This window comes from Delftia sp. Lp-1 (genome assembly GCF_020523835.1).
In the GTDB taxonomy this organism is placed as follows: domain Bacteria; phylum Pseudomonadota; class Gammaproteobacteria; order Burkholderiales; family Burkholderiaceae_C; genus Comamonas; species Comamonas acidovorans.
In genome coordinates, this window is the sequence record NZ_JAJALJ010000003.1 from 547,498 (window position 1) to 602,901 (window position 55,404).

The following is a 55,404-nucleotide window of genomic DNA, read 5'->3' on the forward strand; positions in this document are numbered from 1 at the left end:
ATAGGGGCGGCATAGGGGCGGCATAGGGGCGGCATAGGGGCGGCATAGGGGCGGCATAGGGGCGGCATAGGGGCGGCATAGGGGCGGCGTGGCCGGTCTCGGTGCGGTTGATGGTGAAAAAAGCACGGTCGTTCTAAATTCCTGCTTTTTTGGCTACACTGTGCCGCTACACGAACCGCCCACCAGGAGACCCGCCATGTCCGATCTGAACGCCGCCTTCGAGGCCGCCGTCAAGAACTCCACCTCGATCAGCGAGCGCCCCGACAACGCCACGCTGCTCAAGCTCTACGCGCTGTACAAGCAGGCCACCGAAGGCGACAACGAGGCCAAGAAGCCCAGCTTCACCGACATGGTCGGCCGCGCCAAGTGGGACGCCTGGGAAAAGCTCAAGGACACCTCGGCCGATGACGCCAAGCAGCAGTACATCGACCTGATCGAGTCGCTGCGCTGATCAACACCACCACCGATCGCAGACACAGACAAGGCCCCGGAATCCGGGGCCTTGTCGTTTCCGGCCAGGCCACACCACACTATGTCAAAGAGTGGAGCGCTGGAAACTGGCGCATCTCCAACCCAGGGATACCGAGGAAGGGCCTACGCCGGCCGCGCCGCCCCGCACCGAGGGTGTCGTCCCCCTCAGGGGGCGCCGTGCAACGGGAAGCGGCGCAGCCGCTCAGGGGGATCAATATTTGTTCGAGAAGTTGGCGCTGATGCGCTGGCGCAGATATTCCGCGCCCGTGATCGGCGGGTACTTCTTTTGCGGGCCCTCGATCACCGCGTCCTCGTTGGCCTGGCAGAAGAAGGCCAGGCTGTAGCGCGCGCCCTGGTATTCATGGGGCAGGGGATTGCGCACGCGGTGGAAGTTGCTGGGCAGCTGGTCGTCGCTCCAGCGCGTGAGCATGTCGCCGATGTTGCAGGTGATCACGCCTTCCACCGGGTCCACGGGCGTCCATTGCTGGCCTTGCATCTCCTTGCCCGGCAGCACCTGCAGGCCGCCCTGGCCTGCGCGCTGGAACAGCAGGGTCAGGCAGTCGAAGTCGGTGTGGGCGCCTGCGCGCCACAGGCCCAGCTCGTCCTTGAGCGCGGGATCGACCGCGAAGTAGTGCAGCATGCGCAGCGTGCTCTGGTAGGCGGGCACCGAAGGGTCGTGGGCGCGCGTGAAGAAGTCCGCATCAAAGCCCAGCTTGTGCGCAAAGCACGACAGCAGCTGCATGCCCACCTGCCAGCACTGGCGCTCGAAGCCCAGCGTGGCCTGCTGAAAGCCCGGCAGCTCCTGCTCCGTGGGCCACAGGCCGGCCATGCGCGGGCGCGTCATCTGGTAGGACTCCTTCTGGTCGGGCGTGCGCGTGGAAGGCCGGATCTGCGCCTTGTGCTCCCAGCCCGCATTGCGCGACAGCGGCCACTGCGCCTTCACCTCGCGCGGCAGCGCGAACAACTGCTCGGCACGCTCGAAGGCCGCATCGATATCGGGCTGGGGAATGCCGTGGCCCGACACCTGGAAGAAGCCGATCTCCACCGAGGCCTGCCAGATCGCATCGGCAATCTCGGCCTTGCGGCGGTCAAAGTCGGAGATATCGATCACCCGCACCTCCCGTGCGCGCGTCTCCTGCCCCTGGCCGCCCATGCGGGCCTCCTTGGCGAGTTCACCCAAGGCGTAATCTGAAGCCGGTGCCGAAGTCAGGGTGGGGTTGGCAAGCATGTTCATGGTCTGTTTCCTTTGCCGCAAAGGCAGTGGCAAGGCACGCAGCGGCCGGCGCAAAAAGACACCGATCCCGCCCGTCGCTCTTGAAGTGGCTGACAGGGCACAGGTCGCAGCCACGCCGCTCCCGCACCCGCTTCAAGAGCAATGACCCGCGCCGGCACAGGCCGGCAAGCTGAACGCTTCTACTCTTGCCAACCACCCAAGCAAACAGCGCGCCAGCCCGCGCAGGCCGGTTCGTCGCTGCGCGCGTTCCATCGTGGTGCAGCTGTCAGCCGAAATCGTGTTGTTGCCCCACATCTAGCTGGCGGTGCACCAAGGTGATGCATGCCCGCAGCGCTTGAAACTGGCGCGGCCCCACTCAGAGACACCAAGGAAGGGCCGCCCCGCACCGAGGGTGTCGTCCCCCTCCCGCGCAGCGAGAGAGGGGGAAGGCGCGAAGCGACTCAGGGGGTGGTACGCACTTTGCATACAAGCATCGTTGAGTAGAAGCGTTCAGCACGCGCCCAGTGCGCGTTGCCCGGAAATTGCTCATGTCACGCCAGCCGCCCGGTCCCATGCCAGCGGCCGGTCCCCATGTTGATAGCGACTGAGAGTTCCACCATGCAACGCCGCCATTTCCTTGCCGCCGCCGCCCTTCCCGCTGCCAGTGCCGTGATGCCCGGTGCCTTCGCCCAGGGCAAGGCGCTGACACCGCTGAAGTTCACGCTGGACTTTCGCGTGACCTCGCAGACCGCGCCCTTTTTCGTGGCGCTGCAAAAGGGCTACTACCGCGACGAGGGGCTGGACGTGAGCATCGACGTGGGCTCGGGCTCGGTGGCATCCATCACGCGGGTGGCCAGCGGCGCCTACCAGCTGGGCCTGGGCGACATCAGCTCGCTGATCGAGTTCAACGCGCAGAACGCGGGCGCGGCGCGTGTGCAGGCCGTCTACCAGTACTACAACCGCGCGCCGTTCGCCATCATCGGCCGCAAGGACCGGGGCATCACGGGCGAGTTCGCCAGCCTCAAGGGCAAGAAGGTGGCCGCCGCCGCCGTGGAGTCCACGCGTCGCGTCTGGCCCCTGGTTGCGCAGCGCCAGAACCTGCCGGCCGACCTGTTCGCCTGGACCACGACGGAGTTCTCGGCGCGCGACAACGTGGTGGTGCGCGGCGATGTGGATGCGGCCACCTATTTCCATGACTCGGCCGTGTCGCTGTTCGCACGCATCAAGCCAGAGGAGCTGTCGGTGCTGCGCTATACCGATGCAGGCGTGCAGCTGTATGGCAACGCCATCCTGGCTTCCAGCGCGCTGGTGGCCGAGCAGCCGGCGCTGGTGGCGGGATTCCTGCGCGCCAGCAACCGTGCCCTCATCGAATGCCTGGCCCAGCCCGCGCTGGCCGTGGCCGCCGTGCGCCAGCGCGAGCCCATCCTGGATGAAAAGCTGGAACTGGCGCGCTGGGCCATCACCTCGCAATACCTGGCCGCGCCCGATACGCAGCGCCACGGCCTGGGCGACATCGACCCGCAGCTGCTGGCCCGCCAGGCCGAGCAGGTCAGCCAGGCCTTCGGCCTCAAGGCGCCCGTGTCGGCCGATGCGCTGTTCAACCGCAGCCTGCTGCCGCCGCTGGCCGCGCGCATGGCCAAGGCCTGAGGGATCGCACATGGACCACGCCACCGTTTCACTGCCCCTTGAGGCCTCGCTCGACGAGCGCGACGGCCTGTACCTGCGCCGCGCCATCGCCATGGCCGACCGCGCGCGCAAGCGCGGCAACCGCCCTTTCGGCGCGCTCATCGTTGCCGCCGATGGCCGCGTGCTCGCCGAGGCCTCCAACGCCAATGGCGAGAGCGGCGACTGCACGGCCCATGCCGAGCTGTCGGCCATCCGCCTGGCCAGCCCCTTGCATGACCGCGAGGCGCTGTCCGCAGCCACCTTGTATTCATCGGCCGAGCCCTGCGTGATGTGCGCGGGCGCCATCTTCTGGTCGGCCATAGGCCGCGTGGTCTACGGCATAGATGCCGTGCGCCTGCGCGAATTCCGCGGCGAGCGCCTGGACCAGAAGGATGCCGAGCTGTCCTGCCGCGATGTGTTCGCCGCCTCGTCACACGCCATCGAATGCATAGGCCCGGCGCTGATCGGCGAGGCCGCCGCTTCGCACCAGGGCGCCTGGAAAAGCTGACCCGGCCCCGTTCCGGCCCCCCCGTTTCTTTTGACCATCAGAGAGGAAGCCCACCATGCAAAAACGACTGTTCCTGCACACCGTCCTGGCCCTGTCCGCCAGCGCGGGCCTGGCAACGGCCCATACACAGGCCCACGCGGCCACGCCGCTGAAGTTCCAGCTGGACTGGCGCTTCGAGGGGCCGGCCGCCTTCTTCCTGCAGCCGGTGGCCAAGGGCTACTTCAAGGACGCGGGCCTGGATGTCACGGTCGATGCCGGCAGCGGCTCGGGCGGCGTGGTGCAGCGCGTGGCCTCGGGCGCCTATGACCTGGGCTTTGCCGACATCGCGGCGCTGATGGAGTTCCAGGCCAACAACCCGGACATGCCCAACAAGCCCGTGGCCGTGATGATGGTCTACAACAACACGCCGGCCTCGGTGATGGCGCTCAAGAAAAGCGGCATCGCCAAGACGGCCGACCTCACCGGCAAGAAGCTGGGCGCGCCCGTTTTCGATGCGGGCCGCCGCGCCTTCCCGCTGTTCGCCAAGGCCAACCAGGTCGGCACCGTGCAGTGGACGGCCATGGACCCGCCGCTGCGCGAGACCATGCTGGTGCGCGGCGATGTGGATGCCATCACGGGCTTCACCTTCACCTCGCTGCTGAACCTGGAGGCGCGCGGCATCAAGGCCGCCGACGTGGTGGTCATGCCCTATGCGGACTTCGGCGTGAAGCTGTACGGCAACGCCATCATCGCCAGCCCGAAGCTGATCAAGGAGAACCCGGCCGCCATCAAGGCCTTCCTGCAGGCCTTCGCCAAGGGGGCCAAGGAAGTCATCGCCAACCCGGGCGCGGCCATTGCCTACGTGAAGGAGCGCGACGGCATCGTCAACACCCAGCTGGAGACGCGCCGCCTGCAACTGGCCATCGACACCGTGGTCAACAGCGCCGACGCGCGTGCCGAGGGCTTTGGCCAGGTCGTGCCCACGCGGCTGTCGCTGATGGCATCGCAGGTCTCCGATGTCTACGCCACCAAGACGCGCGTGAACCCGGCCGAGGTCTGGAACGGCAGCTTCCTGCCGTCTGCGGCCGAGCTGAACATCCTGCCCAAGAAGTGACGACAAAGTGATTGACACCGTGCGCGTGCGCCAGCGGGCGACGCGCCGGCCCTTGCCTGCTGCCTGCCATGAATTCCTCCACATCCCACGGCGATGACGACGCCTTCTTCGTCGAGTTCCGCGACGTCTGGCTTGCCTACAACGAGGAGCTGCTGCGCGCCAACCACTTCGCGGTCGAGGCCATCGACCTGCAGGTGCGGCGCGGCGAGTTCATCGCCATCGTCGGCCCCTCGGGCTGCGGCAAGTCCACCTTCATGAAGCTGACCACGGGGCTGAAGATGCCCTCCATGGGCCGCGTCATGGTCAACGGCGAGCGCGTGACCGGGCCGCTGAAGATCTCGGGCATGGCCTTCCAGGCGCCGTCGCTGCTGCCCTGGCGCACCACGGTGGACAACGTGCTGCTGCCGCTGGAGATCGTGGAGCCGCACCGCTCGCTGTTCCGCCAAAAGCGCAAGGAGTACGAAGCGCGTGCGCGCGCCCTGCTGCAGAAGGTGGGCCTGGGCGGCTACGAGGACAAGTACCCCTGGCAGCTGTCGGGCGGCATGCAGCAGCGCGCCAGCATCTGCCGCGCGCTGATCCACGAGCCCCAGATGCTGCTGCTGGACGAGCCCTTCGGCGCGCTCGACGCCTTCACGCGCGAGGAGCTGTGGTGCGTGCTGCGCGACCTGCAGGCCGAGCAGCGCTTCAACGTCATCCTGGTCACGCACGACCTGCGCGAGAGCGTCTTCCTGGCCGACACCGTGTACGTGATGAGCAAGAGCCCGGGCCGCTTCGTGGTGCGCCGCGACATCGAGCTGCCGCGCCCGCGCGAGCTGGAGCTGACCTACACGCGCGAATTCACCGACATCGTGCACGAGCTGCGCGGCCACATCGGCGCCATGCGCAAGACCGGCGCGGCCATCCAACAATAGAACGGGGGAGATTCACATGCACAAGAAATATGCGGAACGCTGGGCGCCCTGGGTGCTGCTGCTGGCGGTCATCCTGCTGTGGCAGGTCATCTGCTCGGCCTTCGAGGTCTCGGAGTTCATCTTCCCCAGCCCCTGGGCCATCGGCCGGCAGCTGGCCGAGTTCAGCGGCATCATCGCCGCCCACGCCTGGCGCACCTACTGGGTGACGATGGCGGGCTTTGGCATCGCCATCGTGGTGGGCGTGCTGCTGGGCTTTCTGATCGGCTCCTCGCGCCTGGCCTATGCGGCGTTCTATCCGCTGATGACGGCCTTCAACGCCTTGCCCAAGGCGGCCTTCGTGCCCATCCTGGTGGTCTGGTTCGGCATCGGCGCGGGACCGGCCATCCTCACGGCCTTCCTGATCAGCTTCTTTCCCATCATGGTCAACATCGCCACCGGCCTGGCCACGCTGGAGCCCGAGCTGGAGGATGTGCTGCGCGTGCTGGGCGCCCGGCGCTGGGACGTGCTGATCAAGGTCGGCCTGCCGCGCTCCATGCCCTACTTCTACGGCTCGCTGAAGGTGGCGATCACGCTGGCCTTCGTGGGCACCACGGTCAGCGAGATGACGGCGGCCAACGAAGGCATCGGCTACCTGCTGGTGTCGGCCGGCTCGTCCATGCAGATGGGCCTGGCCTTTGCCGGCCTGATCGTGGTGGGCGCCATGGCCATGGTGATGTACGAGCTGTTCAGCGCCATCGAAAAGCGCACCACGGGCTGGGCCCGGCGCGGCTCGCAGGGCGAGTGAAGGAGAATCCGGCCATGATGCCCGCACCCACGACGACACCGCCCATGACGCCCATGACGCCCCTGACCGACGAACAGGCCGCCCGCCAGCTGCGCCGTGCAGGCGCCGTGGCCGGGCGGGCCATGGCCATGGGCCGCCACCCCTTTGGCGCGCTGCTGCTGGCGCCCGACGGCGAGACCGTGCTGGCCGAGCAAGGCAACATCGACACGGTGAACCATGCCGAGTCCACGCTGGCGCGCACGGCCGCCGCCAACTATCCGGGCGCCTACCTGGCGCAGTGCACCCTGGTCACCACCTTCGAGCCCTGCGCCATGTGCGCCGGAACCATCTACTGGGCCGGCATAGGCCGCGTGCTCTACGGCGCCGAGGAAACGGCGCTGCTGGCGCTGACGGGCGACCATCCCGAAAATCCCACGCTGTCCCTGCCTTGCCGCGAGGTCTTCGCGCGCGGGCAGCGCGCCGTGCAGGTCATCGGTCCGGTGCCTGCGCTGCACGAGGAGATGCTGGAGCCGCACCGGGGCTTCTGGCAGCAGCGCTGAACGGCGGCTGCGCCCCCGCCCGCTCAACTGCGGCAGCCGGCCAGCGCGTCCAGGGGCTTCTGGTAGGTGGGGCTGGTCACGTCCAGCAGGCCCAGGGTGGTGTGGTAGAGGTTGTCGTGCGACAGCGGCGCGTCCAGCTGGCCGCGCACGCAGCGCTCGGACACGCCGGTGCGCTCGCCCAGGTTGCCCAGCCAGGCAATCATGGGAATGTGCTTTTGCTCGTCGGGCGCCATGGCGTAGGGCATGCCGTGCAGGTAGATGCCCATCTCGCCCAGCGACTCGCCATGGTCCGACATGTAGACCATGCCGGTCTGGTAGCGCGACTGCTGGCTTGCCAGCCAGTCGATGGTCTGCGACAGGAAATGGTCGTTGTAGCGGATGGAGTTGTCGTAGACATTGACCACCTGCTCGCGCGTGCAGCTGGACAGCGCATTGGTCAGGCATTCGGGCTGGAAGACCTTGGTCTCGGGCGTGGAGCGCTTGTAGTAGGCCGGGCCGTGGCTGCCCATCTCATGCATGACCAGCACCACGCCGCGCTCGCGGCGCTCGCGCGGCAGGGCGGCGATGCGTTCGTCGATGCCGCTGAGCAGGATGCCGTCCAGGCATTCGCCGTCGCTGGAGCACAGGGCCTTGCCGTCGGGCGTGTTCAGGCGGTCGGCCGTGCTGGCGTTGGGAATGCGTTCGCACACGCCCTTGCAGCCGGCCTGGTTGTCCACCCACAGCACGGCCAGGCCGGCGTTGTACAGCACGTCCACCAGGTTGTCGTAGTCCACCTTGCTCTTGTAGAAGCCCGTGCGGCCCAGGTGCGAGAACATGCAGGGCACGGATTCGCGCGTGCTGGTGCCGCAGGAGGTCACGTTGCTCCAGTTGAGCACCTTGCGCCTGGCCAGCTCGGGCGTGGTGTCGCGGGCATAGCCGTTCAGGCCCCAGTTGGCGGCGCGCGCCGTCTCGCCCACCACGATGACGAACAGCGGCGGCTTGCGCTCGGCCGCATAGGTGGCGCCCAGCGTGGCGCCGGCCGCAATGCTGGCAAACGGGCGCTTGGGCCGCAGGATGGGCTTGAGCACCGCGTCCAGCGAGGCCAGCACGGGGCTCACGGGGTTGAGCATGTGGCGCATCCACAGGTTGTTGCGGATCACGGGGGCCAGCTCGCGGTACGAGACAAAGACCGATGCCGCCAGCAGCACCACCGAGGCGGCCAGCAGCCCCAGCGTGCGCAGCACCGTCTGAGTGCTGCGGCGCGGGCGGATGATGCGCAGCCGCAGCAGCCAGGCCGTGGGCAGGCCGGCCACCAGCAGCAGCTGCAGCAGCAGCTGGGGGTTGAACAGGTCGCTGCTTTCGCGCAGGTCGGTCTGCAGGATGTTGTTGATCATGCCGCCATCCATCACCGTGCCGTAGGCGGTCATGAAGTACTGGGCCGAGCCGGCAATCCAGGGCAGGGCGATCCACAGCGGTTTCATGCCGCGCGGCCAGGCCGTCAGCGACAGCAGCAGCAGGATGCCGCCCAGGCCCAGCGGCAGCAGGCGCAGCACCAGGGTGGCCAGGCTGCCGTCATAGCCTTCGAGGTGGGGCAGGCGCAGCCACAGCGCCCAGTTCGCGGTGGCCAGCAGCCACAGCGCCAGCACCAGGGCCACGGCCTGGGGCGAGCGCGGGGCGCTCCAGGCCGTGCGCAGCCGCACCGCGAGGCTGGCGGGGGCCGCCTGGGCAGGCTGGGCAGAAGATGGGGCCGGGGCTTGGCCGGTGCCGGAGGAGCCGGCAAAGGGGGGGCGGGCGAGCAGGCGTTCTGACATGGCCGCGAGCGTAGAATTCGCAGCTTAAGAACATCTGAACCCCGCGTTCAGACTCCGTTCAGCTTGAACCCCTCCCGTCCCCTCTGTTGCGCCCGTACCCGGTGCACACCCTGATGTGCGAAGGCCCAGCCTCCCATGCGAATCCTGCTGGTCGAAGACGATGAGGCACTGGCCCAGGCGGTGGGCAGCTATCTGCGCTCCAAGGCCTTTCTGATCGACAGCGTGCCTTCTCTGGCGCAGGCGCGCGCCTGCCTGGCCGGTGCCAGCTACGCGGCCGTGCTGCTGGACCTGCACCTGTCCGACGGCGACGGCCTGGCGCTCATGCCGACGCTGCGCCGGCTGGAGCAGCCTCCCGTCACCATCGTGCTCACGGCACGCGACCAGGTCAGCGACCGCATCCGCGGGCTGGACGCGGGGGCCGACGATTATCTGGTCAAGCCTTACGACCCCGAGGAACTGCTGGCCCGCCTGCGCGCCGTGAGCCGGCGCGGCGGCGGCATGCAGGCCGGGCAGGACGCCGTGCTGCGCATGGGCACGCTGGAGATCGACCTGGCCCGCGAAATGGTGCGCGATGCGGGCCGCACGCTGCTGCTCACGCCCAAGGAATGGGCGCTGCTGCGCGTGCTCACGGCCCAGCCGCAGCGTGTGCACGCGCGCGAGCATCTGCTCGATGCGCTCTACGGCTTCGATGCCGAGGCCGACAGCAACACGCTGGAAGTCTTCATCAGCCGGCTGCGCCGCAAGCTCGGGCGCGACCGCATCCTGACCGTGCGCGGTACCGGCTACCGCCTGGCCATCGAGCATGGATGAGCCGCAGCGCTACAGCCTGGCGCTGCCGCCGCGTCTGGCCGACCAGCTGGCCCGCGAGCTGACACTGGCCCTGGCCGCCGTCTGGCTGGCCTGCGTGCTGGCGCTGGCCTGGTATGTCAGCCACATCGTGCACCACAACTTCGACCAGGAAATGATCGACAGCGGCCACCGCCTGCTGGAGGTGGCCGTGCACCAGCTGGAACAGGAAGACCACTCGCGCGAGGGCGTGCAGCGCCCGCATGTGGCCTCGCAGCCGGGCGACGAGGCCGAGGATCTGGTCTACCAGCTGCAGGACGGCCGCGGCAACGTGCTGCTGCGCACCCAGGCCGCCCCCGTGGCAGCCTTTGCCGTGCCCATGCGCGAGGGCTTCTACGAGCGCGAGGGCTGGCGCATCTATGTGGTGGCCCATCCCCGGCAGCCGCTGTTCCTGATGCTGGCCGATCCCATGGTCGAGCGCAGCGAGGCGCTGCAGCGGGCGCTGCTGGCGCTGGGCTCGGTGATGCTGGTCATGCTCGCCCTCATGGGCTGGGCGCTGCGCGTGACCGCGCGGCGGCGCCTGCGCGTGCTGCGCGACATGCAGCTGCAGCTGAGCGAGCGCGGCGGCTCCAACCTGGAGCCGCTGGACCTGGACGCCATGCCGCGCGAGCTGTGGCGGCTGGGCCGGGGCATCAACCACCTGATGCAGCGCCTGTCGCATGCGCTGCAGGTGGAGCGCTCCATGGCTGCCAATGCGGCCCACGAGCTGCGCACGCCGCTGGCCGTGGCCACGCTGCGCCTGCAGACGGCCCTGGACAGGGGCGTGGACAACACCGATGTACGCGCGGCCTATGAGGCGCTGGAGCGGCTGCGCCAGCGCACGGAAAAGCTGCTGCAGCTGTCGCGCGCGGCCTCGGGCTCGGCGCTGGCGCAGGACGAGGTGCGGCTGGACGCGCTGGCCAGCATGGTGGCCTCCGAGTTCTGGCAGCAGGACGAATCCACCCAGCTGCGGCTGGATGTGGTGCTGCCCGAGCAGCCCTGCGGGCCGGTGGCGGGCGATGTGGACACGCTGGCCATCGCCTTGCGCAACCTGGTGGAGAACGCGCTGCGCTACAGCGATGGCTCGGAGGTGCTGCTCGAAGTCTGCGACAGCCGCACCGTCCAGGTGCGCGACGAGGGGCCGGGCATGGATGCGGCGGCGCTGAGCACCGCGCGCGAGCGCCATGTGCGCCATGTGGACGACCTGCGCCTGCCCCAGGGCACCGTGCGGGAGCTGGCGTCGCCGGGCTACGGCCTGGGCCTGTCCATCGTGTCCATGATCGTGGCCCAGCATGGTGGCAGCCTGGAGCTGCAGTCGCCGCTGCCCGGCAGTTCCAACGGCCTGCTGGCCCGCATTCAGTTGCCGGGATGCGACCCGTCCGTGGATACCGACGCACTGTCCTGATCCGGGGCGCAGGCAGGCGGCAGGGGCGCATCGGCGGGCATGAGCCCGCACAGCCTTGTGTTGCGCTGCAAGGCCGGCAGGGCGGCCAGTTTCTCTACCTCGGCATAGAAACGCTGCCAGCCCTGGGCGGCCTCGCCGCCGGCCTGGGCCGACGCCTGGGTCTGCGACTGCTTCCACAGCGCGGTGAAGGCAGGCACCCAGTCGTCGTAGGCGGCCAGCGCGCCAAAGCTGGCGTTGTTGGCATCGGCCACCCACTGGTCCAGCCGCGCCTGGTTGCGGTCGTAGAGCTGGCGCTGTGCATCGGTGGTCAGCAGAGCTGCATCGGCGCTGCGCCATTGCGCGCGCAGCGCGGCGTAGTCGCTGCGGAACTGCTGGTAGATCTGCGCCTTGGCCTGCGGCATGGCGGGGCCGCGCTGCTGCGGGTCCTGGTAGAGCTGCTGCAGCGCCTGGCGCGTGTGGCCGGTCAGTGCCCGCCACTGCGCGCGCCGCAGCTGGCCTGCATCCCAGCGTGCGCGGGCGGCGGGGCCGGCCTCGGTGGCCAGCCACAGCGGCGTGCCCAGGCGCTCCACGGTGGTGGCAAAGGATTCGTTGAAGGCCGTGTCGCCGGCCACATAGACCACCTGGTGGGCCAGTTCGTGGAACAGCAGGCCGGCGAACTCGCCCTCGCCCCAGCCGATGAAGGTGTTGAGCAGCGGATCGCCGCCCAGCCAGTTCAGGTAGCCCAGCGTGGAATAGGCGGGCACGCCGTAGCTGCCGGACTCCAGGCCCTGGTCGGCCAGTTGCCGTGCCTGGGCCATGGCGTCGGCCTCGGCAAAGTAGCCCCGGTAGCCCACGCAGCCGGCCACGGGAAAGCACCAGCGGTGCAGCTCCAGGCTGTCGGGCGGCGCGGCCACCACGTTCCATACGGCAAACGGCCGCTGCAGATCGGCATAGCGGCGGTAGCTGGCGTTGTCGGGCAGGCCCAGGCGCTCCACGGCAAAGGCGCGCATGCGCCGGGCCGACAGCAGGCGCTCGCGCAGTGCAGGCGCAAGGTTCTCGTCCTGCAGCCAGTCGTCAATCGGGCGGCTGGCCTGCAGCAGGTGCATTTGCCCGCGCAGGCTTTGCCAGTAATAGCCCAGCCCGTCGCCACCGGCCCCCCGGCTGGCACAGCCGCCCAGCAGCAGGCCTATGCCCACCAAAATCGCGGGCAGGCCGCGCCTGACTACACTCAAGCCTTCTCGCACCCTTGGCCCCCTTGCTGCTTTCATGGACTTCTTCACGCTGGCGATCATTGTCTTCATCGCAATCTACCTGCTCAAGACGCAGCAACAGCGCCGGCATACCCTGCTGCTGGCCCAGTATCTGGGGCGATTCCAGATCGAGAAGCTGATGGGCGGCCTGATCGAAGGCTATCTGCGCGCCCTGGGTGAGAACGACGAGCAGCGCCGTGCCCAGATCTGGACCGTGCTGGACAACACCGAGGCCAACCTGGCCGAGCAGTTCCAGCGCTTTGCCAAGGAGATGGCCACGGCCGATCCGCAGCTCACGCGCGTGAGCACGCTGCCCGTGGCGCTTCCCTATCTGGACCGGCTCTTTCCCTCGTCGTCCTTCGATCTGCGCGACGCCATGCAGCTGCATGCGCGCGGCATTGCCTCCGTGCGCGTGGCCGACAGCCGCAACGAGGATGAACGCCGTGCGCGCGCCTTCACGATGACGGCCGAGCTGTTGCTCATGCAGTACACCTGTCATTGGTTTTGCAAATCGCGTGCCGTGGCATCCCTGCGGCTGGTCGCACGGCACAAGACGCCCTTCGAGCAAGTGCTTGCTTCGGTGACGGATCAGACACGGCGCGACTACAGGCAGCTGATCGCCTGATCACTGCACCACGGGTGGGGCGCCATGCCCCGCCATGCACAGCCCAGGCTGCGATTGACGCAGTGCGCCTTGCTGTCAAAAATGAACGCCATGACACAAGTGCTGAGCTCCATCGAGGCGCGGCTGGCGTCTCTCCCTGTTCCCGTGGCCGTGATCCTGCCGTCCGGCCAGCGCGCTGGTCCTGCGGATGCGCAGGTGGTGCTGCATTTCCAGACCATGTCGGCCATGGCCAGCCTGGCGGCCGGGCAGATAGGGACACTGGGCGGTGCCATCGTGGAAGGGATGGTGCGCATCGATGGCCGCATGCGCGACGTGATGGCGGTGGCCGCCAGCCTGCTGCAGTCCGATCCGGTGCGCGGCACATCGCACTGGTGGGGGCATGCCATGGCCCGCATGCGCTCCATGGCCGCGCACACGCTGGCGCGCGACGCCCAGCAGATCCAGTTCCACTACGACATCTCCGACGACTTCTACGGCCTGTGGCTGGACCCGCGCCGCGTCTATTCCTGCGCCTACTTCCGCGATCCGCAGATGACGCTGGCCCAGGCCCAGGAGGCCAAGCTGGAGCACATCTGCCGCAAGCTGGACCTGCGGCCCGGCGAGCGCTTCCTGGACATCGGCGCGGGCTGGGGCGCGCTGCTGCTGTGGGCGGCCGAGCACTACGGCGTCACGGCCACGGGCATCACGCTCTCGCACAACCAGCACCGCTACGTGCAGCAGCTGATTGCCGAGCGCGGCCTGCAGGGCAAGGTGGACATGCAACTGCTGGACTACCGCGCGCTGGCGCCCGCCCAGCCCTTCGACAAGATAGGCTCGGTGGGCATGTTCGAGCATGTGGGCCAGGCCCAGCTGCCCGAGTACTTCCAGACCGTGCACCGCCTGCTGCGCCCGGGCGGCATGGCGCTGATCCACGGCATCACGGCGGGCGGCGTGGACAACACCGAGCTGGGCGCGGGCATGGGCGAGTTCATCGACCGCTACATCTTCCCCGGCGGCGAGCTCATGCATGTGAGCCGCGTGCTGCACGACATGGGCCACAGCGGGCTGGAAATGGTGGACACGGAGAACCTGCGGCCCCACTACGCACGCACGCTGTGGAACTGGTCCGACGCACTGGAAGCCCGGCTGCCGCAGGCGCAGCGTATCCTTGAGCAGCATGCCGACGCCGAAGGTGCCGCCAAGGTGCTGCGCGCCTACCGGCTCTATCTGGCGGGTTGCGCCATGGGATTCGAGCGCGGCTGGATCGCCCTGCACCAGATGCTGTGCACGCATCCCGATGGACGGCTCCAGTCGGGACCCATGGTGGGGGCTCAATCGGACTATGCTTTCAACCGCGAGTACATGTACCGCTGAGTGCATGACACGCCACACAGAAAAAGGATAGCCATGCTCTACAAGTTCAAGTCCCGTGCCACGGCCGACGTCATCATGCTCGAATCCAACGGCCGCCAGGTCCTGGAGATCGTCGGCAAGACGCCCGGCGCCAGCGGCATCATCACGGTGCAGCAGATTCCCGCCGCCATCGAGGCGCTGGAGGCCGCCGTCGCCGACGACGACGCCCGCCGCAAGGCCAACCAGGAAGAGGATGCGCAGGATGGCGACCAGGACAATGCCGCACCGGGCGCACGCGATGCCGTCAGCCTGCGCCAGCGCGCTGCGCCCATGATCGACATGCTGCGCCGCAGCGCCGCCGAGAACAGCGACGTCACCTGGTAGCCGGCGCCTCCCGCTGGCACGTCAGGCGTTGATGCCCTTCATGCCTTCTTCCGTATAGCGCTGCCCGGCCACGGGCAGCTCGTCGCTGGCGCGCCGCAGCTCGTCCAGCTCGCCGGGCGTCAGTGCCACGGACAGCGCACCCAGGTTGTCCTGCAGATGGGCGATGCGCCGGGTGCCCGGAATGGGCACCACGTCCGGCCCCTGGGCCAGCAGCCAGGCCAGGGCGATCTGCGCAGGCGTGCTGCCCTTGCGCTGCGCCAGGGCCGATACGGCGCCCACCAGGGCCTGGTTGGTGTCGATGTTGCCGGGCTGAAAGCGCGGCAGGCTGGCGCGGAAATCGCCCTGCTCGAAGGCCGTGCCGCCATGAAAGCGCCCCGTGAGAAAGCCGCGCCCCAGTGGCGAATAGGCCACCAGCCCCACGCCCAGCTCGCGGCAGGCGGGCAGCACCTCGTCCTCCACCTCGCGCGTCCACAGCGAATACTCGGTCTGCACCGCCGCCACCGGGTGCACGGCATGGGCGCGGCGCAGCGTGGCCGCGCTGACCTCGCACAGGCCGATGCGGGCGATCTTGCCCTCCTGCACCAGGCGCACCAGGCCTTGCATGGTCTCTTCGATGGGCCGCGTGGCATCGACGCGGTGCACGTAATACAGGTCGATGCGCTCCACGCCCAGGCGCCGCAGCGAGTCCTCGCAGCTTTGCCGTGCGTACTGCGCGCTGTTGTCGATGCTGCGCCGGTACTCGCCGGCCTTGCGCACGATGCCGAACTTGGTGGCGATCTTCACGCGCGGGCGGCGCGTGGCCAGGAAGCGGCCGATCAGCTCCTCGTTGTGGTGCGGCCCGTAGACATCGGCCGTGTCCAGGAAGTCGATGCCGGACTCCACGGCATGGTCCAGCGCCTGCAGCGCCAGGGCGTCGTCGCGCGGACCATAGAACTCGCTCATGCCCATGCAGCCCAGGCCCAGGGCGGACACCTGCAGATCGTGGCCAAGTTTGCGTTGTTGCATTGCGTATCCTCTTGCTGAAACAAGGGGCCAGTATGGTTTTCCGAAGCGGCCTTGCCTACTGACAAAATCGCGCTTTGATCTTCCATTTTCGGAAAGCATTTCCGAAAACAAAGGAGCATTCCATTGCAGTGGGACGACGCCCGCATCTTCCTGGCCATTGCCCGCGCCGGCAGCCTGAGCGGTGCCTCGGCCGAGCTGGGGCTGGGCGTGGCCACGGTCTCGCGCCGGCTGGACCGGCTGGAGTCCGCGCTGTCCATGCCCCTGTTCAGCCGCCACCAGAGCGGCTATCGGCTCACGGCCGACGGCCAGGCACTGCTGGCCCCTGCCGAGGCGCTGGAGCAGGCTGCCCAGGCCCTGGGCGATGCCGCGCAAAGCCAGGCACAGGTCGCAGGCGTGGTGCGGCTGGCCACGGCGGAGAACCTGGCCAACCCGCTGATCGCGCCCTCGCTGGTCCCTCTGTTCGCCCGCCACCCGGGTCTGCGCGTGCAGCTGGTCAGCGGCGTGCAGACGCTGAACCTGCACCGGCGCGACGCCGACCTGGCCGTGCGCATGACCCAGCCCGAGGCTGGCCACGTCACGATCCGGCGCCTGGGAACGCTGGGTTTCGGCTTGTACGGATCGGCCGGCCATGTTGCTGGCCGCGCTGGCCGGAGCGGCTCGGACCCGTTCGAGGGCGATGCCTTCATCGGCTGGGACGACAGCCACGCCCACCTGCCCGCCGCACGCTGGATGGCGCGCGCCCTGCACGGGCGTCCCTGCCGGCTGGAGACCAACACCCTGTCCGCGCAGCTGGCCGCGGCCCAGGCGGGCCTGGGCCTGGCCGTGCTGCCGCATTTCCTGGCGCGGCAGGCGGGGCTGGTCTGCGTGGAGCCGCAGCTGGGCGCCGACCAACCGATCTGGCTTGCCATGCATGCCGACCTTGCCCATTCGCGGCGGGTGCGGGCCGTGGCCGACCACCTCATTGAACTGTTCGAGCGGCGGCATGCCGAACTCGAAGGCCCGGCCTGAGCCGCAGCAGGGGCCGCGCGCCGTGTTAAACACGCACGCAGATTGCGAGAAAGAAAGGACTTCCATGCACCGCCTCCGTCATTCCTCCCGATTCCTGCCCTGGCTGGGCGCGCTGGCCGCCACACTGGCACTGGCCGCCTGTGCCGACAGGCCCAAGGCACCCACCGGCCCGCAGGCACCTCCGGGAGCGGCGGCTGCCGTGTATTCGCTGCTGTTTCTGGACAACGCCTCCAACCTCGGCCCCAAGGCGGCGGCCTACTGCATAGGCAACGGCCGGGGCTGGGCGCTGCTGGACCCCGATGCCGGCACGCTGGCCCTGCTCAGCGGCCAGAGCCAGGTGCGGCCGGCTTCGGCCTGCGACGTGGGCAAGGGCGGCGAGCTGGTGCTGGACCGGGCCAGCGGCCGGCCGGCGCTGATGTTCGGCGTCGAACTCGTGCACTGCACGGCCTCGGGATCGCAATGCCTGATGCGCGGCAGCTACTACGAAGGTCCCGGCAACACGCAGAGCAACCTCTACAACGCAAGCCAGCGCGGCGGCAGCTGGCAGGCCGTGATGGCGCTGCGCGGGCCGGCGCCCTGAGCCTGCGTCGCTGCTGTCGCGCGGCTCCCGCCAACGAAAAAGCCCGGCCGAAGCCGGGCTTGATCGTGGTTGCAACTGGGCGATCCGTCGCGGTGGTGGTCCTCGGGATCAGTCGGCGTAGGTGCCGGCTGCCTTGATGACCTTGCCCCACTTCTCGATCTCGGCCTGGACGAACTTCTTGTGGCCTTCGGGCTCGATGCGGCCGTCGCTGGCGATCACGGCGCCCAGGGCTTCCTGGCGCTTGATGAACTCGGGGTCCTTCAGGGCGGCCTTCATGGCCTCGTTGACCTTCTTGACGATGTCGGCCGGCGTGCCCTTGGGGGCGTACAGGCCGTGCCAGATGGTGACCTGGAAGTCGGGCACGCCCACTTCGGCCAGCGTCGGCAGGTCCTTCAGTGCGGGCATGACCAGGCGCTTGGGCGTGGTCACGGCATAGGCCTGGACCTTCTTGGCCGTGATCTGGCCCGTGGTGTTGGTGGTCTGGTCGCACAGCAGGTCGACCTGGTTGCCGATCAGGTCGGCGATGGCCGGCGCAGCGCCCTTGTAGGGCACGGGCGTCATTTCGGTCTTCATGGCCGACTGCAGCATCAGGCCGCACAGGTGGGAGGCGGAACCGATGCCGGCATTGGCCAGGTTGACCTTGCCCTGGTTCTTGCCGATCCAGTCCTTGACCTCGGCGAAGTTCTTGGCCGGCAGGCTGGGGCGGCCGATCAGCGTCATGGGCACGTCGTTGATGATGCCGGCGTACTCGAAGTCGTTGAGCACGTTGAACGACAGCTTGCGGTACAGCGACGGGATCGTGGACATGCCGATGTGGTTGATCAGCAGCGTGTAGCCATCAGGACGGGCACGTGCGGCCTTGGCCGTGCCGATGGTGCTGCCGGCGCCGTCGGCGTTGTCCACCACGATGGTGGCATTGTTCAGGTGCTTGCGCATGGACTCGGCCAGATCGCGGGCCACCTTGTCGGTCGGGCCGCCTGCGGTGAACGGCACGATGAGGGTGATCGTCTTGCCTGCGGCAGGATAGTCCTGCGCATGAGCGCCAATGGCTGCGCCGGCTGCCAGGGCGATGGCTGCGATCTTGAACAATGCTTTCATAGTGTCTCCAGGTGAATGGCGTGCAAATGATACGGGGCGATGCGTTTTCGCCCTAAAGGGCAAACACGCAAAAGAAACCGAATGCACGAGGAGACGAATTTTAAGAATTGTTTCTATTGCGCCGCAGCAGATTCCCTTGCCATTGATCTAGTGCAAACCCTTGGAGGCTTGACAGGCGTCATGTTTTCAGGGTCTGCGACGGCTGCTCGGCCGCCGTCCCCCGCGTCTCGGTGGCTACTTGTACGACCTCGCGTCTTCAATGACCTTCCCGTCATTGGGCAGGGTGCCCGGCAGCACCATCTGCACGTCGCCGCGCAGCTTGGTCACTTCGCGCACCGCATCGGACAGCTGCTGGGCCAGGCCCGGTGAGGTTTCGCGGGTTTCGACCAGCAGCTGCATCTGGTCATTGGCCATCTCGCCCGTGACCACCAGCCTTGCCCGCCCCACCTGCGGAAAGCGGCGCACGACGTCGGCAATCTGGCCCGGGTGCACGAACATGCCGCGCACCTTGGTGGTCTGGTCGGCGCGTCCCATCCAGCCCTTGATGCGCGCGTTGGTGCGGCCCGTGGGGCACTGGCCGGGCAGCACGGCAGAGAGGTCGCCCGTGCCGAAGCGGATCAGCGGGTAGTCGGGGTTGAATGTGGTGATCACCAGCTCGCCCACCTCGCCGGGGGCCACCGGGTCGCCCGTGCCGGGGCGCACGATCTCGACGATGACCTGCTCGTCCAGCACCAGGCCTTCGCGCGCCTCGGTCTCGTAGGCGATCAGGCCCAGGTCGGCCGTGGCGTAGCACTGGTAGCCGGCAATGCCGCGCTCGGCCAGCCAGTCGCGCAGCGAGGGCGGGAAGGCCTCGCCCGAGACCATGGCCTTGGTCACGGAGGGGATGGGCAGGCCCATCTCCAGGGACTTTTCCACAATGATCTTGAGGAAGCTGGGCGTGCCCACGTAGCCGGCGGGCCGCAGGTCGGCCATGGCCTGCACCTGCTGCTCGGTCTGGCCCGTGCCGCCTGCGAACACCGTGCAGCCCAGCGCATGGGCGCCGCTTTCCATCATCGAGCCCGCGGGCACGAAGTGGTAGCTGAAGCAGTTGTGCACCAGTTCGCCGGGCCGAAAGCCCGAGGCATGCAGCGCGCGCGCCATGCGCCAGTAGTCGGGGCGGCGGCTTTCGGGCTCGTAGATGGGGCCGGGGCTGCAGAACAGGCGCGGCATGGGCTGGCCCAGGCCAATGGCGTTGAAGCCGCCGAAGATCTGCGCGGGCCGCTGCTCGGCCTGGCGCTGCAGCAGCTCGTACTTGCGCGTCACCGGCAGGCGGGCCAGGGCCTCGCGGCTGGTGATCTGCGCGGCATCGACGCCGGCCAGGATCCGGGCGAAGGCGGCAGAGTGTTGCTGCGCATGGGCGATCTGCCGGGGCAGGGCGGCCAGCAGCGCCGCTTCGCGTTCGTCAGGGGTGCGCGTCTCCAGCGCGTCGTAGAAGGCACTCATGGCAATTCCTGTTGGTGGAAAAGGGCTGGCAGGGACTGGGCAGGGGTGTGTCAAAAAATCCAGAGGGCTGTGTTCCGTCCGTTGCCCTTGAAACCGGCGCGGCCCAACCCAGGGACACCGAGGAAGGGCCGCCCCGCACCGAGGGTGTCGTCCCCCCCGCGAAGCGAGAGGGGGAAGGCGCGAAGCGACTCAGGGGGTATTCATGCAAGCCAGCGCTTTCTGCGCTTGTAGCTCTTGACGTCCTTGAAGCTTTTCCGCTCGCCGCCGCCCACGCCCAGGTAGAACTCCTTGACGTCCTCGTTGCTGGCCAGGTCCGAGGCCGCGCCGTCCATGACGATGCGGCCGCTTTCCATGATGTAGCCGTAGTCCGAGTACTTGAGCGCCATGTTGGTGTTCTGCTCGGCCAGCAGGAAGGTGACCTTCTCCTTGCTGTTGAGGTCGCGGACGATGTTGAACACTTCCTCGACGATCTGCGGGGCCAGGCCCATCGAGGGTTCGTCCAGCAGCACCATGCGCGGATTGGCCATCAGCGCGCGGCCGATGGCGCACATCTGCTGCTCGCCGCCCGAGGTGTAGGCGGCCTGCGAGGTGCGGCGCGTCTTCAGGCGCGGAAAGTAGTTGTAGACCTTCTCGAGGTTGGCCGCTATCTCGCCCTTGTCAGTGCGCGTGTAGCTGCCGGTCATGAGGTTTTCCTCGATGGTCAGGTGGGCGAAGCAGTGCCGCCCCTCCATGACCTGGACCACGCCGCGCTGTACCAGCTCGGAGGGCGTGAGGCTTTCGATGCGCTCGCCCTCCAGCTCAATCGTGCCCTTGGTCACCTCGCCACGCTCGCCCTTGAGCAGGTTGGAGATGGCGCGCAGCGTCGTGGTCTTGCCCGCGCCGTTGCCGCCCAGAATGGCCACGATGCTCTCGCGCGGCACCTGGAGCGAAACGCCCTTGAGCACCAGGATCACATGGTTGTAGATGACTTCGATGCCATTGACCACGAGCAGCGGATCGCTGGCGGCCGGGGCGGAGGTGGGTGCGGTGGTCATGGCGTCGTCCATGGGCGTTGATACGAAAGCGGAGTGCGGGGCCGCAACTCTCGAAGCATCTCTGCGCGGGGCATGCCCCAACTCAGGGACACCGAGGAAGGGCCGCCGCGCACCGAGGGTGTCGTCCCCCTCCCCCACGAAACGGGGAGAGAGGGAAGGCGCGCAAGCGCCTCAGGGGGTGCAAGTTCTAGCTTTTACGTTCTTTTCCTTGGCGTACTTGTCCGCGTACTCCTTGACCAGCGGTTCGACCATGGACTTGTCGGCCTGGTACCAGTCGGAGACCACCTTCCACTTGGCGCCGTCCCACTGGGCGATGCGCGACCAGTCGGTGCCCAGGTGGTTGTCGCAGCTGGTCTTGACGGGGCGGATGATCTTGCCGAAGCCCAGTTCGTTGAGGCGCTCCTGCGTGAGGTTCAGGTTCTCCAGGCCCCAGCGCACCTGCTCGGAGGTCATGACCTTGCCCTTGCCGTACTTTTCCTGCGCCGTGCGGATGGCCTCCACCTGCAGCATGGAGATCACCATGCCGCGCGTGTGGGCCATGGCGCCCAGTTCCTTGGCGTCGGTGGCCGTGCCCTGGCCCTTGTCGTAGACCATGGCCTTGACCTCGTCGTGCACCTTGTCGTGCTCGGCCGTGTTGTGGATGGTCACGGTGTTGTAGCCCTTGGCGCCGGCGCCGATGTCCTTCACGTCATGGTCCGAGCCGGCCCACCAGATGGCGTACATCTTCTCGCGCGGGTAGCCGGTGGCCTGCGCCTCGCGCACGGCCGTGGGCGTCATCACGCCGGCCGACCACAGCAGCACGTAGTCGGGGCGCTGCTGGCGGATCTGCAGCCAGGTGGACTTCTGCTCCACGCCGGGCGCCGTCACGGGCAGCAGCGTCAGGTCGAAGCCTTCCTTGGCGGCGCGCTTTTGCAGCAGCGGAATGGGTTCCTTGCCATAGGGCGAGTCATGGTAGACCAGGGCGATCTTCTTGCCCTTGAGGCTGCCCTTTTCCTTCTTCAGGATGTCCTGGATGATGGAATCGGCCGCCGTCCAGTAGTTGCCCAGCAGCGGGAAGTTCCACTCGAAAACCTTGCCGTCGGCCGACTGCGACAGGCCATAGCCCGTGGTGATGATGGGCATCTTGTCGCCCGGCGCCTTGTCCGTCACGGCGAACGTGATGCCGGTGGACTGCGGGTCGAACCCGGCAGCGCCGCCGCCCTTGCCCTTCAGGCGCTCATAGCACTCCACGCCCTTGGCCGTGTCGTAGGCCGTCTCGCATTCCTCGTATGCGATCTTCACGCCATTGATGCCGCCCTTGGCGTTGACCAGCTTGATGTAGTCCTGCTTGCCATCGGCCCATGGAATGCCCAGCGGCGCGAACTGGCCCGTGCGGTAGACCAGCAGCGGCACGAACTGGTCCTGGGCCTGTGCGGCAGGGGCGGCCACGAGAGCGCCGATTCCAGCAGCGACCGTGGCAGCGGCGATGGCGACTTTCTTGAACATCATGACGTTGTCTCCTAGTTGGCTGGGGAAGATTCCCCGGTTATCCGGCACTCTGTGGCGCCCTGTCTCGATACAGATCAACTCAATGCGGGAAGGGCCAGACACGCAGTTTTTGTCTTGCGGTCGCCCACAGTTTTGCCAGGCCATGCGGCTCCACGATCAGGAAGAACACGATCAGCGCACCGAAGATCATGTGCTCCAGGTAGGTCGCCGTGGCCGTGGACAGCGGCAGGCCCATCCAGTGCGGCACCTGGGTGAGCAGCAGCGGCAGCAGCACGAAGAAGGCCGCGCCGAAGATGCTTCCCACCACCGAGCCCAGGCCGCCGATGATGATCATGAACAGCAGCTGTAGCGAGCGGTCCAGGCTGAAGGCCGCGGGCTCCCAGGCGCCCAGGTGAACGAAGCCCCACAGCGCGCCGGCCACGCCGACGATGAAGCTGCTCACGGCAAAGGCGCTGAGCTTGGCGTAGGTCGGGCGGATGCCGATCACGCTGGCGGCCACGTCCATGTCGCGCATGGCCATCCACTCGCGGCCGATGGCGCCGCGCACCAGGTTCTTGGCGGCCAGGCCCAGCACGCACAGGATGCCCAGGCACAGCAGGTACTTCTCCATGGGCGTGTCGATCTTCCAGCCCATGATGGACAGCGGGCCTGCGCTCACCGAGCCCGAGGAGGAGTTGTTCGTCACCCAGGCCGCGCGGCTGGCCAGCCAGTCCACGAAGAACTGGGCGGCCAGCGTGGCCACGGCCAGGTACAGGCCGCGGATGCGCAGGCTGGGCAGGCCGAAGATCACGCCGAAGACCATGGCCAGCACGCCGCCGCCGATCAGGGCCACCAGCAGCGGCATGCCCTCGAAGCGCACCTGCAGGTTGTAGGCCGCGTAGGCGCCCACGGCCATGAAGGCACCGGTGCCCAGAGAGATCTGGCCGCAGTAGCCGACCAGGATGTTCAGCCCCAGCGCCGCCAGCGACATGATCAGGAAGGGGATCAGCACGGCCTGGAAGGTGTAGTCGCTGACGCTGAAGGGAATCACCAGGAAGGCGACGGCCAGCAGCGCCACGATGGCCCAGCGGTCCTGGGCGACGCCGAAGATCTGCTGGTCGGATGCGTAGGTCGTCTTGAATTGACCGTTCTCACGATAAAACATGGTGCAAGTTCTCCGTAACGGTCAAACGCGATCAATGATTTTGTCGCCGAACAGCCCCTGGGGCCGCACGAGCAGGAAGCACAGGGCAAGGCCGTAGGCGAACCAGGTCTCGATGCCGCCGCCGACCATGGGGCCCAGGTAGACCTCGGAGAGCTTCTCGCCCACGCCGATGATCAGGCCGCCGATGATGGCGCCGGGCAGCGAGGTCAGGCCGCCCAGGATCACCACGGGCAGGGCCTTCAGGGCCACCAGCGACAGCGAGTACTGCACGCCCAGCTTGGAGCCCCAGATGATGCCCACCACCAGGGCCACGCCGCCGGCCACCGACCAGACGATGACCCAGATGCGCGACAGCGGGATGCCGATGGACTGGGCCGCCTGGTGGTCGTCGGCCACGGCGCGCAGCGCGCGGCCGGTCTTGGTCTTCTGGAAGAACACGCTGAGCGCGGCCACCAGCAGCGCGGCGATGCAGGCCGCGTACAGGTCTTCCTGGCTCAGCAGCACGCCGCCCTCGAACAGGCCGTCGAGGATGAACATGGGGTCCTTGGGCATGCCCACGTTGATGCTGTAGACGGCGCTGCCGAAGATCATCGGGCCCAGGCCGTCGAGCAGGTAGGCGATGCCCAGCGTGGCCATTAAGAGCGTGATGGGCTCCTGGTTGACCAGGTGGCGCAGCGCCAGCCGCTCGATCACCCAGGCCACGACCACCATGATGGCCAGCGACACGCAGATGGCGAGCAGGTTGGTGAACCAGCCCGGCTCCATGCCGATCCACTTCGGGATCCACTCGGAAAAGCGCGCCATGGCCAGGGCCGAGAACAGCACCATCGCGCCCTGGGCGAAGTTGAACACGCCCGAGGCCTTGAAGATCAGCACGAAGCCAATGGCGATCAGCGCGTACAGCGTGCCCACCATGAGGCCGCCGAACAAGGTTTCCAGAAAAAATCCCATGTCAGTCCCCTCAATGGCCTGTGCCAAGGTAAGCGCGGATCACGTCTTCGTTCTGGCGCACCTCGTCGGGCGCGCCGTCGCCGATCTTCTTGCCGTAGTCCAGCACCACGACGCGGTCGCTGATGTCCATGACCACGCCCATGTCGTGCTCGATCAGCACGATGGTGGAGCCGAACTCGTCGTTGACATCGAGGATGAAGCGGCACATGTCCTGCTTTTCCTCCACGTTCATGCCGGCCATGGGCTCGTCCAGCAGCAGCACCTGCGGCTGCATGGCCAGGGCGCGTCCCAGGTCCACGCGCTTTTGCAGGCCGTAGGGCAGCTGGCCCACGGGGGTCTTGCGATAGGCCTGGATCTCCAGGAAGTCGATGATGTGCTCGACGAACTCGCGGTGGCGGATCTCCTCGCGCTGGGCCGGGCCCAGGCGCAGGGCCTGCATCAGGATGCCGCTTTTGATCTGCAGGTTGCGGCCGGTCATGATGTTGTCGATCACGCTCATGCCCTTGAACAGCGCCAGGTTCTGGAAGGTGCGCGCCACGCCCATCTCGGCCACCTGGCGGCTGTTCATGTGGCTGAAGGTCTTGCCCCGGAAGGTGATCGATCCCTCGGACGGGGTGTACACGCCGTTGATGCAGTTGAGCATCGAGCTCTTGCCCGCGCCGTTGGGGCCGATGATGGAGCGGATCTCGTGCTCGCGCACATCGAACGAGATGTCCGTCAGCGCCTTCACCCCGCCAAAGCGCAGGCTGATGTTCTTGATGTCGAGGATGACATCGCCGATCTTCTTGTGGGTCATGTCAGCGGCTCCGGTCAGGCCCTGGCGGTGGCAGCCACCGAATGGGTTTTGGCATCGATGATGGACAGCGTGGCGCTGACGCTGCCGGTGCGGCCGTCCTCGAACTTGACCTGGGTCTCGATGAACTGCTCACGCTTGCCCGTGTACAGCGCATCGACCAGCACGCCGTACTTGTCGGCAATGAAGCCGCGGCGCACCTTGCGCGTGCGGGTCAGCTCGTCGTCGTCGGGGTCCAGCTCCTTGTGCAGCACCAGGAAGCGCGCCACCTGCGTGTCGGCCATGCCGGCTTCGGCGGCCAGGTCGGCGTTCACCTGGGCCACGCAGTCGGCCACCATCTCCAGCACCTTGGCCTTCGATGCCAGGTCCACATAGCCGCCATAGGGCAGGCCCTGGCGCTCGGCCCAGTTGCCCACGGCCTCGTAGTCGATGTTGATGAAGGCGCAGACCTGGTCGCGGCCGTGGCCGAAGCACACGGCCTCCTTGATCTGTGGGAAGAACTTGAGCTTGTTCTCGATGTAGTTGGGCGCGAACATGGCGCCCCGGCTGGTCTTGCCCACGTCCTTGGCGCGGTCGATGATGCGCAACTGGCCGCTGGCGTCGATCACGCCGGCATCTCCCGTGTGGAACCAGCCGTCGGCATCCACCACCTCGGCCGTGGCGTCGGGGCGCTTGTAGTACTCCTTGAGCACGGACACGCCCTTGAGCAGCACCTCGCCGTTGTCGGCGATCTTCAGCTCGATGCCCGGTGCGGCCTGGCCCACGCTGCTCAGCTCCACCTGCCCGTCGCGCTGTATGCACACATAGGCGCAGGTCTCGGTCTGGCCGTAGAGCTGCTTGAGGTTGATGCCGATGGAACGGAAGAAGCGGAACAGCTCGGGCCCGATGGCCGCACCCGCCGTATAGGCCACGCGGATGCGCGACAGGCCCATGGCGTTGCGCAGCGGCCCGTAGATGCACAGGTCGCCCAGCGCGTACTTCAGGCGGTCCAGCGTCCCCACCTTCTTGCCGTCCAGGATGTCCGAGCCCACGCGGCGCGCCACGGCCATGGCGCGGCCGTACATCCATTGCTTGAAGGGCGCGGCGTCCTCCATGCGGATGGACACCGAGGTCAGCATGCCCTCGAAGATGCGCGGTGGCGCGAAGTAGTAGCTGGGGCCGATCTCGCGCAGGTCGATGGACACGGTCGAGGCCGACTCCGGGCAGTTGATGGTGAAGCCCGCCACCAGCCACTGCGCGAAGGAAAACAGATGGTCGCCCACCCAGGCCGGGGGCAGGTAGGAGATCACGTTGTCGCCGGGTCCCAGGCGGTCCACCTGCACGCCGCCGCGTGCCGACTCGCCAAAGCTGCGGTGCGTCTGGCACACGCCCTTGGGCTTGCCGGTCGTGCCCGAGGTGTAGAGGATGACCGAGACATCGTCGGGCGACAGCGCGGCCAGCATCGCATCCCAGGCGCCCGGGTGTGCGGCATCCCACTCCTGGCCCTTTTGCAGCAGCGCCTCGGTGCTGATCAGCCCGGGCTGGTCGTAGTGGCGCAGGCCGCGCGGGTCGTCATAGATGATGTGGCCGAGGCCGGAGACGCTCTCGCGCACCTCCAGCAGCTTGTCGACCTGCTCCTGGTTCTCGGCAAATGCGAAGTCGATCTCGGCATCCTCGATGACGAAGCGCATCTCGGCGGCCACGGCATCCTGGTACAGCGGGATCGGTACGCCGCCCAGCGCCTGCACGGCAATGAAGCCCATGTAGACATGGGGCCGGTTGTCGCTGATGAAGGCCAGATTCTGGCCGCGTGCCAGGCCCAGCGCCGCCAGGCCGCAGGCCATGTGGCGCACGGTCTCGGCGGCCTCGCTCCAGCTCCAGGTCTGCCAGATGCCGTATTCCTTCTCGCGCAGCGCCGGCGCCTGGGGGCGCTGGGCGGCATGCTGGAGCAGCAGGTGCGGGAACGTGGTCGTCATTCCATGTCCTTGGATGTTCGTGAATGGTGGCCGCATGGTGCAGATGCCCAGGCTGTGACCTACCGGCTTGGACTGCATCCTAGGACTGGCTTTGACGCCGTGGTGTCTGTTTGACGACAATCCGCGGGAAACTCATCATCGGGAAAACGCGCCGTAACAAAAGGTGCCAAAACGGTCTCATGTCCCGCTTGGGGGCTTGCGCATCCGGGAATGTGCGCGTGCCGCGGTCCTTCTGGAAATCCCGCTCACGCCAGCCACCGGGCTCGGGCAATGCTTGGGTGGTTTTGATGATTGATCCGCGCACCCTCGCCGCGACTCCATGAGCCAAGAACTGTCACTGCACCAGCGCCGCCGCGCGCCCCGGCCCGAGGAACTCGAAGGCATTCCCTGGCTGGCCGTACTCCAGCCCGCCGAGCGCGAACGGGCCCAGAAGGCGCTGGTCGTCGGCGACGCCCAGCCCGGCGACTATGTCTGCCGCACCGGCCGCGCGCCCACCTACTGGTTCGGCGTGGTCGAAGGCCTGCTCAAGATGAACACCGACGGCGCCGATGGCGCCAGCATGACCCTGGCCGGCCTGCCCCCAGGCGGCTGGTTCGGCGAAGGCACGGCCGTCAAGCGCGAGCCCTACCGCTACAACGTGCAGGCCATACGCCGCAGCGTGGTCGGCGGCCTGCCCATAGAAACCTTCCACTGGCTGCTGGATCACTCCATCGGCTTCAACCGCTTCGTCATGAGCCAGCTCAACGAGCGCCTGGGCCAGTTCATCTCGGCCCGCGAAATCGACCGCCTCACCAACCCCGACCTGCGCGTGGCCCGCAGCCTGGCCGCGCTCTTTCACCCCCTGCTGTACCCGGGTGTGGGCGAGGTGCTGCGCATCACCCAGCAGGAGCTGGCCTACCTGGTGGGTCTGTCGCGCCAGCGCGTCAACGAGGCGCTGTCCGTGCTGCAGCGCGAAAACGCCATCGTCGTGGAGTACGGCGGCCTGCGCGTGCTCGACCTGGAAGCGCTGCGCAGCGGGCTGTTTGCGGCGGCGCGGCGGGCGGCCTGACGCCGCCCACTGCCACCCACTTGCGGCCTCAGATCACGCCTTCGCGCCGCAGCCTCTCCTGCTGCTGCGCATCCAGCCCCAACGCCGCATAGATGCATGCATTGTCCTGGCCGGTGGCCGGGCCGCTGCGGGGCGAAGGTGCCTGGCGGCCGGTGAAGCGTGGCACGGGCGCGGGGGCGGCGAGGGGACCCAGGTCGGGGTCGGGCAGGGTGATGAAGCTGCCGCGTGCCGCGAAATGCGGGTCCTGCAGCGCGTCCTCGGCCGAGCAGACCTTGCTGAACGGAATGTCGTGCGCGGCCAGCGCGGCCGTGGCCTGGGCGCAGTCCAGGGCTGCGCACCATTGCACGATCTGCGCATCCAGCGCCTGCAGGTGGCGGATGCGCGCGGCGTTGTCCGCAAAGCGCGGGTCGGCGGCCAGGTCGGCGCGGTCCATGGCCTGGCACAGGCGCGTGAAGATGGCGTCGCCCGTGGCGACCACGGTGAGCCAGGCGCCGTCGCGCGTGCGGTAGACGTTGGAGGGCGCCGTGTAGCCCGCGCACGATCCCGTGCGGCTGCGTGCCTGTCCGCCCAGCTGGAATTCGGCCGCCAGAGGGTCCAGCAGGCGCAGCATGGCTTCGGTGGCCGACAGGTCGATTTCCACGCCGCGCCGTTCGCCCGGCGGCTGCGCGTTGCGCTCGGCCAGTGCGGCCGCGATGGAGAAGGCGCCGAACAGGCCGGCCACGGCATCGCCCAGCGGGTAGTTCATGTGCTGGGGCGGGCCGACCGCCTCGCCCGTGAGGTGGGCGAAGCCGCTCATGGCCTCGAAGATGCGCGCAAAGCCCGGGCGGCGCGCATAGGGACCGGTCTGGCCGAAGCCCGTCAGGCGCAGCACGATGAGGCGCGGGTTGCGGGCATGCAAGGTGGCCAGGTCCAGCCCCCAGCGGTCCAGCGTGCCGGTGCGGAAGTTCTCCACGAGCACGTCGAAATCCTCGATCAGCCGCAGGAACAGCGTGCGGCCCTCGGCCTTGCGCACATCCAGCGAGATGCCCTGCTTGCCCCGGTTGGCGGTTTTCCAGAACACGGCGTGGCCGTCGTGCACGGGGGCCAGGCTGCGCAGCGTGTCGCCGCCGCCGGGCAGCTCCAGCTTGACGACATCGGCGCCCAGGTCGCCGCACAGCGTGGCCGAGAAGGGGGCGGCCAGCACCGTGGCCATGTCGAGGATGCGCACACCCTCCAGCGGATAGCCTTGGTGCTGCATCAGTTGCCTTTCAGGTCCACGTTCTTCAGCACGGGCTCCCAGGCGCGGCGGTCTTCGGCCACGCGCTTGTGGAAGTCCGCCGTCTGCGTGGGCAGCGGCGTGGCACCCAGGCGCGCCAGCTTGTCGCGTGTCTCGGGCAAGGCCATGGCCTTGGCCAGCGCCTGGTTGAGCGTGGCCACGATCTGCTTCGGCGTGCCCTTGGGCGCGGCCAGGCCCACCCACAGGCCGGTGTCCAGGCCGGTCACGCCCAGCTCGGCAAAGGTGGGAATGTCGGGCGCTGCGGGCGAGCGGCTCTTGCCGGTCTGCGCCAGGATGCGGATCTGCCCGCCCTGCATGTAGGGCAGGGTGCCGCCCAGGTTGTTGCACATCACCGGGATGTGGCCGGCCATGAGGTCGTTGACGGCCGGGGCGTTGCCCTTGTAGGGCAGGTGCTGCATCTTGGTGCCGAGCCGGTGGTTGACCATCTCGCAGACCAGGTGCGAGGGCGTGGCCGTGCCGGCCGAGCCGAAGGACAGCGTGCCGGGCCTGGCCTTGTCGGCCGCCACCAGTTCGGCCAGCGTGCGGTAGGGGGTCTTGGCGTTGACGGCGATGACGTTGGGCAGGTCCGCCACCAGGCCGATGTACTCGTAGTCGGTCAGCGGATTCCACTTGAGGTTGGCGTGCACATGGGGCAGGAAGACATTGCTCAGGCCTGCCATGAGCAGGGTGTAGCCATCGGGCGCGGCGCGGGCCACGAGTTCCGAGCCGACCAGGCTGCCCGCGCCCGGCTTGTTCTCCACCACTACCGGCTGGCCCAGGGCCTGGCCCAGTTCCACCGACAGCGCGCGGGCCACGAGGTCGGTGCTGCCGCCTGCGGGAAAGGGAACGATCACGCGCACGGGCCGATCGGGAAAAGCCGCCTGGGCCGTCTGTGCCGCCTGGGCAGCCTGCGCGCAGGCACACAGCGCAGCCAGCAGGCCCAGGTTGGTCAGGTGCTTCGAGGTGAGGGGGGATGTCATGGGGGCCTCCGGTGTCAGGCGCTCTCGCGCAGCATGAGCTTGGCGATGTTGAGCTGGTGGATCTGGCTGGTGCCTTCGTAGAGGCGAAACAGGCGCACGTCGCGGAAGTAGCGCTCGATGGGGCTGAAGTCGGCCACATAGCCCGCGCCGCCGAACATCTGCACGGCGCGGTCGGCCACGCGGCCGCACATCTCGGAGGCGAAGTACTTGCACATGGAGGCGGACAGCGCCACGTCCTCGCCCCGGTCGCGGGCGCGGGCGGCCTCCAGGATCATGGATTGCGCCGCGAAGATCTCGGTGCGGCTGTCGGCCAGCATGGCCTGCACCAGCTGGAAATTCGCCACCGGCTGGCCGAACTGCTCGCGCTGGCGCACATGGGCCAGCGCCAGGTCCAGCATGCGGATCGCCGGCCCCGTGCACAGCGCGGCCAGGTGCAGGCGCTGCTTGTTGAGCACTTTCATCACGGTCTTGAAGCCCTGGCCCTCGCGCCCGCCGATGATCTGGTCGGCCGGCACGCGGCAGTCCTGGAAATGCACGTCGGACACGGGCGAGCCCGCCTGGCCCATCTTGCGATAGGGCTGGCCTGTCACCAGGCCGGGCGAGCGCTCCACGAAGAAGGCCGTCAGCCCCTCGCTGCCCGTGCTGCCTTCGCCGGTGCGGGCGATGACGGTGAAGACATCGGCCAGCGGCGCATTGGTGATGAAGCGCTTGCTGCCGTTGAGCACATAGTGGTCGCCGTCGCGGCGCGCCGTGGTCTGGATGTTGCTCGCCTCCGAGCCCGCGTCCGGCTCGGTCAGCGCCAGGCAACCCGTGAGCTCGCCGCGCGCCATGCGCGGGAGCCAGCGCTGCTTTTGTGCCTCGGTGCCGTCGGCCACCAGGGCTTCCGAGCCAATGCCGGTGTTGGTGCCCACGCGGGCCCGCAGCGCCACCGAGGCCTGGGACAGCTCGAAGGCGCAGCGCACCAGCTCCTCGGTGCTCAGGCCCAGGCCGCCATGGGCCTGGGGAATGCTCCAGCCGAAATAGCCCTTGTCGCGCAGCTCCTGGACCACGGCGGGCGGAATGCTGTCGTCGCGCTCGATCTGCTCTTCGAGCGGATGCCAGCGGTGGCGCACGAAATGGCGGATGTCTGCGATCAACGCCTGCAGGCGGGCGTCGGCGGGATGGGGGGTGGGGGCTTGGCTCATGGGCCGCACTGTAGGAAGCGCGGGCACCAGGGCTGCAATGCAGTTTCAAATATTGAAATGCAGTTGCGGCTTTGCGGCCGTGGTCCGCACAATCGCCACGTGCCCCACACCCCCATTGCCCACCAACCCAGGGACTCGCAGGATGTCTGCCGCATCCGCGAGCAGGACCCGTATTTCGCGGGCACGCTGGCCAAGGGGCTGATGATTCTCCAGTGCTTCGTCAGCGACCCGCGCCCGCACGCCAACAGCGAACTGGCCCGCCGCCTGGGCCTGCCGCGCCCCACCGTGTCCAGGCTGTGCCGCAGCCTGCAGACCATGGGCTACCTGGACCATGACGAGCGGCTGGACCGCTACTTCGTCGGCCCGGCCGCCGTCGCCCTGGGCTACCCCTATGTGATCAATACGCCCTTGCTCGGCCCGCTGCGCCTGCCCATGCAGGCGCTGGCCGACCGTGTGAAGGGGGCGGTGTCGGTGGGCGTGGTCATGGACCTGGATGTGGTCTACCTGGATACCTGCGCCTGGGAGGGCGGCACGCTCAAGCGACCCGGCGTGGGCGCCGTGCGCGGCGTGCTGGAAACGGCCATGGGCCGGGCAGGGCTGGCCCAGCTCGATGCCGGGGAACTGCAGCGCTTCCTGGACCGCGTGCGCAGCCAGCGGCCCGAGGAATACGCGCGCTGCATGGACAACGCCAGCGAAAGCCTGGCGCACTATGCCGCCCGGGGCTTCGCGGTCAACATGGGCGACTCCGGCCTGGGTGTGTGCGCCGTGGGTGCGGCCTCGCGCATCCGCTACGGGTCGCGCCGCCTGCTGTTCAACTGCGCCGTGCCGGGCCTGCGCATGCCGGCCCGCACGCTGATCCGGGATGTGGGCCCCCAGTTGGCGCAGTTGGTGGCCCTGTGCGACCGGCTGCCCGTGGACCGCTGATCTGTGGGCCTGGCGCTTCAGAAGGCGGCCAGCACGATGCCGATGGCCAGCAGCACGCCGAAGGAGATCCAGCCGTTCTTCTGGTCCAGGCCGCCGATCTGGCGCAGCGCCTCTTCGCGCGCAGCGCCCACCAGGCCCCTCTGGTTGATCTGCTGTATGCGCGTGACCAGCCATTGCAGGTAGGTGCGCTTGACCGTGAACGAGATGGCCACCGCGATGCCGAGCACGCGCCCGGCGCCGCCCGTGCCGGGCATCAGCAGATTGATGATCAACAGGGTGATGAAGGCCACCACGGCATAGGCGTAGACGCGGCGCGCAATGGCCCAGGAAACGCCCATGAAGGGAATGGCAGTCCAGCAGGGACTCATGGATGCGAAAAATCCCTTTTTCCCGCTGACCATGCGCTCCCACAGTGGCCGGTATTTTTCAGCATTCGGGCCGATAGCGGTCTCCATATCGGACCACTCGATTCCAGTCAAGTCCGGCTTGGTGATAAGCAGCGCCTTGAATTGTTCTTTCAATGGAATGGAATTCGATAGGTTGGGTGTATCGCTCATGGTTTTCCTTGTTGAATGAGGCGGGAGTCCGGGCGGGATGGTCTGGATGCCGCAGCAGGCGCTGCGCGAAGGGCTGTTGTCTCGAAAGAGCCCCCCGTTTCTGGACGGGCGCCATTCTATGGGGAGATGCATGGGCAATGGCAAGCTCAATGGGTTGATTCGCAATCGTCAATGAATGAAATCGCCCAAATAAAATACAGTTTTTTACATATCGCATGCCGTGCATTGCAAGATCCCAATCGGCCGGATTGAAGATGTTTTGCCGATGTGATTCGCTTCTTGTCGATTTTTCATTGAGGATTCATCCGGTTGTGCATATCGCGCCGGATACAGCGATCGGGATGGGTCGGCCGCCAGGCGCATTGCATGGGACATGAATGAGTGGTGCGGAACATGGCGAGCCCGCCGGGGCGCAGGGCCGGGCGGCGGGGCTGGCAAGGGGCGCCTGGCGGCCTGCCCGCAGGCCGCCCGATAGCCGAGCGCAATGCCCGTATTGGCCGCAGGGCGCAGCCGCTGCGGGCCTTGCCGCGCGACAATGGCGGTCTAATGTCATCCCCTACTTCTTCCAAACCGTCCCGGCCCGGCGCCGACGAGGCGGCAGCGCCCTCCGCGCGCCCTGTGCTGCGCCGCCCCGAAAAGCCACAGGCCGAGCCGGCTGGCGATGCCCGCCGCCCTTCGGGTGGCGCGGGCAAATCTGCGGGCGCACGCGGCGGCCCGCGCAGTGACCGCAACGACCGCAATGAACGTGGCGGCGACCGTGGTGGCCGCAATGATCGCTACGAGCGCTCCGACCGCCGTGATGCCCCCCCTCGCGGCGATGCCCGCGGTGGGGCACCCCGAGGCGATGCCCGCGGTGCAGCACCCCGCGACGACGCCCGTGACCAGCGCCCGCGCAGCAGCGGTTTCGGCCGTGCCGAGGACCTGGACCGTTCCCAGCCGCGTGGCGACTGGCGCGAACAGGGCGGCGGCGAAAACCGTGCCCCGCGCGAGCAGCGCGACATGCGCGATGCCCGTGATACGCGCGATGCCCGCCCCCCGCGCCCGCCCCGCCCGGACGATCGCCGCGACCGGCCCTATGGCCAGCGCGATGAGCGTCCGCGTGATGGTCAACGCGATGGCCAACGTGACGGCCAGCGCGACGGACCCCGTGACGGCCCGCGTGAAGGTGGTTTCCGCGACCGTCCTCGTGACGACGCCCGTGGCCCCCGCCGTGACGATGCGCGCGGACCGCGCCGCGACGACGCCCGTGGCCCGCGCCGCGACGAGGCGCCCCAGGCCGAGCCCGCCTACCGTCCGCTCAGCGGCATCCGCACCTACCGTCCTGCCGACGGTGGCGCCAGCCGTGAAATCCCCGTCAAGCGTGCTCCCGAGCCGCTGCAGGAGCAGGTTCCCGGTGGCGTGCGCATCAACAAGCGCCTGGCCGACATGGGCCTGTGCTCGCGCCGCGAAGCCGACGAGTGGGTGGACAAGGGTTGGGTCCGCGTCAATGGCGAACTCGCCGTGATGGGCCAGAACGTGGTGGCGGCCGACCGCATCACCGTCGAGCGCGAAGCGCGCGAGCGCCAGGACCAGCAGGTCACCATCCTGATCCACAAGCCCATGGGCTATGTCAGCGGCCAGGCCGAGGACGGCCACGAGCCCGCCGTGGTCCTGGTCACGCCCCAGAACCACTGGAACCAGGACACCAGCCGCACGCGCTTCAACTTCGCGCAGCTCAAGGGCCTGGCGCCCTGCGGCCGGCTGGACATCGACTCCGTGGGCCTGCTGGTCATGACCCAGGACGGCCGTGTGGCGCGCCAGATCATTGGCGAAGACTCGGAGATGGACAAGGAGTACCTAGTGCGCGTGACCTACGGTGACCGCGACATCGACGTGCAATCCGTGTTCCCGGCCGAACAGCTGGCACGCCTGTGCCATGGCCTGTCGCTGGACGGCGAGGCACTCAAGCCCGCCAAGGTGGACTGGCAGAACCCCGAGCAGCTGCGCTTTGTGCTGACCGAAGGCAAGAAGCGCCAGATCCGCCGCATGTGCGAACTGGTGGGCCTGCGCGTGGTGGGCCTCAAGCGCATCCGCATCGGCCGCGTGACGCTGGGCAACCTGCCTGTGGGCCAGTGGCGCTACCTGGGTGCACACGAGAGCTTCTGACACCGCGTGAGCATCCCCTGCGGCCCGTTGCGCACGTTTGCGCAACGGGCCGCACTCACTTGTGGCGGTGCCGGTGTTTGGAGTGCGCTCCATTCCCGGCAACCTGCTCGACAAGACCTACATGCCGGGCCTGGGCTCCTGCGGCGTCAGGCCTGCGACCACATCCGCAACAGGTTGTGGTACGTGCCGGACAGCGCGGAAAGCGCGGGGTCGCCCGGGTGGCGCACCGTCAGTTGCTGGATCTGCTGGTCCAGGTCGAACAGGAGGCGGCGCTTCTCGTCCGAGGCCACGAGGCTGTGCGTCCAGAAGAAGCTGGCGTAGCGCGTGCCGCGCGTGACGGGGTTGACGCGGTGCAGGCTGGTGCCGGGGTAGACGATGGCGTCGCCTGCGGCCAGCTTCACGCTCTGGTGGCCGAAGGTGTCCTCCACGATCAGCTCGCCGCCTTCGTACTCGTCGGGCTCGCTGAAGAACACGGTGGTGGAGACATCGCTGCGCACCTTGATGGCCGTGCCGGGGATGGTGAAGATGGCGTTGTCTATATGGTTGCCATAGGTGCCGCCGCCCTCGTAGCGGTTGAAGCGCGGCGGCAGCACCTTCAGCGGCAGGGTGGCCGACATGAACAGCGCGCTGGCCCCCAGCTTGTCGAGGATGAGGTTGCCGATCGCCTGGCCGGCCTGGCTGTCCAGCGGCAGCTGCAGGTTGGCCTTGACCTGGGCCGCCAGAGGGCCGGCCGTGGCGCGGCCGTCCTGCCACGGGGCCTGCTCCAGCGCCTGGCGGCACTGGCGCACTTCGTCGGGGCTGAGCAGGGCGGGTATGCGGAGCATCATGGCAGGCGGTCCTCAGGGGGAATCAGCGAGTGTCCCGCAAAAAAGCCCCGCAGGCGGCGATGGCCTGCGGGGCTTTGCGGTGATCTGCGCAGCGTCAAGCCGCTGCGCGTTCGCCCGGGGCGATCAGCAGATCAGTACGTCCACTTGAGCGAGGCCACGGCCGAGCGGCCTGCGGCCATGGTCGCGTAGTGGGGCGAGCGGATGCCGCTGTAGTAGACCTTGTCGCCCAGGTTGTACAGGTTCAGCTGCACGGTCAGGTTGCGGTCGATCTGGTAGGCCACCATGGCGTCGTAGCGCGCATAGCCGCTGGCGCCCTTGGTGACGATGCCGCCATCCACCGTGGACAGGATGTAGCTCTGGTTCACGCTGCTCTGGGCGTAGATGCCCAGGCCCACGGTCAGCTTGGCCATGGGCTTGTAGCTGGTCCACAGGCTGAAGCTGTGCTTGGGCGTGTTGGGGAAGGGCTGGCCATTGGCCACGCTGCCCGCGCCTGCGTTCTTCTGCTCGCTGTCCATGTAGGTGTAGCCGCCGAAGACGCTCAGGCCCGGCAGCACGCTGCCCGTAAAGCCCAGCTCCACACCGTTGACCACCTTGTTGCCGCCCATGTAGGTGACACCGTTTTCGGTGATGCGCGCATTGGTCACGTCGTTGCGGAACAGCGCGGCGGTCAGCGCCAGGCGCTTTTCCATCAGGTCCCACTTGGTGCCCAGCTCGAGCGAGCGGGTCTTCTCGGGAGCGAGGTTGGCCAGCTGGTCGGTGGAGATGCCCAGGTCCTCGTTGCCGTTGCCCAGCATGGAGCCGCCGGGGCGCGAGGAGGTGCCGATGCTGGCGTAGATGCTGCCGTTGGTGGCCGGCTTGTAGACCAGGCCCAGCTGGTAGTTGAACAATGTGTCCGAACGGCTCAGGTCATAGGCCGGCGTGGTGCGGCCGGCGGGGCCGGAGGAGCTGATCTTGTAGTGGTCCATGCGCAGGCCGGCATTGAGCAACCACTGGTCATTGAACTTCAGCGTGTCGAAGCCGTACAGCGCCACGGTGTCGATCTGGTTGTGGCTGGGATCGCCCAGCGTCACGGGCAGGTTCCACAGCGGGCTGCTGTCAGGGTTGTTCAGCGAGGCGCACCACAGGCTGGCGGCCGTGCAGGTGGTGTTGGTGGTCTGTACGGCAGCCGTGCGGGATTCTGCCTTTTCCTTGGACAGTTCCAGGCCGAACGAGTAGCTGTGGCCCACGCTGCCGGTCTGGGCCTTGCCCGTGAATTCCGAGAGGTTCTGCAGCGTCTTGATGTCGGCCACGCGTGCATTGCCACGGCGGAACACATAGCCATTGACGACATTGCCCTTGCTGTCGTCGGGCTGGGTCCACAGGTAGTCCTGTTCGGTCTTGCTGTAGCGCAGGCTGTTGCGGAACTTCTGGGTGTCGGTGAACTTGTGTTCCACGGTGGCCGTGAACAGGTCGCTCTTTTCCTTTTCGTAGTCGCGGCTGGTCAGGCCGTACCAGTTGTCGCGGTTGTTGCCGTAGGTGGGACGCACCACGCTGCCGCCGCGCAGGCCGGCCGCAGCCGTGCTGCTGTACAGGTAGGGCACGCCGCCATCGGGAATGTTGTCGGTCTGCAGGTGCTGCCAGGACAGCGAAACCTCGGTGGGCGTGCCCATGCCGAAGGTCACCGTGGGGGCAATGCCCCAGCGCTTGTTCTCGGGGCCGCTGCGGCCGGGAACGTCGGCGTCGTGCACCATGGCGTTCAGGCGCAGGCCCACGCCTTCGCCCAGCACGCGGTTGGCGTCGATGGTGGCGCGCCGGTAGCTGTCCGTGCCCAGGCCCACGTCGCCGCTGATGAAGTTCTCGTTCCTGGCCTTCTTGGTCACCAGGTTGATGGAGCCGCCAGCGCCGCCACGGCCTGCGTAGGCCGAATCGGCGCCCTTGATGACTTCCACCGCTTCCAGGTTGAACACTTCGCGCGTGCCGGCCGCAATGTCGCGCATGCCGTCCACGAAGGTGCTGGCCTGGGCATCCATGCCGCGGATGAAGGGCTGGTCACCCGAGGGGTTGCCGCCTTCGCCGTTGCCGAAGGTGATGCCGGGCGTGGACCGCAGGGCTTCCTGCAGGCTGGTCGCGCCGGTCTGCTTGATGATTTCCTCGTTGATGACCTGCACCGTCTTGGGCGTGTCCACCAGCGGGGCCGTGAACTTGGCCGAGGAGGCGTTGTCGGTCTTGACGGGCGCTTCGGTCGAAGACGTCACGTTCACGGTGCCCAGCGTGGTGCTGGTCTGCGCGAAGGCCGAGGTGCCCGCGAGGCACAGGGCAGCGGCAAGGGCCAGCTGGGTGAGGTTCGCTGGGGGGAGGATTTGTTGGATTTTGCTCATGTTCACTCCGATGAAAGCCCGCGGATTGTTATTGCGAATCACTAGTGTTCGGTTTCTGCTTCGTAAAGTTGGCCTGTTTGCCCTGGGTAAAAGTCCTTCGCGTTGCCGCCATGCAACAAACGAAAACCGTGTTTCACCAAAGATTCAATGAAAAAAGCGGCTGTCTCCAGCCGCTTGAGTCTGCTGCGAGGCGCCTGCAGCGCCCGTCCCTGGCCTTATTCGTTGGCCGGGTTGGCCAGCAGGGCCTTGTAGATCACGGCGCCGATCAGCGCACCCACGATGGGGGCCACCCAGAACAGCCACAGTTGCGAGATGGCGATCTCGGGGCCGAACAGGGCCGGGCCCGTGCTGCGCGCGGGGTTGACCGAGGTGTTGGTCACGGGAATCGAGATCAGGTGGATCAGCGTCAGGCACAGGCCGATGGCCAGCCCGCCAAAGCCGGCTGCCGCGCGCTTGGCCGTGGCGCCCAGGATGACCAGGATGAAGAAGGCGGTCATCACCACCTCGGTGACCAGGGCTGCCGTCATGCCGTAGCCGCCCGGCGAATGCGCGCCGTAGCCGTTGGTGGCAAAGCCGCCGATGTCGGCGCCGGCCTTGCCCGTGGCGATCACATAGAGGATGGCCGCGCCCGTGATGGCGCCCAGCACCTGCGAGACGATGTAGCCCGGCAGTTCGCTCCAGGCAAAGCGCCCGCCCATGGCCAGGCCCACGGAGACGGCCGGGTTGAAGTGCCCGCCCGAGATGGGCCCGAAGGCATAGGCGCCCGTGAGCACCGTCAGGCCGAAGGCCAGCGAGACGCCGACCAGGCCGATGCCCACCTGCGGGAAGGCGGCGGCCAGCACGGCCGCACCGCAGCCGCCCAGGGTCAGCCACAGGGTTCCGAGGAATTCGGCGGACCATTTTTGAACAGAGCTGTGCATGGAAAATCTCCTGAAGCAGGCCCGCCATTGCGCCCGGGCCCTGCGCGCACCGTCCGCCGCACAGCGGAAAGTGGCGCAGTTATAGCCCTGCGCCAGCCCCGCCGTGAGGGCGAAAAAGTGAACAATCGTCCAGAGCCTGCGCCGCCACAGGGGCGGCGGGGTCTTGATAATGCGCTCGCCGGCCCGAGATGAGGGCTGATTTTTTCCCTGTTGTGAACCCATAGGACATAGGACACTGTCTGCATGAGCAAGCAAACCCATTCTTTTCAGGCCGAAGTTGCACAACTGCTGCACCTGGTCACGCATTCGCTGTATTCCAACCCCGAGATTTTCCTGCGCGAGCTGGTCTCCAACGCCTCCGACGCCTGCGACAAGCTGCGCTTCGAGGCGCTGAACGATGCCTCCCTCTATGAGGACCAGCCCAACCTGGAAGTGCGCGTGTCCTTCGACGCCGCTGCCAAGACGCTGACCATTGCCGACACCGGCATCGGCATGAGCGAGCAGGAAGCCATCGACAACCTGGGCACCATCGCCAAGAGCGGCACCAAGGCCTTCATGGACAAGCTGTCGGGCGACCAGAAGTCGGACTCGCAGCTGATCGGCCAGTTCGGCGTGGGCTTTTACTCGGGCTACATCGTGGCCGACAAGATCACCGTGGAAACACGCCGCGCGGGCCTGCCGGCCTCCGAAGGCGTGCGCTGGACCAGCGGCGGCACGGGCGAGTTCGAGGTCGAGCAGATCGAGCGCCCCCAGCGCGGCACCAGCATCACGCTGCACCTGCGCCCCGAGGCCGAGGAGTTCCTCAACGCCTGGAAGATCAAGCAGGTCATCGGCAAGTACTCCGACCACATCAGCCTGCCCATCCTCATGGAAAAAGAGGAGTGGAAGGACGGCGAGAACGACCAGCCCGGCACCATGGAGAAGACGGGCGAGTGGGAGACCATCAACAAGGCCAGCGCGCTGTGGACGCGTCCCAAGAAGGACATCACGGCCGAGCAGTACCAGGACTTCTACAAGGCCATCAGCCACGACTTCGAGAACCCGCTGACCTGGAGCCACAACCGCGTCGAGGGCAACACTGAGTACACGCAGCTGCTGTTCATCCCGGCCAAGGCACCGTTCGACCTCTACAACCGCGACAAGAAGGCCGGCGTCAAGCTCTACGTCAAGCGCGTCTTCATCATGGATGACGCCGAGGCGCTGATGCCCGGCTACCTGCGCTTCGTCAAGGGCGTGATCGACTCGGCCGACCTGCCGCTGAACGTCAGCCGCGAGCTGCTGCAGGAAAGCCGCGACGTGCGCCTGATCCGCGACGGCTCGACCAAGCGCGTGCTGTCCATGCTGGAAGACCTGGCCAAGCACGATCGCCACGACGCTGCCGCTGACGCGGCGGCCGACGGCGTCACCGACGTGGTCAGCGAAGAGGACAAGGCCAAGGAAGGCAAGTACAGCCAGTTCTACGCCGAGTTCGGCCCCGTGCTCAAGGAAGGCCTGGGCGAGGACTTTGCCAACAAGGAACGCATCGCCAAGCTGCTGCGCTTTTCTTCCACCAGCCAGGACGAGGCCATCGTCTCGCTGGCCGACTACAAGGCCCGCATGAAGGAAGGCCAGGACGCGATCTACTACATCACGGCCGACTCCCTGACCGCCGCACGCAACAGCCCGCAGCTCGAAGTCTTCCGCAAGAAGGGCATCGAAGTGCTGCTGATGGCCGACCGCGTGGACGAATGGGCCATGGGCTACCTGACCGAATTCGACGGCACGCCGCTGCAGTCCGTGGCCAAGGGCGCCGTGGACCTGGGCAAGCTGCAGGACGAAGAGGAAAAGAAGGCCGCCGAGGAAGCGGCCGAGACTTTCAAGCCCCTGCTGGCCAAGCTCAAGGAAGCGCTCAAGGACAAGGCCGAGGACGTGCGCGTGACCACGCGCCTGGTGGACTCGCCCGCCTGCCTGGTGGTGCAGGACGGCGGCATGAGCCTGCAACTGGCGCGCCTGCTCAAGCAGGCCGGCCAGCAGGCGCCGGACGCCCGCCCCGTGCTGGAGGTCAATCCCGAGCATCCGCTGGTCAAGAAGCTGGACGGTTCGGTGCATTTCCATGACCTGGCCAACATCCTGTTCGACCAGGCCGTGTTGGCCGAAGGCGGCATGCCCGAAGACCCGGCCGCCTACGTCAGGCGCGTGAACGCGCTGCTGGCGTGAGTTCCTCACAAGGATTGCCCCGCCGCATTCCCTAGGCCTCAGTGCCTGCTCACTGCCGCGCCAGCGCGCGGCAGATCAGCATTGCAAGCCGGTGCCAGCCAAGCTGCCACCGGCTTTTTCACGTCTGCGTTCCGTGAGGAAAACCGACCGGAAAAGCTCGACTCACAAAAAACTCACAAATACTTCTAAATACTCACTTTTGTTAAAAATTCCAGATCATATTTACTTTTTGTAATAAAGAACCATCATGCCTCCTTTTGGTGCGTCCGGTTGTCGGCTTTCTGACAGAGCTGTTCCAGCCGGGCACCTCGTGCGTCCGTGCCTGCGGCATTCGGCGCTGTCAACGAAGCAAAAGAGAGGTTTGTATGGCTTTCACGAGAAAGGGCTGGCTGGCGCGTGCGCTGCTGTCCGGCGGCTTGCTGGCAACAGCGGCTGCCGTGGCGGCGCCGGCCGACACCGACATCCTGGTCAACCAGGACGGTCTCTATGACGGACAGGACGCATCGGCAGGCCCTGCTGGCGGCACCTTCACCTATGTGGCCAAGGTCAGGCACAACAACATCGGTCCCGACGCCGTAGGCGTCACCCTGACCGAGGTGCTGCCCGTGGGCGCCGTGTTCCAGGGCTACAGCAGCAGCACGGGCGGCATTGCCTGCACGGCACCCGCGGCCGGCACGGTGCTCACCGCAGGCAACAACACGCTGGTCTGCAACATCGGCAACCTGGCGCCCGCCGATGGCTTCAAGTCCGTGGGCTTCGAGGTCATCCTGCCGACCGTCGGCACCAACTGGCGCGCCGTGGCCAGCGCGCGCATGGCCTCGCCCGACTACGACAACGACCAGAACAACACGCAGCTCGATCGCAACTTCACCACCACCGAGGCCGCCGATCTGGCCATCGCGATAGCGGCTCCCGCCAGCGTCGCCAACGGCGGCGCCTTCCAGTACACCATCGACGTGCAGAACAAGGGCCCGTCCGAGGTGCCCGCCGGTGGCCGTACCGTGGTGCGTTTCCCCGTGCCCAACGGCGCCGTGGTCACGGGCGTGCCCTCAGGCAGCGGCTGGAGCTGCACGCCCGCCTCGGGCTATCCGCTGATCTCGGGTGAGCTCAGCTGCACGCGCGCCGGCCCGGTGCTGCCCGGCGCCGTGCTGCCAGCCATCACCGTGCCGGCCATCGCCAACATGAGCGGCACCATTGCCGGCGCTGCCAGCGTCAAGGGCTACAAGGACGCCAGCACGGAGATGCCCGACGGCCAGTCCGGCAACAACACCGCCAGCGCCGCCGTGGTCTCCAGCGGCAGCGAGTTCGTGGATGTCTCGCTGCGCAAGCAGGTGGCGCCCACGGTGCTGGATGCGCTGCAGGCGACCGAGGTCACCTACACGCTGCAGCCGCGCCGCGAAGGCGGCTCGCTCGTGCCGCGCGATCTCACCATCACCGACACGTTGCCGGCCGGCGTGACCTTCACGGGCTTCGACGGCAGCACGGCGCCCTGGAACTGCGGCCACAACAGCGGCACCATCACCTGCACCCATGCGGGCGAGTACCCGGTGGCCGGCTACGCCAACATGCAGGCCATCCGCTTCAAGGCCAGCGTGGCTGCGGGTGGGACACCTGGCACGCAGCTGGTGAACCAGGGCGTGATCGGTGTGGCACCCGGCCTCAACGAGCCCAATACGACCAACAACACGGCCAGCGCGGCCGTGGACTTCAGCAACGATGCGCGGCTGAGGCTGGCCAAGGCAGGCCCTGGCCGCCCGGTGCTGGCAGGCCAGGAGTTCGAGTACACGATCACTGTGACCAACACCGGCCCCATGCCCGTGCTGCCGAATCAGCAGATCACCGTGACCGACAACCCCGCAGACGGCCGCATGGCCATCGTCAGCATGTCCGGTGCGGGCACCGGCGCGGGGGACTGGACCTGCTCCACCCTGAGCTGCACCTCGATAGCGGGCCTGGCCGTGGGCGCCAGCCGCCAGATCAAGGTCAGGGCCAAGGTCACGCTGGCTTCGGGCCATCTGGACTTCACCAATAACGCCTCGGCGGGCGTGATCGGCCGGGACAATGCGTCGGCCACCACCTTCGCGACCGTCACCGTGTCTGCCGACAAGGTGGATGTGGGCATCGTCAAGAGCGTGGTCAGCCCTGTGCCGCCGGCCTCCATCAAGAGCGGTGAAGAGGTCACCTACCAGCTGGTGGTGAAGAACCACTCGGCCAGCACGACGGTGACGAATGTCCGCGTGCGCGACGCGCTGCAGTCCCTGGTCAAGCAAATTGACGGCGTGCGTATCGTGGGCGGCAACCCGGTGGACGAGGCCGGCAACCCCGTGCCCTACGCATACCCGGGCGGCGGCTTTGTCTCCAGCCGCATCGTCTCCGGCGCCAACGCCAGCTGCGGCACCCCTTCGGGCGGCGTCAACAGCGAGACGCGCGATCTGACCTGCGACATCTCCTCCATGGCCCCGGAGGCCGAGGTGGTGATCGAGGTCAAGATCCGCCCCAAGCGCGCCACCACCGGCACCTATGCCAACGCGGCCTCGGCCCAGTCGCTGGACATCCATGATGCCGATCCCGGCAACGATTCCTCGACGGCCAGCATCACCGTGCAGGCCATCGCGGAAATCGCCGCGCAAAAGCAGGTCTCGCCCAAGGTGGCGGCTGCGGGCGAGCCGCTGACCTATACGGTCACGGTGCCCAACTACGGCCCCTCGTCGGCCGCCAATGTCACGCTCAAGGACGTGCTGCCTGCAGACGCCATCTTCATCGGCTCGCCCACGGTCTCCGGCGGCGGCACCTGCACTCCGGCTGCCACCGATGGCGTGCAGGGCGGAACGCTGGAGTGCGCCTGGGCCAATCCGCTGCCCACAGGCTCGCAGTACACCGTGACCTACAAGATGCGCTCGCGCGGCGATCTGGCGGCCGATACGGAGATCTCCAACACCGTGGCGGTGGACACCACCACCGAGGAGCTGACCAAGGCCAACAACCAGGCCGAGGCCAAGGCCCGGCTCAAGCGCGCCGAGCTGGATGTGAACATCAGCATGCGCCACACGGCAGACGGCCTGGTGCTGGGTGAGGACACCGAATACACCATCACGGTGACCAACTCCGGCCCCTCCTACGCCACCCAGGTGGTCGTGACCGACAAGTTCCCCGCATCGGGCTCCACGGCCACCTTCAGCTACCAGAACGGCCTGGCGCTGGCCGGCATTCCCGGCGCCTCCGCATCCTGGTGCGGCGTGCAGCCGGCGCTGAACGCGACCAGCGGGCCGCTGCAGTGCACCATCCCTGCGCTGGCGCCGGGCCAGAGCATGACCATCAAGTTCAAGATGCGCGCACAGACCCTGCCCGACAAGGCATCGGGCGGCACCATCTACCACGAGGCCTCGGTCAAGCCCTTCGAGACGGAATGGCTGAGCAATGGCGGCGATGTGATCGTCAACAACACCACCACCGACCGGACCTCCACCAGCCGCCAGGGCAATGCCGTGGACCTGGGGATCGGCAAGCAGGGCCCCGCCGGCCCGCTGGACGATGGCGACACGGCCAGCTACACGCTGACCGTCACCAACTACGGCCGCGATCCGCAGTCGCCCGCGGGCGGCTCGGTGACCGACGTGCTGCCCGCCGGGCTGGAGTTCGTCTCTGCCTCGGCAGGCTGCAGCTACGCCAGCGGCACGCGCACCGTGACCTGCAGCGTGCCGCAGCTGGCCCAGGGCGGCACGGCGGTCTTCACGCTGGAGACAAAGCTGGACAAGCCCTACAAGGGCGCCCGCCCGCTGGTCAACTCGGCCACGGTCTCGGTGCCCGGTGACGGCAATCCCGACAACGACAAGAGCACGACCACCACGCCGCTCAAGCCGGGCCCGGACACCACGGCCAGCATTCCCACGCTGTCGCAGTGGGGCCTGATGCTGATGTCGTCCCTGCTGGCGCTGATGGCGCTGGGGGCCATGCGCAGGCGCGAGCGTCGGTGATGCGCCCGTGACGGCAAGGGCCGGTGGCGTGATTCACGCACCGGCCTTTGTCGTCTTTGAGCGGTCCGAAGATAATGCGAGCCTATAGAGGGACACTGTTTCGCAACTGCCAGGTCGCAAGCCCGGCAACCAACACTCCAAGACCTGCCATGCTGCGCTTCTTTCTGATCTTTCTGGCCATCCAGCTGACGATGTTCGGGCTGAACCTGCTCAGCTGGGTGCAGCAGCACATCGTGCTGCCCTGGACGGCCTTCCTGGCGCACATCTGTGCCTCGCTGGTGACCTGGTTCGACAGCACGGCCTCGGCCACGGGCAAGGTGCTGTGGAACACGGCCACGGGCTTCGGCGTCTCCATCGAGGCCGGCTGCAACGGCCTGGAGGCCTACATCGTGCTGTTTGCCGCCGTGATGGCCTTCCCCTCGTCATGGCGCCAGAAGCTGGTGGGCCTGCTGGCCGGCTTCGTGGCCGTGCAGGCCATCAATGTGCTGCGCGTCATCAGCCTGTTCTACCTGGGCCAGTGGAGCACCACGGCCTTCAACTTCGCGCATGAATACCTCTGGCAGGCGCTGATCATGCTGGACGTGCTGGTGTTCTGGCTGCTGTGGGTGCGCTGGAGCGGCCGCAAGGCGCCGTCGCAGGATGATGGCGGCCAGCCGCCGCTGCCGCCCGCCGCTGCAGCTTCCGCCGCCGTGGCCGCGTGAGGAGCAGGCCATGATCGGACGCAATCCCATCTCGCGCTTCGCGGCCCTGGCCATGGGCGGCATCGTGGTGCTGACCCTGGCCTGGACGCTGGCGGCCGGCTGGCTGGCCGTGCCGGTGTCCGGCATGAGCAAGTGGGTGCTGGAGAACGCCGCCAACGGCTGGGTGCAGCGCGTGGACCTGGAGACGCCCCGCAGCCTGGTCGTCAATTCCTCGGTCCAGGTCTCCAACGAGCAGACCGGCTGGCGCCGCGCAGAGGCCATCGTCGAGGTCGATCCCGCCCGCTACGGCTACGGCCTGCCGGTGCTGGTGGCCATGCTGCTGGCGGCCTGGGGTCCGGGCCGGTGGTGGCGCATCCTGGTTGGGTATGTGGCGCTGCTGCCGCTGCAGACCTTCAGCGTGGTCACGCAGGTGTTGATGCAGTTGTGCCTGGCGGCCAAGCTGGACCTCAATGTGTTGGGTCTCCAGGGATGGCAGCTCAATGCCATTGTCTACGGCTACCAGATGGGGGGCCTGATGGTGCCCACGCTGGCGCCTGTACTGCTGTGGCTGGTGCTGGACATGGGCTTTGTGCGCCGCGTGCTGCTGCCGGCCTGGAACCGCAGCCGTGCTGCCGCCGCACCGCAGCCCGTGGTGGCGCCCAAGCCTTCGGCATGGCGCCAGACGGATGGCGCGGCCACCTCCACCGGCAACCCGCTGGTGTCCTCCAGCAGCGCAGCTACCCTGCCACGGGCCAAGGCCAAGACCACGGGGCCGGCGCAGTAGGCCTGCACTTCCCGGCTGGCGGGCAGGCCCTGTTTTCTCAGCCCTGCGCGGGCATGGGCGGCAGCAGGCCGCGCTCGGTGATGAAGTCGATCACCTCGCGCAGGCCCTTGCCGCTTTTCACGCTGCCCATCACATAGGGCTTGTGGGCGCGCATGCGCTGCGTGTCGGCTTCCATGATGGACAGGTTGGCGCCCACGTAGGGCGCCAGGTCGGTCTTGTTGACCACCAGCAGATCGCTCTTGGTGATGCCGGGGCCGCCCTTGCGCGGAATCTTCTCGCCGCCGGCCACGTCGATCACGTAGATGGTCAGGTCCGACAGCTCGGGGCTGAAGGTGGCGGCCAGGTTGTCGCCGCCGCTTTCGATGAAGACGATGTCCGCCTCGGGGAACTGGCGCAGCATGCGGTCCACGGCCTCGAGGTTGATGGAGGCGTCCTCGCGGATGGCCGTGTGCGGGCAGCCGCCGGTCTCCACGCCCATGATGCGCTCGGGCGGCAGGGCCTCGGCCACCGTCAGCAGGCGCTGGTCTTCCTTGGTGTAGATGTCGTTGGTGATGACCACCAGGTCGTAGTGTGCGCGCATGGCCTTGCACAGCATCTCCAGCAGCGTGGTCTTGCCGGAGCCGACAGGGCCGCCGATGCCGACGCGCAGCGGGGGGAGTTTCTTGGTGCGGGTGTTCATGGTGGACTTGGGGTGAGTGATCAGGACCGGAAGAGCCGGGAGTACTGGTGTTCGTGCCGTGCTTGCAGCACGCTCCATTGGGGCAGCATGGTGTCCAGCCGGGGCGGCGCCTCGCTGGCGCGGCGGCGTGCCTCGCCCACGGCCTGCTCCAGCAGCGGATGCAGGGCCAGCAGCAGGCTCTGGCCCGCCACCTGGCCCAGCGGCACGGCCTTGATGGCGGCGGCCACCTGGTTCTCCAGCCAGGCAAAGCCATAGGCCAGCAGGGCATGGTCCTCATCGGCTTGCACGGCGGCGCAGGCGCAGGCAAAGGCCGTGGGATAGGCCAGGCCCGGTCCCTCCACAAGGGCGCCCAGTTGTGCGATGCGGGGCGCAAAGGCCTCGCCGCCCCAGGGCACGGAGCGCAGCAGGCTGTGCAGCGACCAGCCCATCTGCAGCGTCTCGGCACGGGCCTCGCGGCTGTCGCGGCTGGCAATGAACCATTGGTTCCATTCGTGCACCGCCCCCTCGTCGCCTGCGCTCCAGGCCCGGCGCAGCAGCAGCCACAGCGGCGTCTCGCAGCGTGCAAAGCCGTGGACCAGCGCATCGGAAATCCAGGTGCGTGCCGTGCCGGCGTCCGTGACCAGGCCGTGCTCGATGGCGGCCTCCAGCCCCTGCGAATAGCTGAAGCCGCCCACGGGCAGCTGGGGCGATGCCAGGTGCAGCAGGGCGCACAGCCCCTGTATCGACAGGTCAGCCATGCGGATGGTTGTGGCCGTGCCCGTGTCCGCAGCAGCCTTTGTGGTCATGGTCATGGCTGTGATCGTGGCCATGTTCATGCCCGTGGGAATGGTCGTGGGAATGGCCGTGTGCGTGCCCATGGTCATGCAGTGCATACACGCTCTGCGCCAGCGCCTGGTCCTCGGCAAAGCTGGCGTCATGGCCGTGGCGGTGGCCGCCGCCATAGGCACCGGCCTCGGGCTCGAAGGGCGCATCCACTAGCGCCACCTGCGCGCCCAGGCGCAGCAGCATGTCGTGCAGCACGGGGTCGTTTTCCAGGTGCAGGTGCGTGGGGGTGACCTCCACCGGGATATGCCGGTTGCCCAGGTGGTAGGCCGCACGCAGCAGGCCCAGCGGCGTGGCCGCCGTCACGCGCAACACCGCCTGGGGCGCCGCGCGCACGGCGACCAGGCTGCCATCCTCGGCCACCAGCACATCGCCGCCGCGCAGCACGCTGCCGCGCGCCAGCACCACGGCCAGCTCGCGCCCCGTGGAGTCCGTTGCCGCAAAGCGGCTCTTCTGGCGCATGTCCCAGTCCAGCTCCAGCGTGGCGGCGCGCCTGACCAGCACGGCGGCAAGGCCGCCGCCCTGGGGCATGTGTTTGTTGACGGTGAGCATGGATTGTTTCGTATTAACGGTCGTTATAACATTGCGAGGTCAATGACTTCCCTGGAGATTCCATCATGACCACTCTCAAACTCACCCAGGTCGGCAATTCCGTGGGCTTGATCCTGCCCAAGGAGATTCTGGCGAAGCTGAACCTGGGCAAAGGCGACACGGTGTATCTGACCGAGGTTGCCGACGGTGGCATCAAGCTTTCTCCGTATGACGAGGACTTCGGGCAGCAGATGGATGCAGCGCGCCTGATCATGAAAAAGCGGCGTGGTGTTTTGCGTGAGCTGGCGAAATGACCGGGAACATGCAGGTTTGGTTCTGGCTCAGCGAGGCCGTCATGCTGGCTGTTCACGAAGAGCAACTGACCGAGCATGGTGGCCCGGCGGGCGTGCGTGATGCCGGGTTGCTGGCATCTGCCCTGGCCAGGCCACGCCATCTGGCCGCTTATGGGGCGCCTGATGCGGCCGAGCTGGCAGCCAGCTATGGCTTTGGCATCGCGCGCAACCATCCCTTTGTGGATGGCAACAAACGCACAGCCTTTGTGGCGACCGAGCTGTTTCTCCATCTCAATGGCTGGGAATTGACGGCGGGTGACGAGTCCTGTGTGCTGACCATGGTGGCCTTGGCCGCAGGCGAACTGGACGAGGCCGGGTTCGCCCTCTGGATACGTGAGCACAGTGCGCCCTTGCCCCGCTGACCCCATTGCTCCCCCTTAAAAAAGAAAATACCGCTGCGCCATCGGCAGCTCGGTGGCGGGCTCGCAGGTCAGCAGCTGGCCGTCGGCCACGACCTGGTAGGTCTCGGGATCGACGCTGATGTCGGGCTGCCAGTCGTTGTGCACCATGTCGCGCTTGCTGACGCTGCGGCAGTTTTCCACGGCCACGGTGCGCTTGCGCAGGCCGTAGCGGTCTGCCACGCCGGCCTGCTGGGCGGCCTGCGAGACGAAGGTGAGGCTGGCCGCCGCCACGCCACTGCCCTGGCCCGCGAACATGGGCCGGTAGTGCACGGGCTGGGGCGTGGGGATGCTGGCGTTGGGGTCACCCATGGCGGCGCTGGCGATGCTGCCACCCTTGAGGATGAGGCTGGGCTTGACGCCGAAGAACGCTGGCCGCCACAGCACCAGGTCGGCCAGCTTGCCGACCTCGACCGAGCCCACGACATGGGCGATGCCATGCGTGCGCGCCGGGTTGATGGTGTACTTGGCCACGTAGCGCTTGACACGGAAGTTGTCGTGGCGCGCGTTGTCGCCCGGCAGGCTGCCGCGCTGGACCTTCATCTTGTGCGCGGTCTGCCAGGTGCGCAGCACGACCTCGCCCACGCGGCCCATGGCCTGACTGTCGCTGGAGATCATGGAGAAGGCGCCCAGGTCGTGCAGCACGTCCTCGGCGGCGATGGTCTCGCGGCGGATGCGGCTTTCGGCGAAGGCGATGTCCTCGGCAATGGAGGCGTCCAGGTGGTGGCAGACCATGAGCATGTCCAGGTGCTCGTCCAGCGTGTTCACCGTGTAGGGCCGCGTGGGGTTGGTGGACGAGGGCAGCACGTTGGCCTCGCCGCAGACCTTGATGATGTCGGGCGCGTGGCCGCCGCCCGCGCCTTCGGTGTGGTAGGTGTGGATGGTGCGGCCCTTGAAGGCGGCCACCGTGGCCTCGACGAAGCCGCCCTCGTTGAGCGTGTCGGTGTGGATGGCGACCTGGGTGTCGGTCTCGTCGGCCACGCCCAGGCAGCAGTCGATGGCGGCGGGCGTCGATCCCCAGTCCTCGTGCAGCTTCAGGCCGATGGCGCCCGCCGCGATCTGCTCGCGCAGCGGCGCGGCCTGGCTGGCGTTGCCCTTGCCCAGCAGGCCGATGTTCATGGGGTAGCCGTCCACGGCCTGCAGCATGCGCTCCATGTGCCAGGGGCCGGGCGTGACCGTGGTGGCGAAGGTGCCCGTGGCCGGGCCCGTGCCGCCGCCGATCATGGTGGTCACGCCGCTGGTCAGCGCCTCGTCGATCTGCTGTGGGCAGATGAAGTGGATGTGCGTGTCGATGCCGCCGGCCGTGACGATCATGCCCTCGCCCGCAATGATTTCCGTGCCGGGGCCGATGACGATGGTGACGCCCGGCTGCATGTCCGGGTTGCCGGCCTTGCCTATGCCTGCGATCAGCCCGTTCTTGATGGCGATGTCGGCCTTGACGATGCCCCAGTGGTCGATGATCACGGCATTGGTGATGACGGTGTCGGCGCAGTCGGCGGCCATGCGCTGGCTCTGGCCCATGCCGTCGCGGATGACCTTGCCGCCGCCGAACTTGACCTCTTCGCCGTAGATCGTGTGGTCCTTCTCGATCTCGATGACCAGGGCCGTGTCGGCCAGCCGCAGGCGGTCGCCCACGGTGGGGCCGAACATCTCGGCATAGGCCTGGCGCGTGATGCTTGCCATGAATGTTCCCTTTCAGAGAGGCCCCATCACCTTGGCATTGAAGCCGAAGATGATGCGGTCGCCGGAGATTTCCACCAGTTCCACCGTGCGCTCCTGGCCCGGCTCGAAGCGCACGGCCGTGCCGGCCGCGATGTTCAGCCGCCAGCCGCGTGCGGCGGCGCGGTCGAAGTGCAGGGCCTCGTTGACTTCGAAGAAATGAAAGTGCGAGCCCACCTGCACCGGCCGGTCGCCGGTGTTGGTGACCGTGAGGGTCTGCAGGGGCCGGCCTGCGTTCAGCAGGATCTCGCCGGGCTCGGCCAGCAGCTCGCCGGGGATGATGCGCTCGGTCATGTGCGGCTCCCGCGCTCAGCCTGCCAGCGCCACGGCACCGTAGCCCATGGCAGCAACGCCGGCCAGGCGTGCGGCCCAGGCCGACGCCGTGCCGCCGCGCATGGCCCGGCCAAAGGCCACGCCCAGCGCATGCAGCACCAGCGTGGTAGCGACCATGCCCGCCATGTAGGCCCAGAACACGGCTGCGGGCAGCGCGTGGGGGAAGACCTCGCCATGAGCGTATCCGTGGAACAGCGCAAAGGCGCCGGCCAGCACCATGGCCAGGGCCACGGGCAGGCGGCGCTGGGCCACCAGCAGCAGGCCGAAGGCCAGCAGCGAGGCAGCCACCGTGGGCTCCACGGCCGGCAGCTCCAGCGGGGTCTGCGTCAGCGCAAGACCCAGCGCCATGCAGGCGGCAAAGGCCACGGGTGGCAGCCACTGGCGCTGGAGCATCAGCCCGCACCACAGGCCCAGCGCCAGCATGGCCAGCAGATGGTCCAGGCCCGCGATGGGGTGGGACAGCCCGGCCATCAGGGCCTGCATGGCGCCGTCACCGGCATGCAGGTGGGCGCCGGCCCCCGTATGGGCGCTGGCGGCCGTGGCGGCGGCCAGCAGGGCCGGGGCGAGCAGAAGGCGGGGATGGAACATGGCGGATCTCCTCAAACGATCGGATGGTGAACGGTGACCAGCTTGGTGCCGTCCGGGAAAGTGGCTTCGACCTGGATGTCGGGAATCATTTCGGGGATGCCCTCCATCACATCGGCGCGCGTCAGCACCGTGGTACCCAGGTGCATGAGCTCGGCCACGGTCCTGCCGTCGCGCGCCCACTCCAGCACGGCAGCGCTGATCAGCGCCACGGCCTCGGGGTAGTTGAGCTTCAGGCCGCGCGCCTTGCGCCGCTCGGCCACCAGGGCTGCGGTGAACAGCAGCAGCTTGTCTTTTTCACGGGGCGTGAGTTCCATCGATGAGTCTCCGTTGATCAGGTGGCCCACAGGCGCGGGGGGCGGGCTTGTTGATTGAGCAGGGCCGGGCGCAGCAGGCGCCAGCCTTCATGCAGCACGGCCCGTGCCGCCTCCATGCGCCGTGCCAGCACGCGCAGCAGCAGCACCGAGGGTGCGCCGCCCTGGCCGGCCAGCAGGCTGGCGCCGGCGCGCACTTCATCGCTCCAGGGCAGGCTGGCGGCCAGTTGCTCGCTCAATGGCTCCATGGCCGCCAAGGGTTCCGGGGCCACGGCCCAGAGGCTGGCCTGTATGGGGAAGCCGGCCCAGGCAACTGGGCTGGACAGCAGGGCATGGCCGGCGTGCAGTTCGCCTTGCTCCAGCCACAGCGGCCGTCCGCCGCATGCGAGCCGGTTGTGAAGCTGCAGGCGCGCGGCAGCGGTGGGCGCGGCGCCGGTGTGGTTCCAGTGCTCGCCCGCGCCATAGCGGCCCAGCACCACGGCATCCCAGCCGATGGCGCGCGCGCCCGGCGCAAGATCCAGGTCCAGCGCCATGGTGGCGTCGGCACCGGCGAACAGCATGTTTTCCTGTGGCAGCCATTCCAGGATGGCGCCTTCTTCCACGCGCAGCCGCACGCGCTGCGCGGCCGGGCGGCCCTGGGACTTGTACCAGCGCGTGGCGCCTGGCGTGGTCAGCAGCGCATGGGCACCCGCTTCCACGGCCACGTCGATCTGCAATTGGTCGCCTCCGGCCACGCCGCCGGGCGGATGCAGCAGCACGGCATGGCAGATGCCGGGGCCTTCAGGGTGCAGCGGCTTTTGCACGCGCAGCGGGCCGCTGTGGCGTGCGTGGGAAAGCACGCTGCCCTGACCGGCGCGGTGCCCGAAGCGCAGGTCCAGCATGGCCTGCCAGCCCGAGGCGCAAGCGGGCACGGCGGTGATCGGTAGCGCTGCGGACATGGGCGTGACGGGCGGTACAGGGCGTGGTGGTTGTAACGGCCTTTGTCATGCATTTAGCGTGCCAATCCGGTGCAGTGGCGGTTGCGCCATGCTGGTGCGCCGGCGCATCGGATTGGTGCGTTTCCTGCATGGCAAGGCGCGCAAGACGGCACGTTTGCAGTGCATTCTTGCGCAGCGTGCCGCAGGCTGGTGCTCTTTCTTACGCGCGGCCCTGTTGTCGATCTGCCTGGCCAGTCTGTTGTGCCTGGCGCGCGAGGGACCTGTCCCAGGCCACGACGGCCAGCGTGGCCAGGCTCAGAATCAGGCCCGCCACGCTGGCGCCTGTCCATCCCCAGTGCAGCCAGACTGCCGAGCCCACGGCCGAGCCTGCCGAGGCGCCGATGAAATAGCCCGTCATATAGACCGCATTGATGCGCGAGCGCGCCAAGGGTGCCAGCGCATAGATCACGTTCTGGTTGCTGATGTGCAGGGCCTGCAGCGCGGCATCGACGATGAGCAGCCCCGCCAGGAACCACCACAGGCTGGTGCCGCCCAGCCACAGCGCCCCCCAGCCCGCCAGCATCAGCAGGCCGCCGGCCAACGTGGTGCGCTGCTCCAGCCCCCGGTCGGCCAGGCGGCCGGCCATGTTGGCCATGAGGGCGCCGGCCACGCCGACCAGGCCGATGAGGCCGATCTGCGCATCGCCAAACCCGTAGCCCGGCCCGGCCAGCAGCAGTGCCATGGTCGAGAACAGCACGCTCACCGTGGCAAAGCCCATGCCGCCGATCAGCGCCCGGCTGCGCAGGCGCGGCTGCTCGCGCGCCAGCGTGAGCAGGGAACGCATCACCGCGCCATAGCCTATGGGCTGGGCCGGCTGCGCCAGGGGCAGCGCGCGCCGCAGCAGCAGGGCAACGCCGGCCGTGGCCAGGGCGCCCGCCCAGTAGACAGCATTCCAGCCGCCCAGCTCCGACAGCAGGCCCGCCACGCTGCGTGCCGCCAGGATGCCGATCAGCAGCCCGCTCATGACCAGGCCCACGGCGCGCCCGCTGGCGCCGGGCGCCGCAAAGCTGGCCGCCATGGGCACCAGCACCTGGGCCGCGACCGAGAACAGCCCCGTCATCAGCGTGCCCGCCGCCAGCAGCGCAAAGCTGTGCGCCATGCCGCTGGCCAGCATGCCCAGCGCGGCCAGCAGCATCAGGCCCAGCACCAGGCGGCGGCGTTCCAGCATGTCGCCCAGGGGCACGAGCAGCAGCAGTCCCAGCGCATAGGAGACCTGAGCCATGGTCACCGTCAGCGAGGCATGCGCCTCGCTGATGCCCAGGTCGATGGCGATGGAGTGCAGCAGCGGCTGGTTGAAGTAATTGGCGCCCGCGCACAGGCCGCAGGCCGTGGCCATGAGCAGCAGGGTGCTCTGGGGCAGCACGGGCGTGGCGGTGGCCTGCATGGGCGGCGAGGGCTGGGCGCAAGCCTGGGAGGATCTGTTCATCTGACGAATGCCTGTGTTGTCTGCTTATGGGTGGCAAACGGATGGCTCAGACCCACAGCGGCGGCCGTGCGGGCTGGGCGTGGGCGGGCAGTGCGGCCACGGCATCGACCTCGATCAGCATGCC

Annotated in this window: 52 protein-coding genes (1 of these 52 only partly in view); 23 read left to right on the top strand and 29 right to left on the bottom strand. The window is 67.8% G+C overall.

Annotation, left to right across the window (positions count from 1 at the left end; translation table 11 throughout):
* Positions 1-196 precede the first annotated feature (196 nt).
* Positions 197-451 carry an acyl-CoA-binding protein gene (locus LGR64_RS23475; protein WP_012203065.1) on the top strand — a complete coding sequence of 85 codons (255 nt, stop codon included), beginning with the start codon at positions 197-199 and terminating at the stop codon, positions 449-451.
* 231 nt (positions 452-682) lie between these two features.
* On the opposite strand, the gene LGR64_RS23480 is transcribed toward LGR64_RS23475, so the two are convergent.
* The gene (locus tag LGR64_RS23480) at positions 683-1,705 is read right to left on the bottom strand and encodes an isopenicillin N synthase family dioxygenase (RefSeq protein WP_141830577.1); all 1,023 of its coding nucleotides are present in this window, start codon (positions 1,703-1,705) and stop codon (positions 683-685) included.
* A 597-nt stretch (positions 1,706-2,302) separates the two neighbouring features.
* Here LGR64_RS23480 and LGR64_RS23485 point away from each other — a divergent pair.
* The 6 genes from LGR64_RS23485 (at position 2,303) to LGR64_RS23510 (ending at position 7,184) form a co-directional block, all read left to right on the top strand.
* Positions 2,303-3,331, top strand: coding sequence for an ABC transporter substrate-binding protein (locus tag LGR64_RS23485; RefSeq protein WP_016446613.1), 1,029 nt, complete (start codon positions 2,303-2,305; stop codon positions 3,329-3,331).
* Between the two features lie 10 nt (positions 3,332-3,341).
* Positions 3,342-3,857 (top strand): nucleoside deaminase, encoded by a 516-nt coding sequence (locus LGR64_RS23490; RefSeq protein WP_034390074.1) that lies wholly within the window; start codon positions 3,342-3,344, stop codon positions 3,855-3,857.
* Between the two features lie 55 nt (positions 3,858-3,912).
* Positions 3,913-4,950, top strand: coding sequence for an ABC transporter substrate-binding protein (locus LGR64_RS23495; protein WP_043825805.1), 1,038 nt, complete (start codon positions 3,913-3,915; stop codon positions 4,948-4,950).
* Between the two features lie 68 nt (positions 4,951-5,018).
* Entirely contained in the window at positions 5,019-5,861 is an 843-nt protein-coding gene (locus LGR64_RS23500) for an ABC transporter ATP-binding protein (RefSeq protein WP_012203070.1), read from the top strand.
* Between the two features lie 16 nt (positions 5,862-5,877).
* Entirely contained in the window at positions 5,878-6,645 is a 768-nt protein-coding gene (locus LGR64_RS23505; RefSeq protein ID WP_012203071.1) for an ABC transporter permease, read from the top strand.
* A 14-nt stretch (positions 6,646-6,659) separates the two neighbouring features.
* Complete coding sequence (locus LGR64_RS23510; RefSeq protein WP_141830574.1) at positions 6,660-7,184, top strand: nucleoside deaminase; 525 nt, start codon at positions 6,660-6,662, stop codon at positions 7,182-7,184.
* A 23-nt stretch (positions 7,185-7,207) separates the two neighbouring features.
* Here LGR64_RS23510 and LGR64_RS23515 read toward each other — a convergent pair whose 3' ends face one another.
* Positions 7,208-8,974: a phosphoethanolamine transferase gene (locus LGR64_RS23515; RefSeq protein ID WP_141830571.1), complete on the bottom strand. Its 1,767-nt coding sequence runs from the start codon at positions 8,972-8,974 to the stop codon at positions 7,208-7,210.
* A gap of 135 nt (positions 8,975-9,109) precedes the next feature.
* Here LGR64_RS23515 and LGR64_RS23520 point away from each other — a divergent pair, with 135 nt between their 5' ends.
* Complete coding sequence (locus LGR64_RS23520; protein ID WP_141830569.1) at positions 9,110-9,784, top strand: response regulator; 675 nt, start codon at positions 9,110-9,112, stop codon at positions 9,782-9,784.
* Positions 9,777-11,204, top strand: coding sequence for an ATP-binding protein (locus tag LGR64_RS23525; RefSeq protein ID WP_034390079.1), 1,428 nt, complete (start codon positions 9,777-9,779; stop codon positions 11,202-11,204). Before LGR64_RS23520 ends, LGR64_RS23525 begins: the two co-directional genes overlap by 8 nt.
* Here LGR64_RS23525 and LGR64_RS23530 read toward each other — a convergent pair.
* Positions 11,156-12,427: an aminopeptidase gene (locus LGR64_RS23530; protein WP_141830567.1), complete on the bottom strand. Its 1,272-nt coding sequence runs from the start codon at positions 12,425-12,427 to the stop codon at positions 11,156-11,158. The two genes, LGR64_RS23525 and LGR64_RS23530, sit on opposite strands and share 49 nt — an antisense overlap.
* Before the next feature lie 22 nt (positions 12,428-12,449).
* Between LGR64_RS23530 and LGR64_RS23535 the strand changes: the two genes are divergently transcribed.
* Genes LGR64_RS23535 through LGR64_RS23545 form a run of 3 tightly spaced genes read left to right on the top strand, consistent with a single transcriptional unit; the run spans position 12,450 to position 14,774 of the window.
* On the top strand, positions 12,450-13,058 hold the full coding sequence (locus LGR64_RS23535; RefSeq protein ID WP_088165946.1) for a hypothetical protein: 609 nt from the start codon (positions 12,450-12,452) through the stop codon (positions 13,056-13,058).
* 24 nt (positions 13,059-13,082) lie between these two features.
* Positions 13,083-14,411, top strand: a complete 1,329-nt coding sequence (locus LGR64_RS23540; protein ID WP_141830565.1) for a class I SAM-dependent methyltransferase — start codon at positions 13,083-13,085, stop codon at positions 14,409-14,411.
* A 33-nt stretch (positions 14,412-14,444) separates the two neighbouring features.
* Positions 14,445-14,774: a DUF1840 domain-containing protein gene (locus LGR64_RS23545; protein WP_034390088.1), complete on the top strand. Its 330-nt coding sequence runs from the start codon at positions 14,445-14,447 to the stop codon at positions 14,772-14,774.
* 21 nt (positions 14,775-14,795) lie between these two features.
* Here LGR64_RS23545 and LGR64_RS23550 read toward each other — a convergent pair whose 3' ends face one another.
* Entirely contained in the window at positions 14,796-15,779 is a 984-nt protein-coding gene (locus LGR64_RS23550; protein WP_141830563.1) for an aldo/keto reductase, read from the bottom strand.
* Between the two features lie 123 nt (positions 15,780-15,902).
* Between LGR64_RS23550 and LGR64_RS23555 the strand changes: the two genes are divergently transcribed.
* Both LGR64_RS23555 and LGR64_RS23560 read left to right on the top strand, forming a co-directional pair.
* Positions 15,903-16,787 (top strand): LysR family transcriptional regulator, encoded by an 885-nt coding sequence (locus LGR64_RS23555; RefSeq protein ID WP_141830561.1) that lies wholly within the window; start codon positions 15,903-15,905, stop codon positions 16,785-16,787.
* A gap of 64 nt (positions 16,788-16,851) precedes the next feature.
* On the top strand, positions 16,852-17,367 hold the full coding sequence (locus LGR64_RS23560; protein ID WP_141830559.1) for a hypothetical protein: 516 nt from the start codon (positions 16,852-16,854) through the stop codon (positions 17,365-17,367).
* A 108-nt stretch (positions 17,368-17,475) separates the two neighbouring features.
* On the opposite strand, the gene LGR64_RS23565 is transcribed toward LGR64_RS23560, so the two are convergent.
* From LGR64_RS23565 to LGR64_RS23600, 8 genes are all read right to left on the bottom strand, one after another.
* Positions 17,476-18,465: a tripartite tricarboxylate transporter substrate-binding protein gene (locus LGR64_RS23565; protein WP_034390099.1), complete on the bottom strand. Its 990-nt coding sequence runs from the start codon at positions 18,463-18,465 to the stop codon at positions 17,476-17,478.
* 234 nt (positions 18,466-18,699) lie between these two features.
* A complete protein-coding gene (locus tag LGR64_RS23570) occupies positions 18,700-19,947 on the bottom strand; it encodes a phenylacetate--CoA ligase family protein (RefSeq protein WP_088165950.1) in 1,248 nt (415 codons plus the stop codon).
* 200 nt (positions 19,948-20,147) lie between these two features.
* Positions 20,148-20,981, bottom strand: coding sequence for an ABC transporter ATP-binding protein (locus tag LGR64_RS23575; protein WP_016446597.1), 834 nt, complete (start codon positions 20,979-20,981; stop codon positions 20,148-20,150).
* 171 nt (positions 20,982-21,152) lie between these two features.
* A complete protein-coding gene (locus LGR64_RS23580) occupies positions 21,153-22,469 on the bottom strand; it encodes an ABC transporter substrate-binding protein (RefSeq protein WP_013804351.1) in 1,317 nt (438 codons plus the stop codon).
* A 79-nt stretch (positions 22,470-22,548) separates the two neighbouring features.
* Complete coding sequence (locus tag LGR64_RS23585; protein WP_012203087.1) at positions 22,549-23,613, bottom strand: branched-chain amino acid ABC transporter permease; 1,065 nt, start codon at positions 23,611-23,613, stop codon at positions 22,549-22,551.
* Positions 23,614-23,634: 21 nt separating this feature from the next.
* Positions 23,635-24,564, bottom strand: coding sequence for a branched-chain amino acid ABC transporter permease (locus LGR64_RS23590; RefSeq protein WP_016446594.1), 930 nt, complete (start codon positions 24,562-24,564; stop codon positions 23,635-23,637).
* A 10-nt stretch (positions 24,565-24,574) separates the two neighbouring features.
* On the bottom strand, positions 24,575-25,360 hold the full coding sequence (locus LGR64_RS23595) for an ABC transporter ATP-binding protein (protein WP_012203089.1): 786 nt from the start codon (positions 25,358-25,360) through the stop codon (positions 24,575-24,577).
* A 14-nt stretch (positions 25,361-25,374) separates the two neighbouring features.
* Positions 25,375-27,312: an AMP-dependent synthetase/ligase gene (locus tag LGR64_RS23600; RefSeq protein WP_013804349.1), complete on the bottom strand. Its 1,938-nt coding sequence runs from the start codon at positions 27,310-27,312 to the stop codon at positions 25,375-25,377.
* A 319-nt stretch (positions 27,313-27,631) separates the two neighbouring features.
* Between LGR64_RS23600 and LGR64_RS23605 the strand changes: the two genes are divergently transcribed.
* Positions 27,632-28,360, top strand: coding sequence for a Crp/Fnr family transcriptional regulator (locus LGR64_RS23605; protein ID WP_012203091.1), 729 nt, complete (start codon positions 27,632-27,634; stop codon positions 28,358-28,360).
* Between the two features lie 28 nt (positions 28,361-28,388).
* On the opposite strand, the gene LGR64_RS23610 is transcribed toward LGR64_RS23605, so the two are convergent.
* From LGR64_RS23610 to LGR64_RS23620, 3 genes are read right to left on the bottom strand one after another with little or no spacing between them, the layout of a single operon-like run.
* Positions 28,389-29,597, bottom strand: coding sequence for a CaiB/BaiF CoA transferase family protein (locus LGR64_RS23610; protein ID WP_230357119.1), 1,209 nt, complete (start codon positions 29,595-29,597; stop codon positions 28,389-28,391).
* Positions 29,597-30,595, bottom strand: coding sequence for a Bug family tripartite tricarboxylate transporter substrate binding protein (locus LGR64_RS23615; RefSeq protein WP_230357121.1), 999 nt, complete (start codon positions 30,593-30,595; stop codon positions 29,597-29,599). Before LGR64_RS23615 ends, LGR64_RS23610 begins: the two co-directional genes overlap by 1 nt.
* A 14-nt stretch (positions 30,596-30,609) precedes the next feature.
* Positions 30,610-31,779: an acyl-CoA dehydrogenase family protein gene (locus tag LGR64_RS23620; RefSeq protein ID WP_230357123.1), complete on the bottom strand. Its 1,170-nt coding sequence runs from the start codon at positions 31,777-31,779 to the stop codon at positions 30,610-30,612.
* A 57-nt stretch (positions 31,780-31,836) separates the two neighbouring features.
* Between LGR64_RS23620 and LGR64_RS23625 the strand changes: the two genes are divergently transcribed.
* The gene (locus LGR64_RS23625; RefSeq protein ID WP_013804345.1) at positions 31,837-32,703 is read left to right on the top strand and encodes an IclR family transcriptional regulator; all 867 of its coding nucleotides are present in this window, start codon (positions 31,837-31,839) and stop codon (positions 32,701-32,703) included.
* A 17-nt stretch (positions 32,704-32,720) separates the two neighbouring features.
* Here the strand turns inward: LGR64_RS23625 and LGR64_RS23630 are convergent, their stop codons facing one another.
* On the bottom strand, positions 32,721-33,071 hold the full coding sequence (locus LGR64_RS23630) for a hypothetical protein (protein WP_230357125.1): 351 nt from the start codon (positions 33,069-33,071) through the stop codon (positions 32,721-32,723).
* Between the two features lie 735 nt (positions 33,072-33,806).
* On the opposite strand from LGR64_RS23630, the gene LGR64_RS23635 reads away from it, so the two are divergent.
* Positions 33,807-35,405, top strand: a complete 1,599-nt coding sequence (locus LGR64_RS23635) for a pseudouridine synthase (protein ID WP_230357127.1) — start codon at positions 33,807-33,809, stop codon at positions 35,403-35,405.
* A gap of 146 nt (positions 35,406-35,551) precedes the next feature.
* Here LGR64_RS23635 and LGR64_RS23640 read toward each other — a convergent pair whose 3' ends face one another.
* The 3 genes from LGR64_RS23640 to aqpZ all read right to left on the bottom strand — a co-directional run bounded on the left by LGR64_RS23640 (position 35,552) and on the right by aqpZ (position 39,509).
* The gene (locus LGR64_RS23640) at positions 35,552-36,232 is read right to left on the bottom strand and encodes a Fe2+-dependent dioxygenase (protein ID WP_230357129.1); all 681 of its coding nucleotides are present in this window, start codon (positions 36,230-36,232) and stop codon (positions 35,552-35,554) included.
* A 131-nt stretch (positions 36,233-36,363) separates the two neighbouring features.
* Complete coding sequence (locus LGR64_RS23645; RefSeq protein ID WP_141830546.1) at positions 36,364-38,589, bottom strand: TonB-dependent receptor; 2,226 nt, start codon at positions 38,587-38,589, stop codon at positions 36,364-36,366.
* A gap of 215 nt (positions 38,590-38,804) precedes the next feature.
* Positions 38,805-39,509 (bottom strand): aquaporin Z, encoded by a 705-nt coding sequence (gene aqpZ / locus LGR64_RS23650; protein ID WP_012203105.1) that lies wholly within the window; start codon positions 39,507-39,509, stop codon positions 38,805-38,807.
* A gap of 243 nt (positions 39,510-39,752) precedes the next feature.
* Between aqpZ and htpG the strand changes: the two genes are divergently transcribed.
* The 4 genes from htpG to LGR64_RS23670 all read left to right on the top strand — a co-directional run bounded on the left by htpG (position 39,753) and on the right by LGR64_RS23670 (position 47,143).
* Complete coding sequence (gene htpG / locus LGR64_RS23655) at positions 39,753-41,705, top strand: molecular chaperone HtpG (protein WP_012203106.1); 1,953 nt, start codon at positions 39,753-39,755, stop codon at positions 41,703-41,705.
* 365 nt (positions 41,706-42,070) lie between these two features.
* Positions 42,071-45,679 (top strand): IPTL-CTERM sorting domain-containing protein, encoded by a 3,609-nt coding sequence (locus tag LGR64_RS23660; protein WP_230357131.1) that lies wholly within the window; start codon positions 42,071-42,073, stop codon positions 45,677-45,679.
* Positions 45,680-45,828: 149 nt separating this feature from the next.
* Positions 45,829-46,380, top strand: a complete 552-nt coding sequence (gene xrtH / locus LGR64_RS23665) for an exosortase H (RefSeq protein ID WP_034390117.1) — start codon at positions 45,829-45,831, stop codon at positions 46,378-46,380.
* A 10-nt stretch (positions 46,381-46,390) separates the two neighbouring features.
* On the top strand, positions 46,391-47,143 hold the full coding sequence (locus LGR64_RS23670) for an exosortase H-associated membrane protein (RefSeq protein ID WP_141830542.1): 753 nt from the start codon (positions 46,391-46,393) through the stop codon (positions 47,141-47,143).
* Positions 47,144-47,180: 37 nt separating this feature from the next.
* Here the strand turns inward: LGR64_RS23670 and ureG are convergent, their stop codons facing one another.
* The 3 genes from ureG to ureE are packed head-to-tail and all read right to left on the bottom strand — an operon-like array spanning position 47,181 to position 49,196.
* Positions 47,181-47,822, bottom strand: a complete 642-nt coding sequence (ureG, locus tag LGR64_RS23675; RefSeq protein WP_012203110.1) for an urease accessory protein UreG — start codon at positions 47,820-47,822, stop codon at positions 47,181-47,183.
* Positions 47,823-47,842: 20 nt separating this feature from the next.
* Positions 47,843-48,559 carry an urease accessory protein UreF gene (locus tag LGR64_RS23680; protein WP_141831129.1) on the bottom strand — a complete coding sequence of 239 codons (717 nt, stop codon included), beginning with the start codon at positions 48,557-48,559 and terminating at the stop codon, positions 47,843-47,845.
* Positions 48,552-49,196 carry an urease accessory protein UreE gene (gene ureE / locus LGR64_RS23685; protein WP_141830540.1) on the bottom strand — a complete coding sequence of 215 codons (645 nt, stop codon included), beginning with the start codon at positions 49,194-49,196 and terminating at the stop codon, positions 48,552-48,554. The genes LGR64_RS23680 and ureE overlap by 8 nt, the downstream gene beginning before the upstream one ends.
* A gap of 65 nt (positions 49,197-49,261) precedes the next feature.
* Between ureE and LGR64_RS23690 the strand changes: the two genes are divergently transcribed.
* Together LGR64_RS23690 and LGR64_RS23695 are read left to right on the top strand one after the other, a co-directional pair.
* Positions 49,262-49,489 carry an AbrB/MazE/SpoVT family DNA-binding domain-containing protein gene (locus LGR64_RS23690; RefSeq protein WP_016446570.1) on the top strand — a complete coding sequence of 76 codons (228 nt, stop codon included), beginning with the start codon at positions 49,262-49,264 and terminating at the stop codon, positions 49,487-49,489.
* Complete coding sequence (locus LGR64_RS23695) at positions 49,486-49,890, top strand: type II toxin-antitoxin system death-on-curing family toxin (protein ID WP_088165960.1); 405 nt, start codon at positions 49,486-49,488, stop codon at positions 49,888-49,890. The genes LGR64_RS23690 and LGR64_RS23695 overlap by 4 nt, the downstream gene beginning before the upstream one ends.
* Before the next feature lie 15 nt (positions 49,891-49,905).
* Here LGR64_RS23695 and ureC read toward each other — a convergent pair whose 3' ends face one another.
* The 7 genes from ureC to LGR64_RS23730 form a co-directional block, all read right to left on the bottom strand.
* A complete protein-coding gene (ureC, locus tag LGR64_RS23700; RefSeq protein WP_012203113.1) occupies positions 49,906-51,609 on the bottom strand; it encodes an urease subunit alpha in 1,704 nt (567 codons plus the stop codon).
* 12 nt (positions 51,610-51,621) lie between these two features.
* Positions 51,622-51,927 carry an urease subunit beta gene (locus LGR64_RS23705; protein ID WP_185750909.1) on the bottom strand — a complete coding sequence of 102 codons (306 nt, stop codon included), beginning with the start codon at positions 51,925-51,927 and terminating at the stop codon, positions 51,622-51,624.
* A gap of 27 nt (positions 51,928-51,954) precedes the next feature.
* A complete protein-coding gene (locus tag LGR64_RS23710; RefSeq protein ID WP_230357133.1) occupies positions 51,955-52,566 on the bottom strand; it encodes a HupE/UreJ family protein in 612 nt (203 codons plus the stop codon).
* A gap of 11 nt (positions 52,567-52,577) precedes the next feature.
* Positions 52,578-52,880, bottom strand: coding sequence for an urease subunit gamma (locus LGR64_RS23715; protein ID WP_012203116.1), 303 nt, complete (start codon positions 52,878-52,880; stop codon positions 52,578-52,580).
* A 17-nt stretch (positions 52,881-52,897) separates the two neighbouring features.
* Complete coding sequence (locus LGR64_RS23720) at positions 52,898-53,815, bottom strand: urease accessory protein UreD (protein WP_141830535.1); 918 nt, start codon at positions 53,813-53,815, stop codon at positions 52,898-52,900.
* A 199-nt stretch (positions 53,816-54,014) separates the two neighbouring features.
* Positions 54,015-55,280 (bottom strand): MFS transporter, encoded by a 1,266-nt coding sequence (locus LGR64_RS23725; RefSeq protein WP_141830533.1) that lies wholly within the window; start codon positions 55,278-55,280, stop codon positions 54,015-54,017.
* A gap of 46 nt (positions 55,281-55,326) precedes the next feature.
* Positions 55,327-55,404 carry the end of a RidA family protein gene (locus LGR64_RS23730; RefSeq protein WP_141830531.1) on the bottom strand. The gene runs 450 nt beyond the window's last position, so 78 of the gene's 528 nt are visible here — the last part of the coding sequence; its start codon lies beyond the right edge, outside the window; the stop codon is at positions 55,327-55,329.

Coding starts and splice junctions, on each gene's coding strand:
- LGR64_RS23475 (WP_012203065.1), top strand. CDS start 197: ATGTCCGATCTGAACGCCGCCTTCGAGGCCGCCGTCAAGAACTCCACC.
- LGR64_RS23480 (WP_141830577.1), bottom strand. CDS start 1,705: ATGAACATGCTTGCCAACCCCACCCTGACTTCGGCACCGGCTTCAGAT.
- LGR64_RS23485 (WP_016446613.1), top strand. CDS start 2,303: ATGCAACGCCGCCATTTCCTTGCCGCCGCCGCCCTTCCCGCTGCCAGT.
- LGR64_RS23490 (WP_034390074.1), top strand. CDS start 3,342: ATGGACCACGCCACCGTTTCACTGCCCCTTGAGGCCTCGCTCGACGAG.
- LGR64_RS23495 (WP_043825805.1), top strand. CDS start 3,913: ATGCAAAAACGACTGTTCCTGCACACCGTCCTGGCCCTGTCCGCCAGC.
- LGR64_RS23500 (WP_012203070.1), top strand. CDS start 5,019: ATGAATTCCTCCACATCCCACGGCGATGACGACGCCTTCTTCGTCGAG.
- LGR64_RS23505 (WP_012203071.1), top strand. CDS start 5,878: ATGCACAAGAAATATGCGGAACGCTGGGCGCCCTGGGTGCTGCTGCTG.
- LGR64_RS23510 (WP_141830574.1), top strand. CDS start 6,660: ATGATGCCCGCACCCACGACGACACCGCCCATGACGCCCATGACGCCC.
- LGR64_RS23515 (WP_141830571.1), bottom strand. CDS start 8,974: ATGTCAGAACGCCTGCTCGCCCGCCCCCCCTTTGCCGGCTCCTCCGGC.
- LGR64_RS23520 (WP_141830569.1), top strand. CDS start 9,110: ATGCGAATCCTGCTGGTCGAAGACGATGAGGCACTGGCCCAGGCGGTG.
- LGR64_RS23525 (WP_034390079.1), top strand. CDS start 9,777: ATGGATGAGCCGCAGCGCTACAGCCTGGCGCTGCCGCCGCGTCTGGCC.
- LGR64_RS23535 (WP_088165946.1), top strand. CDS start 12,450: ATGGACTTCTTCACGCTGGCGATCATTGTCTTCATCGCAATCTACCTG.
- LGR64_RS23540 (WP_141830565.1), top strand. CDS start 13,083: ATGCCCCGCCATGCACAGCCCAGGCTGCGATTGACGCAGTGCGCCTTG.
- LGR64_RS23545 (WP_034390088.1), top strand. CDS start 14,445: ATGCTCTACAAGTTCAAGTCCCGTGCCACGGCCGACGTCATCATGCTC.
- LGR64_RS23550 (WP_141830563.1), bottom strand. CDS start 15,779: ATGCAACAACGCAAACTTGGCCACGATCTGCAGGTGTCCGCCCTGGGC.
- LGR64_RS23560 (WP_141830559.1), top strand. CDS start 16,852: ATGCACCGCCTCCGTCATTCCTCCCGATTCCTGCCCTGGCTGGGCGCG.
- LGR64_RS23565 (WP_034390099.1), bottom strand. CDS start 18,465: ATGAAAGCATTGTTCAAGATCGCAGCCATCGCCCTGGCAGCCGGCGCA.
- LGR64_RS23570 (WP_088165950.1), bottom strand. CDS start 19,947: ATGAGTGCCTTCTACGACGCGCTGGAGACGCGCACCCCTGACGAACGC.
- LGR64_RS23575 (WP_016446597.1), bottom strand. CDS start 20,981: ATGACCACCGCACCCACCTCCGCCCCGGCCGCCAGCGATCCGCTGCTC.
- LGR64_RS23580 (WP_013804351.1), bottom strand. CDS start 22,469: ATGATGTTCAAGAAAGTCGCCATCGCCGCTGCCACGGTCGCTGCTGGA.
- LGR64_RS23585 (WP_012203087.1), bottom strand. CDS start 23,613: ATGTTTTATCGTGAGAACGGTCAATTCAAGACGACCTACGCATCCGAC.
- LGR64_RS23590 (WP_016446594.1), bottom strand. CDS start 24,564: ATGGGATTTTTTCTGGAAACCTTGTTCGGCGGCCTCATGGTGGGCACG.
- LGR64_RS23595 (WP_012203089.1), bottom strand. CDS start 25,360: ATGACCCACAAGAAGATCGGCGATGTCATCCTCGACATCAAGAACATC.
- LGR64_RS23600 (WP_013804349.1), bottom strand. CDS start 27,312: ATGACGACCACGTTCCCGCACCTGCTGCTCCAGCATGCCGCCCAGCGC.
- LGR64_RS23605 (WP_012203091.1), top strand. CDS start 27,632: ATGAGCCAAGAACTGTCACTGCACCAGCGCCGCCGCGCGCCCCGGCCC.
- LGR64_RS23610 (WP_230357119.1), bottom strand. CDS start 29,597: ATGCAGCACCAAGGCTATCCGCTGGAGGGTGTGCGCATCCTCGACATG.
- LGR64_RS23615 (WP_230357121.1), bottom strand. CDS start 30,595: ATGACATCCCCCCTCACCTCGAAGCACCTGACCAACCTGGGCCTGCTG.
- LGR64_RS23620 (WP_230357123.1), bottom strand. CDS start 31,779: ATGAGCCAAGCCCCCACCCCCCATCCCGCCGACGCCCGCCTGCAGGCG.
- LGR64_RS23625 (WP_013804345.1), top strand. CDS start 31,837: ATGCAGTTGCGGCTTTGCGGCCGTGGTCCGCACAATCGCCACGTGCCC.
- LGR64_RS23630 (WP_230357125.1), bottom strand. CDS start 33,071: ATGAGTCCCTGCTGGACTGCCATTCCCTTCATGGGCGTTTCCTGGGCC.
- LGR64_RS23635 (WP_230357127.1), top strand. CDS start 33,807: ATGTCATCCCCTACTTCTTCCAAACCGTCCCGGCCCGGCGCCGACGAG.
- LGR64_RS23640 (WP_230357129.1), bottom strand. CDS start 36,232: ATGATGCTCCGCATACCCGCCCTGCTCAGCCCCGACGAAGTGCGCCAG.
- LGR64_RS23645 (WP_141830546.1), bottom strand. CDS start 38,589: ATGAGCAAAATCCAACAAATCCTCCCCCCAGCGAACCTCACCCAGCTG.
- aqpZ (WP_012203105.1), bottom strand. CDS start 39,509: ATGCACAGCTCTGTTCAAAAATGGTCCGCCGAATTCCTCGGAACCCTG.
- htpG (WP_012203106.1), top strand. CDS start 39,753: ATGAGCAAGCAAACCCATTCTTTTCAGGCCGAAGTTGCACAACTGCTG.
- LGR64_RS23660 (WP_230357131.1), top strand. CDS start 42,071: ATGGCTTTCACGAGAAAGGGCTGGCTGGCGCGTGCGCTGCTGTCCGGC.
- xrtH (WP_034390117.1), top strand. CDS start 45,829: ATGCTGCGCTTCTTTCTGATCTTTCTGGCCATCCAGCTGACGATGTTC.
- LGR64_RS23670 (WP_141830542.1), top strand. CDS start 46,391: ATGATCGGACGCAATCCCATCTCGCGCTTCGCGGCCCTGGCCATGGGC.
- ureG (WP_012203110.1), bottom strand. CDS start 47,822: ATGAACACCCGCACCAAGAAACTCCCCCCGCTGCGCGTCGGCATCGGC.
- LGR64_RS23680 (WP_141831129.1), bottom strand. CDS start 48,559: ATGGCTGACCTGTCGATACAGGGGCTGTGCGCCCTGCTGCACCTGGCA.
- ureE (WP_141830540.1), bottom strand. CDS start 49,196: ATGCTCACCGTCAACAAACACATGCCCCAGGGCGGCGGCCTTGCCGCC.
- LGR64_RS23690 (WP_016446570.1), top strand. CDS start 49,262: ATGACCACTCTCAAACTCACCCAGGTCGGCAATTCCGTGGGCTTGATC.
- LGR64_RS23695 (WP_088165960.1), top strand. CDS start 49,486: ATGACCGGGAACATGCAGGTTTGGTTCTGGCTCAGCGAGGCCGTCATG.
- ureC (WP_012203113.1), bottom strand. CDS start 51,609: ATGGCAAGCATCACGCGCCAGGCCTATGCCGAGATGTTCGGCCCCACC.
- LGR64_RS23710 (WP_230357133.1), bottom strand. CDS start 52,566: ATGTTCCATCCCCGCCTTCTGCTCGCCCCGGCCCTGCTGGCCGCCGCC.
- LGR64_RS23715 (WP_012203116.1), bottom strand. CDS start 52,880: ATGGAACTCACGCCCCGTGAAAAAGACAAGCTGCTGCTGTTCACCGCA.
- LGR64_RS23720 (WP_141830535.1), bottom strand. CDS start 53,815: ATGTCCGCAGCGCTACCGATCACCGCCGTGCCCGCTTGCGCCTCGGGC.
- LGR64_RS23725 (WP_141830533.1), bottom strand. CDS start 55,280: ATGAACAGATCCTCCCAGGCTTGCGCCCAGCCCTCGCCGCCCATGCAG.